This is a genomic window from Candidatus Enterococcus leclercqii, from assembly GCF_009933135.1.
Taxonomy (GTDB): domain Bacteria; phylum Bacillota; class Bacilli; order Lactobacillales; family Enterococcaceae; genus Enterococcus_C; species Enterococcus_C leclercqii.
The window spans coordinates 115,343-173,013 of the sequence record NZ_MAEH01000009.1 but is presented as its reverse complement, the minus strand read 5'-3'; the positions used below and the strand labels follow the sequence as shown (position 1 = coordinate 173,013).

At 45.4% G+C, this 57,671-nt stretch carries 50 protein-coding genes and 1 riboswitch; of the genes, 28 read left to right on the top strand and 22 right to left on the bottom strand.

Annotation, left to right across the window (positions count from 1 at the left end):
* Positions 1–141: 141 nt before the first annotated feature.
* The 5 genes from ruvA (at position 142) to BAU14_RS03010 (ending at position 3,378) form a co-directional block, all read left to right on the top strand.
* The gene (gene ruvA, locus BAU14_RS03030; protein WP_161898605.1) at positions 142–750 is read left to right on the top strand and encodes a Holliday junction branch migration protein RuvA; all 609 of its coding nucleotides are present in this window, start codon (positions 142–144) and stop codon (positions 748–750) included.
* Positions 751–794: 44 nt separating this feature from the next.
* Positions 795–1,802: a Holliday junction branch migration DNA helicase RuvB gene (ruvB, locus tag BAU14_RS03025; RefSeq protein WP_161898604.1), complete on the top strand. Its 1,008-nt coding sequence runs from the start codon at positions 795–797 to the stop codon at positions 1,800–1,802.
* Between the two features lie 33 nt (positions 1,803–1,835).
* Entirely contained in the window at positions 1,836–2,408 is a 573-nt protein-coding gene (locus tag BAU14_RS03020; RefSeq protein WP_161898603.1) for a TetR/AcrR family transcriptional regulator C-terminal domain-containing protein, read from the top strand.
* 4 nt (positions 2,409–2,412) lie between these two features.
* On the top strand, positions 2,413–2,877 hold the full coding sequence (locus BAU14_RS03015; RefSeq protein WP_161898602.1) for a low molecular weight protein-tyrosine-phosphatase: 465 nt from the start codon (positions 2,413–2,415) through the stop codon (positions 2,875–2,877).
* A gap of 96 nt (positions 2,878–2,973) precedes the next feature.
* Positions 2,974–3,378 (top strand): hypothetical protein, encoded by a 405-nt coding sequence (locus BAU14_RS03010; protein WP_161898601.1) that lies wholly within the window; start codon positions 2,974–2,976, stop codon positions 3,376–3,378.
* A gap of 899 nt (positions 3,379–4,277) precedes the next feature.
* Here BAU14_RS03010 and BAU14_RS03005 read toward each other — a convergent pair.
* From BAU14_RS03005 to BAU14_RS02975, 7 genes are all read right to left on the bottom strand, one after another.
* Positions 4,278–5,189, bottom strand: coding sequence for a neutral zinc metallopeptidase (locus tag BAU14_RS03005; protein WP_161898600.1), 912 nt, complete (start codon positions 5,187–5,189; stop codon positions 4,278–4,280).
* 18 nt (positions 5,190–5,207) lie between these two features.
* Positions 5,208–6,704: a helix-turn-helix domain-containing protein gene (locus BAU14_RS03000; RefSeq protein WP_161898599.1), complete on the bottom strand. Its 1,497-nt coding sequence runs from the start codon at positions 6,702–6,704 to the stop codon at positions 5,208–5,210.
* A gap of 254 nt (positions 6,705–6,958) precedes the next feature.
* The gene (brnQ, locus tag BAU14_RS02995) at positions 6,959–8,308 is read right to left on the bottom strand and encodes a branched-chain amino acid transport system II carrier protein (protein WP_161898598.1); all 1,350 of its coding nucleotides are present in this window, start codon (positions 8,306–8,308) and stop codon (positions 6,959–6,961) included.
* A 220-nt stretch (positions 8,309–8,528) separates the two neighbouring features.
* Positions 8,529–9,035: a MogA/MoaB family molybdenum cofactor biosynthesis protein gene (locus BAU14_RS02990; protein ID WP_161898597.1), complete on the bottom strand. Its 507-nt coding sequence runs from the start codon at positions 9,033–9,035 to the stop codon at positions 8,529–8,531.
* Positions 9,032–10,096 (bottom strand): sulfate/molybdate ABC transporter ATP-binding protein, encoded by a 1,065-nt coding sequence (locus tag BAU14_RS02985; RefSeq protein WP_161898596.1) that lies wholly within the window; start codon positions 10,094–10,096, stop codon positions 9,032–9,034. The genes BAU14_RS02990 and BAU14_RS02985 overlap by 4 nt, the downstream gene beginning before the upstream one ends.
* Positions 10,093–10,761: a molybdate ABC transporter permease subunit gene (gene modB / locus BAU14_RS02980; protein ID WP_161898595.1), complete on the bottom strand. Its 669-nt coding sequence runs from the start codon at positions 10,759–10,761 to the stop codon at positions 10,093–10,095. The genes BAU14_RS02985 and modB overlap by 4 nt, the downstream gene beginning before the upstream one ends.
* 14 nt (positions 10,762–10,775) lie before the next feature.
* On the bottom strand, positions 10,776–11,762 hold the full coding sequence (locus tag BAU14_RS02975) for a molybdopterin-binding protein (protein ID WP_237580397.1): 987 nt from the start codon (positions 11,760–11,762) through the stop codon (positions 10,776–10,778).
* Between the two features lie 311 nt (positions 11,763–12,073).
* Between BAU14_RS02975 and BAU14_RS02970 the strand changes: the two genes are divergently transcribed.
* Positions 12,074–12,889 (top strand): glycosyltransferase family 8 protein, encoded by an 816-nt coding sequence (locus BAU14_RS02970; protein WP_420022071.1) that lies wholly within the window; start codon positions 12,074–12,076, stop codon positions 12,887–12,889.
* A 132-nt stretch (positions 12,890–13,021) separates the two neighbouring features.
* The gene (locus BAU14_RS02965; RefSeq protein ID WP_161898594.1) at positions 13,022–13,192 is read left to right on the top strand and encodes a hypothetical protein; all 171 of its coding nucleotides are present in this window, start codon (positions 13,022–13,024) and stop codon (positions 13,190–13,192) included.
* 232 nt (positions 13,193–13,424) lie between these two features.
* On the opposite strand, the gene BAU14_RS02960 is transcribed toward BAU14_RS02965, so the two are convergent.
* The 3 genes from BAU14_RS02960 to BAU14_RS02950 all read right to left on the bottom strand — a co-directional run bounded on the left by BAU14_RS02960 (position 13,425) and on the right by BAU14_RS02950 (position 15,682).
* On the bottom strand, positions 13,425–13,739 hold the full coding sequence (locus tag BAU14_RS02960) for a DsrE family protein (RefSeq protein WP_161898593.1): 315 nt from the start codon (positions 13,737–13,739) through the stop codon (positions 13,425–13,427).
* 51 nt (positions 13,740–13,790) lie between these two features.
* Positions 13,791–14,963 (bottom strand): AI-2E family transporter, encoded by a 1,173-nt coding sequence (locus BAU14_RS02955; protein ID WP_161898592.1) that lies wholly within the window; start codon positions 14,961–14,963, stop codon positions 13,791–13,793.
* A gap of 167 nt (positions 14,964–15,130) precedes the next feature.
* Positions 15,131–15,682, bottom strand: coding sequence for a TetR/AcrR family transcriptional regulator (locus tag BAU14_RS02950; protein ID WP_161898591.1), 552 nt, complete (start codon positions 15,680–15,682; stop codon positions 15,131–15,133).
* Positions 15,683–15,862: 180 nt separating this feature from the next.
* Here BAU14_RS02950 and BAU14_RS02945 point away from each other — a divergent pair, with 180 nt between their 5' ends.
* The 3 genes from BAU14_RS02945 to BAU14_RS02935 all read left to right on the top strand — a co-directional run bounded on the left by BAU14_RS02945 (position 15,863) and on the right by BAU14_RS02935 (position 20,174).
* Positions 15,863–16,564 (top strand): ABC transporter ATP-binding protein, encoded by a 702-nt coding sequence (locus BAU14_RS02945; protein ID WP_202622150.1) that lies wholly within the window; start codon positions 15,863–15,865, stop codon positions 16,562–16,564.
* Between the two features lie 67 nt (positions 16,565–16,631).
* Positions 16,632–19,394, top strand: a complete 2,763-nt coding sequence (locus BAU14_RS02940; protein WP_161898590.1) for an ABC transporter permease — start codon at positions 16,632–16,634, stop codon at positions 19,392–19,394.
* Between the two features lie 192 nt (positions 19,395–19,586).
* The gene (locus tag BAU14_RS02935; protein ID WP_161898589.1) at positions 19,587–20,174 is read left to right on the top strand and encodes a TMEM175 family protein; all 588 of its coding nucleotides are present in this window, start codon (positions 19,587–19,589) and stop codon (positions 20,172–20,174) included.
* A 366-nt stretch (positions 20,175–20,540) separates the two neighbouring features.
* Here the strand turns inward: BAU14_RS02935 and BAU14_RS02930 are convergent, their stop codons facing one another.
* From BAU14_RS02930 to BAU14_RS02915, 4 genes are all read right to left on the bottom strand, one after another.
* Complete coding sequence (locus tag BAU14_RS02930; RefSeq protein ID WP_161898588.1) at positions 20,541–21,902, bottom strand: amino acid permease; 1,362 nt, start codon at positions 21,900–21,902, stop codon at positions 20,541–20,543.
* 258 nt (positions 21,903–22,160) lie between these two features.
* A complete protein-coding gene (locus tag BAU14_RS02925; RefSeq protein WP_161898587.1) occupies positions 22,161–22,907 on the bottom strand; it encodes an amino acid ABC transporter ATP-binding protein in 747 nt (248 codons plus the stop codon).
* Between the two features lie 9 nt (positions 22,908–22,916).
* Entirely contained in the window at positions 22,917–24,518 is a 1,602-nt protein-coding gene (locus tag BAU14_RS02920; protein ID WP_161898586.1) for an ABC transporter permease subunit, read from the bottom strand.
* Positions 24,519–24,637: 119 nt separating this feature from the next.
* Positions 24,638–24,810, bottom strand: a riboswitch (Lysine riboswitch).
* 226 nt (positions 24,811–25,036) lie between these two features.
* On the bottom strand, positions 25,037–25,333 hold the full coding sequence (locus BAU14_RS02915; RefSeq protein ID WP_161898585.1) for a hypothetical protein: 297 nt from the start codon (positions 25,331–25,333) through the stop codon (positions 25,037–25,039).
* Between the two features lie 281 nt (positions 25,334–25,614).
* Here BAU14_RS02915 and BAU14_RS02910 point away from each other — a divergent pair, with 281 nt between their 5' ends.
* Positions 25,615–26,526 (top strand): EamA family transporter, encoded by a 912-nt coding sequence (locus tag BAU14_RS02910; RefSeq protein ID WP_161898584.1) that lies wholly within the window; start codon positions 25,615–25,617, stop codon positions 26,524–26,526.
* A 143-nt stretch (positions 26,527–26,669) separates the two neighbouring features.
* On the opposite strand, the gene BAU14_RS02905 is transcribed toward BAU14_RS02910, so the two are convergent.
* The 3 genes from BAU14_RS02905 to BAU14_RS02895 form a co-directional block, all read right to left on the bottom strand.
* A complete protein-coding gene (locus tag BAU14_RS02905) occupies positions 26,670–27,989 on the bottom strand; it encodes an MATE family efflux transporter (RefSeq protein ID WP_161898583.1) in 1,320 nt (439 codons plus the stop codon).
* Between the two features lie 427 nt (positions 27,990–28,416).
* Positions 28,417–29,139 (bottom strand): amino acid ABC transporter ATP-binding protein, encoded by a 723-nt coding sequence (locus tag BAU14_RS02900; protein WP_161898582.1) that lies wholly within the window; start codon positions 29,137–29,139, stop codon positions 28,417–28,419.
* A complete protein-coding gene (locus BAU14_RS02895) occupies positions 29,132–30,601 on the bottom strand; it encodes an ABC transporter substrate-binding protein/permease (protein ID WP_161898790.1) in 1,470 nt (489 codons plus the stop codon). Before BAU14_RS02895 ends, BAU14_RS02900 begins: the two co-directional genes overlap by 8 nt.
* A gap of 234 nt (positions 30,602–30,835) precedes the next feature.
* Between BAU14_RS02895 and BAU14_RS02890 the strand changes: the two genes are divergently transcribed.
* The 3 genes from BAU14_RS02890 to BAU14_RS02880 all read left to right on the top strand — a co-directional run bounded on the left by BAU14_RS02890 (position 30,836) and on the right by BAU14_RS02880 (position 33,062).
* Positions 30,836–31,540 (top strand): NAD-dependent protein deacylase, encoded by a 705-nt coding sequence (locus tag BAU14_RS02890; protein WP_161898581.1) that lies wholly within the window; start codon positions 30,836–30,838, stop codon positions 31,538–31,540.
* 66 nt (positions 31,541–31,606) lie between these two features.
* Entirely contained in the window at positions 31,607–32,464 is an 858-nt protein-coding gene (locus tag BAU14_RS02885; protein ID WP_161898580.1) for a chorismate mutase, read from the top strand.
* A gap of 76 nt (positions 32,465–32,540) precedes the next feature.
* Positions 32,541–33,062, top strand: coding sequence for a transcription repressor NadR (locus BAU14_RS02880; RefSeq protein ID WP_161898579.1), 522 nt, complete (start codon positions 32,541–32,543; stop codon positions 33,060–33,062).
* Between the two features lie 162 nt (positions 33,063–33,224).
* On the opposite strand, the gene def is transcribed toward BAU14_RS02880, so the two are convergent.
* Positions 33,225–33,788 (bottom strand): peptide deformylase, encoded by a 564-nt coding sequence (gene def / locus BAU14_RS02875; RefSeq protein WP_161898578.1) that lies wholly within the window; start codon positions 33,786–33,788, stop codon positions 33,225–33,227.
* 256 nt (positions 33,789–34,044) lie between these two features.
* On the opposite strand from def, the gene BAU14_RS02870 reads away from it, so the two are divergent.
* The 10 genes from BAU14_RS02870 (at position 34,045) to BAU14_RS02825 (ending at position 45,570) form a co-directional block, all read left to right on the top strand.
* Positions 34,045–34,995: an ROK family protein gene (locus BAU14_RS02870; RefSeq protein WP_237580396.1), complete on the top strand. Its 951-nt coding sequence runs from the start codon at positions 34,045–34,047 to the stop codon at positions 34,993–34,995.
* Between the two features lie 334 nt (positions 34,996–35,329).
* A complete protein-coding gene (locus BAU14_RS02865) occupies positions 35,330–37,585 on the top strand; it encodes a helix-turn-helix domain-containing protein (RefSeq protein WP_161898576.1) in 2,256 nt (751 codons plus the stop codon).
* Positions 37,586–37,901: 316 nt separating this feature from the next.
* Complete coding sequence (locus BAU14_RS02860) at positions 37,902–38,072, top strand: hypothetical protein (protein ID WP_161898575.1); 171 nt, start codon at positions 37,902–37,904, stop codon at positions 38,070–38,072.
* A gap of 90 nt (positions 38,073–38,162) precedes the next feature.
* The gene (locus tag BAU14_RS02855; protein WP_161898789.1) at positions 38,163–39,524 is read left to right on the top strand and encodes a family 20 glycosylhydrolase; all 1,362 of its coding nucleotides are present in this window, start codon (positions 38,163–38,165) and stop codon (positions 39,522–39,524) included.
* The gene (locus BAU14_RS02850) at positions 39,521–40,267 is read left to right on the top strand and encodes a class II aldolase/adducin family protein (RefSeq protein ID WP_161898574.1); all 747 of its coding nucleotides are present in this window, start codon (positions 39,521–39,523) and stop codon (positions 40,265–40,267) included. The genes BAU14_RS02855 and BAU14_RS02850 overlap by 4 nt, the downstream gene beginning before the upstream one ends.
* Positions 40,230–41,636 carry a rhamnulokinase gene (locus tag BAU14_RS02845; protein ID WP_161898573.1) on the top strand — a complete coding sequence of 469 codons (1,407 nt, stop codon included), beginning with the start codon at positions 40,230–40,232 and terminating at the stop codon, positions 41,634–41,636. Before BAU14_RS02850 ends, BAU14_RS02845 begins: the two co-directional genes overlap by 38 nt.
* Before the next feature lie 25 nt (positions 41,637–41,661).
* Positions 41,662–43,425 (top strand): L-fucose isomerase, encoded by a 1,764-nt coding sequence (locus BAU14_RS02840; RefSeq protein ID WP_161898572.1) that lies wholly within the window; start codon positions 41,662–41,664, stop codon positions 43,423–43,425.
* A 267-nt stretch (positions 43,426–43,692) separates the two neighbouring features.
* Entirely contained in the window at positions 43,693–44,157 is a 465-nt protein-coding gene (locus BAU14_RS02835; protein ID WP_202622149.1) for a MarR family winged helix-turn-helix transcriptional regulator, read from the top strand.
* A gap of 78 nt (positions 44,158–44,235) precedes the next feature.
* A complete protein-coding gene (locus BAU14_RS02830; protein ID WP_161898571.1) occupies positions 44,236–44,871 on the top strand; it encodes a YitT family protein in 636 nt (211 codons plus the stop codon).
* 174 nt (positions 44,872–45,045) lie between these two features.
* Positions 45,046–45,570, top strand: a complete 525-nt coding sequence (locus BAU14_RS02825) for a ClbS/DfsB family four-helix bundle protein (protein WP_161898570.1) — start codon at positions 45,046–45,048, stop codon at positions 45,568–45,570.
* A gap of 312 nt (positions 45,571–45,882) precedes the next feature.
* Here BAU14_RS02825 and BAU14_RS02820 read toward each other — a convergent pair whose 3' ends face one another.
* From BAU14_RS02820 to BAU14_RS02810, 3 genes are all read right to left on the bottom strand, one after another.
* Complete coding sequence (locus BAU14_RS02820; RefSeq protein WP_161898569.1) at positions 45,883–47,187, bottom strand: alpha-L-fucosidase; 1,305 nt, start codon at positions 47,185–47,187, stop codon at positions 45,883–45,885.
* Positions 47,188–47,250: 63 nt separating this feature from the next.
* Positions 47,251–47,760: a hypothetical protein gene (locus tag BAU14_RS02815; protein ID WP_237580395.1), complete on the bottom strand. Its 510-nt coding sequence runs from the start codon at positions 47,758–47,760 to the stop codon at positions 47,251–47,253.
* An 82-nt stretch (positions 47,761–47,842) separates the two neighbouring features.
* A complete protein-coding gene (locus tag BAU14_RS02810; RefSeq protein ID WP_161898568.1) occupies positions 47,843–49,717 on the bottom strand; it encodes a beta-N-acetylhexosaminidase in 1,875 nt (624 codons plus the stop codon).
* Between the two features lie 213 nt (positions 49,718–49,930).
* Here BAU14_RS02810 and BAU14_RS02805 point away from each other — a divergent pair, with 213 nt between their 5' ends.
* From BAU14_RS02805 to BAU14_RS02795, 3 genes are all read left to right on the top strand, one after another.
* On the top strand, positions 49,931–51,046 hold the full coding sequence (locus BAU14_RS02805) for a glycoside hydrolase family 88 protein (protein WP_161898567.1): 1,116 nt from the start codon (positions 49,931–49,933) through the stop codon (positions 51,044–51,046).
* 14 nt (positions 51,047–51,060) lie between these two features.
* Positions 51,061–53,043: a heparinase II/III family protein gene (locus BAU14_RS02800; RefSeq protein ID WP_161898566.1), complete on the top strand. Its 1,983-nt coding sequence runs from the start codon at positions 51,061–51,063 to the stop codon at positions 53,041–53,043.
* Positions 53,044–53,434: 391 nt separating this feature from the next.
* Positions 53,435–55,249: a DUF2264 domain-containing protein gene (locus BAU14_RS02795; protein WP_161898565.1), complete on the top strand. Its 1,815-nt coding sequence runs from the start codon at positions 53,435–53,437 to the stop codon at positions 55,247–55,249.
* Between the two features lie 144 nt (positions 55,250–55,393).
* Here the strand turns inward: BAU14_RS02795 and BAU14_RS02790 are convergent, their stop codons facing one another.
* Positions 55,394–56,032 (bottom strand): YesL family protein, encoded by a 639-nt coding sequence (locus BAU14_RS02790; RefSeq protein ID WP_161898564.1) that lies wholly within the window; start codon positions 56,030–56,032, stop codon positions 55,394–55,396.
* Between the two features lie 281 nt (positions 56,033–56,313).
* Between BAU14_RS02790 and BAU14_RS02785 the strand changes: the two genes are divergently transcribed.
* Entirely contained in the window at positions 56,314–57,660 is a 1,347-nt protein-coding gene (locus tag BAU14_RS02785; RefSeq protein ID WP_161898563.1) for an alpha-L-fucosidase, read from the top strand.
* Positions 57,661–57,671: the final 11 nt, after the last annotated feature.

Sequence of the window (57,671 nt, the reverse complement as noted above, 5' to 3'; positions counted from 1 at the left end):
CAGAGTGAAGTGTGGCTGGGTAACAGCAATTAACTAGGTAAGCTTGACAGGTATCATCGGAATCGTAAACCAACGACGATTTGGTAGCCAATCAGAATTTGTGGTACAATATGGGGAACGTATGTACAGGAAGGAACGTCTATGTTTGAGTATATTATCGGTCGGCTAGTGGAAATCACACCGGCATATATTGTTTTAGAAAATAACGGAATCGGCTATCAAATTGCTATGGGTAATCCCTATCGCCTCAGCAGTAAACTAGACGAAGAGGTCAAGATTTACGTTCAGCAAGTGATTCGAGATGATGCCCATCTTCTCTACGGGTTTCGCCGCCCAGAAGAGAAATTACTCTTTTTACGCTTAATCAGCGTATCAGGGATTGGTCCTAAAAGTGGTCTGGCAATCATGGCAAATGAAGACCACACCGGCATGGTTCATGCCATCGAGTCTGGCAATGTCAATTACTTGGTGAAGTTTCCAGGAGTCGGTAAGAAGACGGCTCAGCAGATGATTTTGGACCTGCAAGGAAAATTGGGTGAGTTCGCCGGTGAAGAGATGATGGTGGCAGGTGTGATGCTGCCTCGGGGAACGGAACCCGCCGATACCCCATTGGCTGAAGCATTGGCGGCATTGGAAGCGTTGGGCTATTCTGCCAAAGAAGTTAAACGAGTGGAAAAAGAATTGCAAAGCCAGCCGAAAGCCACCACTGACGAGTATTTGCGGGAAGCATTGAAGCTGATGATGAAATAACGAAAGACGTTGTATAAACTGTTATCTATTGAAAGGGGACCCTTATGACAGAAGAGCGGATCCTGTCGCCGGAAAACGCTGACGACAATGAACTTAATCTTGAAAAATCGTTGCGGCCCCAATACTTGGCCCAGTATATCGGCCAAGACAAGGCAAAAAATGAACTGACCATTTACATTGAAGCTGCCAAAAACCGAGAAGAAGCCTTAGACCATGTACTTTTATATGGGCCACCAGGTTTAGGGAAAACGACGATGGCAATGGTGATTGCCAACGAAATGCAGGTGGATATCCGCACGACAAGTGGTCCGGCAATCGAAAAACCTGGTGATTTGGTGGCAATCCTCAATGAGCTGCAACCGGGAGATGTGCTGTTTATCGACGAGATTCATCGCTTGCCGCGAGTAGCAGAAGAAATGTTGTATTCGGCGATGGAGGATTTTTATGTGGATATCATGGTGGGGACCGGCCCTACTGCCCATCCGGTTCATTTTCCGCTGCCGCCTTTTACACTGGTGGGGGCAACGACACGGGCGGGGATGCTATCCGCACCTTTAAGGGATCGGTTTGGCATCGTGAGCCACCTGGAGTATTACGGAGACAAGGATTTACAGGAGATTGTTTTGCGTTCTGCTGATATTTTCAAAACTGAAATCGTAGAAGACGGGGCGCTGGAAATTGCGCGGCGCTCTCGTGGTACCCCGCGGATTGCCAATCGTCTATTAAAGCGGGTGCGGGATTTTGCTCAAGTTCGTTCTGATGGCGTGATTGATGGGCAGATTGCCGACCAAGCGCTAAAAATGCTGCAAGTGGATCAGGCGGGACTGGATTATGTGGACCAAAAGCTGATTCGCACGATGATCGAGCTATATGGCGGTGGACCGGTGGGCTTGTCCACGCTATCGGTAAATATTAGTGAAGAAACCGAAACCGTAGAGGATATGTACGAACCCTACTTGATCCAAAAGGGCTTTTTAAAACGAACGCCCCGCGGACGGATTGCCACGCAACTGGCATATGATCATTTTGGCTATCCTTACAGTCAAAGCTGACAAAACAAATCAATCAAATTCGAGGTGAAACCCATGGCAGAAGCAGGTCGAACAAAATCTGAGATTGCCAATGCATTTTTGACATTGGCGCAAACCAAGCCTGTCAACAAGATCTCTGTTCAGGAAATCGCCCATCAAGCAGGCATCAATCGACAGACGTTTTACTATCATTTTTCCGACAAGAGTGAGTTGCTGCGATGGTTTTATCAAGTCGATTCTCTCTGCTATTTGACGGCAGATGAACTCAGCCTGGAAAATTGGGAAGAGCAGGCCCGTAAAATGCTTGAAGCGATGAAAAATAAGGGCAGTTTTTATCAGGAAACAGTTGAAGCGCAACGGGACACCTTGACAGAAGAATTTGACAAAATACTGATCCGTCTTTTTCGCAAGCTCTTTGAAGACGTAGATCAAGAGGAGCTGTTATCTGACAGCGACAAAGAATTTTACAGCCGCTTTTTTACACACGGCTGTAGCGGAGTATTACTGGGCTGGATTCGTGGCGGGTACCAAGAAACGCCACTTGAAATCGCCACCCAATTGTTCCGGTTGGCTAAAGATATTGAATTCTTCGGGTCACGATTGTATCAGCAGGAAATGGAGGAATGAGTCCATGACAGTCAAGGTATTGTTCGTCTGTTTAGGCAACATCTGCCGTTCTCCAATGGCTGAAGGGCTGATGCGGCAATACGCTGACCGACATGGTCTGGAGCTGTTGGTTGACTCAGCTGCCACCAGTCGTTGGGAAGTTGGCAACCCGCCTCACCTTGGCACACAAAAGGTTTTGCGAGAAGCCGGTGTTGATTTCAGTCAGATGCGTGGGCGACAAATTACTAGTCCTGATTTTTATGATTTTGATTTTATTATTGCTATGGATCATGACAATCTGGAGGATTTAAAGGCACTGGCTCCCACAGATGCAAAGGCAGTAATCACAACGTATATGAGTGTCGTCCCAAAAATGCAGACACAACCGATTCCCGATCCCTGGTATACCGGAGATTTTGAAGAGACTCACCGCTTGATTGAGGCAGGACTGCCGTTTTGGGTCAAACGTTTTCAAAAGGCAGTGAAGTAGTTGCAGCTTTCTAAACAGATAATTATCAAAATATCTAAAAAATAAGTTGTTGAATGGCTAAAAATCGGATAAACTAACGAAAAAGGACGGTGGCAAATGGCCGATATTGAAGAGGAGCGTGGGCAGGTGAAGGAGAAAAAGAATCGACTGGCTCCTTTAGGGGAATTTTTTCTCAACACTTCCAATGCGTTGTGGCACGGCCTTTTGAATGAACCGGATCAAAAGACACAACAAGATCGCATCTCAGAAGAAATGATCGAAAAACTACAGGTTGCCGCCGAAGAAAAAAGTATCGTTGTTCTCTTGGTGGAAAAGGCTTATGATCCCGCCCATTATGAGACCATCACTGGTTGGATCTCTTCAAAGGAAATCAATGGTCCGCTGATTCCGGTTAAACTACCGGCAGAATCAGCACCGATCCAGATGGTCCCTTTGGAACGGGTGAGGAAGATCAGCATTTTGGCTAAAAACGGTGTGAAGATCAGTGTCACCCGCGGTTAGTCTACGAAACCTTGTGTAAGTGCCGACAATCGTTCTGTTATCACCATCAAAAGCGAATACTTTCAAATGTGTTCAACAATGAAAAGACAAGTAACCTCTGGCACGTTGCCGTTAACGAACCGAAGTTACTTGTCTTTTGTGCGTGAAAATTTTTTATCAAGTGAACTGAGCGTCCTTCACTATTTTCTTGGTATATTAGTTTGGACTGTTCAGGTGGTAATGAGGAGCTCAAGCTTTAAAAAAAGAGAAAGCCCGTCGATGGTCAGTCGACGGGCGGAGGAGAAAAATGAAAAAGTGTTAGGGTTGTTTGTTGGTATGTCTATATATTACCGAGAAGATTTGAAGAAACTATGATGGAAATGTTCAAAAAAGTCGAGGAAATCACTAAGGAAATCTTATTGTTCATTTGTAGCGCCTGCAGGTGTAAAAGAACAATATAGATAAGCCAAACAATGCTGGAAAGCAAAAAGAGGCCCGTCGATGGTCGGTCGACGGGCGGAGGAGAAAAATGAAAAAGTGTTAGGGTTGTTTGTTGGTATGTATATAATATAACCGGAAAATGTGAAGGAAATATGATTCAAATCATGTGAAAGTGTAAAGAATTCCTACGAAAGTATAAAGAGCTGGTGAGGCAGTTGTTTACGCGAGTATGAAGAGAAGCTGAAATAGCCGATATGAGAAACCAGTACAAAAAAACACCCACCAGTTGGAGGCTGGCGGGCTAAGGAGTTAAAAATGAAAAAGTGTTAGTTAGGGTTGTTTGTTGGTATACCTGTATAATAGACTACAAATGTGAATAATTTGTGAAAAACATTACTTAAGTTTTTAATTATTTTTAAAGCCGACTAATCAGCAGGAATCTGGGATTTTTGCTGATTAGTCGGCCTTTTAAGTAACACTTAGTTCAAGTCAAGAGAAGCTTCGGAAAAGGTATCGCCATGTTCCAAATCACCGTATTGGTAGCCTCGTTGGAACCAAGCCACCCGCTGAGATGAAGTGCCATGGGTGAAACTGTCGGGAACAACATACCCTTGGGCTTGTTTTTGCAATGTATCATCACCGATTTGATTGGCGGCGTAAATGGCTTCCTCAATATCACCAGCTTCCAAGATAGGCTTGCCGTTGTAGGTTTCGTTTGCCAAATACTTTGCAAAACAGCCTGCCAAATAGTCAGCTTGCAACTCGAGGCGAACGCTGTATTGATTGTATTCTTTTTCTGAAACCCGCTGGCGAATGCGCGCCATCTGGTCGGAAATCCCCAACTCATATTGCACATGATGACCAACTTCGTGGGCGATTACATAGGCCATCGCAAAATCACCGGTGGCGCCGAAGTTTTGCGCCAGCTCCTCTTGAAAACTTAAATCGAGATAAACTTTTTGATCACCGGGACAATAGAAGGGACCAACAGCAGAATTGGCGGTTCCACAAGCTGAGCTGACACTGCCACTGTACAGGACTAAAGTTGGGTCTTGATAGGATTTGTCATAATCATCAAAGGTCTGATTCCAGTAATCCTCCAGGTGGGCAAAAACAACAGCAGCAAATTCCTTTTGCTCATCCGTTCCAGTCACCCGTTCAGTGGAGGGAGTTTGCTCAGTAAGCCTGCCATCTTCTGTACCATTCAGGAGAGAACCTAAATCACCGCCGGAAAAGACCAGGGACAAAATGACTAGCAAAATTAACCCGAGCCCGCCGCCACCAACTGCACCACCAGGAAACCTTGAGGGGCCACCGGAGCCACCGCTACCGGCAGATGCTCCCCGGCGGTCCTCTACATTTGAACTTTGACGTTCACCTTTCCAACGCATCCTTTGTCCCCCTTCTCTTTAGCGATTTTTCTCGGTAAAAAGCTTTCTGAGACGTTTGTATAGTGCCACCATTTGGGCTTCGTCTCCGGCGTGATCCCACAAGAATACTTCTTGATTGGGAAAACGCTTCTTCAGTAACAGCGAAGAGCTGATAGTTAAATCGTACTCGGTGCTCTTGTTGCTGTCAAAAGGTTCGGCTTGTACAAAGCGCAAATCTGACAAATAGCGGTAGAGATTTTTGACCAATAAGTAGTTATGTTCTAAAGCGACACCCACTTTGACTTTATCCGCATCTTTGGCCCAATCAAAATAAGGGATTAAGACCTGAGTAAATGAACGGGCCAGCAGCTGAATGGTGGTAGCATTGACAAAGCCGCTGAATTCGCTGCGTTGGCCAGCGTTAGTAAACCAGGCCTCGCTTTTTTCTTCAATCTGTTTCAAATTACGGACGCTCTCTCCAGGACTGGTTACCATCTGCTGAATTGTTGGATATGGATGGTGCAGTACATAATAGCCAAAACTGATGTTGATCAGATTTCCCAAAATCATCGGATGATCCAGAATTTCAGGATTTTCAGAAAAGAATTCTTGTTTGGCAAAGGCCAAGTATTCCTTAGCCAGCAGATAAACAGAATTCGGCCGGTCAGCAAAGTCTTTGATGGTTTGAACCAGTGTTTCATCATTTTCCAAGGTGTAAAAAGGAACGATGTGTGCCAAGAAATATACGTAGCTAGTTTCAGCTTTCGCTTGACGAGTAGTCAATTCGATATCGATCAGCTGTGGCAACAGGTCAAAGTCGTAGTAGTCATTGTCTCTCATTAAAAAATCATAGGCTTTGTCGTATTTCACGAAGTTGTCTTTTTTGATGCGCATGTAAAAAATGGCAGCGAAGAATTTTAGTTCGTGACGACCCACATAGGTGCGAGACAGTGGGAAATAAGCAGAAAAACCTTCAACTAAGTCGTCTGCAATTTTTTCATCCATGGCAAAAGGCCATTCGATTCCGCGAACTCCCAGCCATACAATATTGAACAGTGCCAAGCGGGCGACCCGTTCATCTCCTACCAGGCCGGCTTCTGTATAAGTAAAGCGCAGGCCAAATTGTTTCAGGTACCGTTTTAGTTTGTCAATCTTACGGGAGACAGTCGAGCGGCTGGAGAAGAATTTGACACAGAAGTCATCGATTGTCGGTTTCTCTTCATTCAAAAAGTAGAGGATGAATTGAAATGGAACGGAAGACTGCAACAGCTGGTAGCGATATTCGTCGATGGTGCAGGAAAGATTTTGAGAATCAATTTTACCGGCCCCCACTAAAATTGACTGATGGTCAGGGTTCATAGCAGCCATTTCTTTATCGATTTCTGTCAAATCGATGACGGTCTGTTGGTAATTCAGATTCATGTCAGTAGCAATTTGGGCGATGGGGTAAGCAGCACTTCCCAGAAACATGATTTTTTTAAACAGTTTGAACTTCAGCAACGTGGATGAATCCATCAATAATTCTTCGTATAACATAAAAAAATACCCTCCATTCGATTACTCTCTGGCCACATTGTAATCATTTTTCTATAAATTGTCAGTTGGAAACAGAATTTTGACAAAAAGAGACAGCCCTCAATATGCTGATTCAACGCATAAAGAACGGCTGTCGTCATATTTTAGGTCGGTTTTTCGAAAAAAATGACAATTAAATTTTTTTATTTTTTGACCATTTTAGCGAAATCGGTAAACAAGGCCACGGCGACGGTGAGCAGTCGCCGTAAAAGGGATTAATCACGGGAAGGTTTCACTACAAACGTCCAGATGATTCCCACCACAAAACCGATACCAGCCGGCAGAACCCAACCCATGCCAATATCAAATAAAGGCAAGAAGCGAGCGGCGGTTTCGATAATGGTATCAACTGCTGTTGTATTTCGCAAGGCAGCAGGCGCAGCATTGAGACCATCACAGACAGCGGCAATCAACGTAAAGTAGGTGGTCATACGATAGACCCCCGCCCGATGTTTAAACAACGGACTCAGCAAGGCTAAGAGAATCAGGGTGATTGCCAACGGATAGATGAACATCAGAACCGGGGTGGAAAATTCGATGATTCGCGTCAGTCCTACATTGGCAAATAGGCAAGGCAGGATGCTGGCAATCGCAACAAAGAGCTGGTAGCTGCGCTTGGGAAACAGCTCCACAAAGGTTTCCGCAAAGGCGCTGATCAATCCGATGGCAGTCTTCAGACAGGCGATAATCACGATCAAAGCTAATAAAATGCTGCCGCCAGTCCCCAAATAATAGCGAGCGATTTGAGCCAGTGCAACCCCACCGTTTTCGCTGATGGGAAATTTGCCGAGACTCATTGCCCCCATATAAGAGAGCAAGGTGTAGATGATTCCCATCAAAACAATGCTGACAGAACCGGATTTTATGGTATCCATGGCGATGGCGCTGGGCTTAGTGACTCCCATATTTTTGATGGTAGTGACAATGATAATTCCAAAAGCCAATGAAGCCAGCGCATCCAGCGTATTGTACCCCTGCGTGAAGCCGGTGATAAAGGTATCTTGCTGATAGGCCGGTTGGATAGCGGCTTGAGAAACGGTACCCAGCGGTTTGAAAAAGGCAAAAGCCAGCAAGATCCCCAGCAATATCAAAAAGACCGGATTCAGAAATTTCCCGACATAAGCCAACAGTTTTGTCGGTTTACGAGATAAGCCCCATGCACATAAAAAGAAGGCGAAGCTGAACAGTGCCAGCCACAGGGTATGGTCTTCTTGGGGTAAAAAGGGTGCCAAGCCGATTTCAAAGGACGTGGTCGCCAGCCGTGGCAAGGCAAAAAAAGGACCAATCACCAGATAAAGCAGAATGGTAAAAATAAAAGCATAGGATTTGTTCACCCGAGTCGCCAGGTCATACAAACCATTGCTGCGGGAAACACCGATTGCGACGACGCCGAGAAACGGCAGGCCAATTCCTGTGACGAGAAAGCCGAGGTTGGCCATGAAAATATTGCTGCCGGCTTCTTGACCCATATGAACTGGGAAAATTAGATTTCCGGCGCCAAAAAATAAGCCGAAGAGCATCGAACCGATAAATAAGTAGTCTTTGAATTGTAATTTCTTTTCCATAGTGTTTTCTCCTGAGGTCGTAGAATACAGGTATAAAAATAACAGAAAATTTAAACAAATACAACGATTTTCGAAGGAAGGGCAGCGATTTTGTCGGTAAGGCAGCAATAAGTCTGCCTGCTTACGACGAGGAAACACAAAAACACCGCAAAAATCGTGAGACAGATGATTTTGCGGTGCCTGTTTTTAGTTGGTGAAACGACTGCATTTGGAAAAAAAGTCAGCGGTGATGGTCGGTCTCCATATCGGCCCCTCTGAGAAGGCCCAGAGCATGGGGGAGCTGATCCAACAGGTATTCAAGGGATTCACGAACCGCTTTGGGGCTCCCGGGCAGATTGATAATCAGCGTTTGGTTGCGAATCACACTGACACCACGGCTGAGCATCCCTCGTTTAGTGATCTGCAGACTGTTGTAACGCAATGCTTCGGCAATTCCCGGCACGAGGCGCTGAGCGATACTCAAGGTTGCTTCGGGCATTTGATCACGAGGGGCCAGGCCGGTACCGCCAGTAGTGAGGATGAGGTCAACAGCAAATTGATCAGCTAAACTGGCCATTTCTGCTGCTAAAACGGCTTGATCATCGGGCAAAATATTTTGATAAGTGACGGAAAACTCTGGCGCAGCGGCTAAGATTTCAACGATAGCGGGCCCGCTGAGATCAGGCCGACTGCCAGCTGCACTGCGGTCACTGGCGGTCAAGACGGCGACGCGATAAGGATTAGTCATGATTCTTGCCTCCTGGAAAAATTGTCTTGTGGATCACTTTGCAACAGTTGAACAGCGGCTGTTGGCACATGGAGAACACCTGAAAAAGCAGTGCGCTTTTTCTCCTTTGGTAATTTCCACCACAGGGGTACTTCGCCATCATTTGGCTGGCAGAGGATTCGCCATTCAAAAGGAGTCTCGGTTTGATCCAAAATCTTAGCTTTAAAGCAGTTTTCAGCATTTAAATCAAAAGCTTCTTCAAAAAAATGGGCACGAATACCGACATAGCGAATAGCCGATGTCACGGGTTGGGGAACAGTCAAGGAAAAATTCCAATCCAGAGCCAGTAAATGGTGGTCGTCTAATCGTTCCACGCGGGAAAAATTTTTGCAGCCGGTAAGCTTAGAAGTAGCTAAATAGCGGGGATGATCAAAAATCTGTTTGAGCTTGCCATGTTCGATGCTGCGCCCGCGATTTAAGATTACCAAGTCCTCACACAAACGATATGCTTCGTTGCGGTTGTGGGTCACGAGGATTGCTTCACCTGGGTAATCCTGCAAGAAAGACTTCATCTCCAGTTCGACTTTTTCTTTCAAAAAGGTATCCAGTGCTGAAAAAGGCTCATCTAGTAATAGAATTTCGGGATCAGAAGCCAGTAAGCGCGCCAGTGCCACCCGCTGCTGTTGCCCGCCAGACAACTGCTCACCATATTGTTCTGCAATCTCCGTCAATTCAAATTTGTGCAGCAGTGCCTCGACTCGCTGCCGGTCTTTTTTCTGCAACACGCAAGCAATATTTTGGCGTACGGTGAAGTTGGGAAATAACGCATAGTTTTGGAATAGATAACCCACCCGCCGTTTTTGGGGTGGCAGATTGATTTTTTTCTGCTTATCAAAAAGGGTACGGCCATTGACCCGAATGTAACCTTCGTCAGGTGTTTCAATACCAGCAATGCATTTTAAAATCATGCTTTTTCCGGATCCGGATGCCCCTAAAAGCGCTGTCTGCTGAGAAACAGAAGTGAAAGAAAAATCCAGCGTGTATTCTTTGAGTTTTTTCTTGATGGCAATCTCAATCGTCATCCTCGCACCCCCTTTCCAGAGCGTTTAGTAAAGTAGTTCATAAGAACCACCACAACAAATGAGAAGACAACGATAATCGCTACTTCCCGATAGGCATCCTCCATCCGTCCGGCAGCAACCGCTGAGTAGATGGACAATGGCAAGGTTCGGGTCTTACCGGCGATATTCCCGGCAATCATGGCAGTGGCACCGAACTCTCCCAGTCCGCGGGCAAAGGCCAAAATACCTCCTGACAAGATTCCCGGAGCCGCTAAAGGCAATTGAACGCGAAAGAAGATGTACCACTCGGATAGTCCCAAAGTTCGTCCGGCATCGAGATAATCGCTGTCTACTTGCTCCAACGCGCCACGAGCAGAGCGGTACATCAAAGGAAATGAAACCACGGTAGCCGCTAAGACAGTAGCTCCCCAAGAAAAAGCAATCTTCCATGAAAAAAAGTCCAGAAAAAAGCGGCCAACGGGACGATTGACTCCGAAAATGTACAGCAAAAAGAAGCCGGCAACAGTTGGCGGCAAGACCAGGGGCAATGTCAACAGACCATCAAAAATCATGCGGACACCGGGGCGTTTGATGGAATTGACTCCTTTGGCTGCCAAAAGACCCAGAAAAAAGGTAAGAATCCCGGCGACAGCCGCCGTTTTCATGGATAAAAGCAGTGGTGACATATCCGAACCTCCCGTTACAATAAGCCGCCGCAGCCAAGCTCGGCGATGTCTTCTTTGGTCACTGTGATATCTGCCATGATCCGAGGTAAAATCAAATCAAAAACAGTCTGCGGTGCAAAAATCACGGCGCCAGGCAACCCCATAATCGCCGCACCGGTTTTGCCGTAAGCCAGTGCAAACATCGCTCCCGGTAAAACCGGTGTTCCGTAAGAGACCAGCTGTGCTGCTGCGTCTTTGATGGCACCTGGTGTCAAATCATCGGCATCTACGCTCATTCCGCCAGTGCACAAGATGATATCGGCACCGGCAGCTTCGGCGTCTTTGATGGCTGCCACAATCGCTGCTTTTTGGTCATCGACAAGCTTATGGAAGATGATTTCAGTGGGGAAGTCAGCCAATTTCTGCCGTAAAACAGGTTCAAATCCGTCTTTAATTCGACCGGAAAAGACCTCGCTACCGGTAGTAACGATGGCGACTTTTTTCGGGGTGAAAGGATGCAACGTCAATAGCGGAGGTTGACTGCCAACTGCAGCTGTCAGAGCAGTCATCTGCGCTTCTTCAATGTACAGAGGAATCACCCGCATGCCGGCAGCTGTCTCACCTGCGTGTAATCGAGAAAAATCAGCTTTCGTGGCAATCATCATCGCACCGAAGCGGTTGACTTGAAACAGTCGTTTACGATCGACGGTTAATAAGCCCTCCTTTTGGGCAACGGCTTCAATCTTCCCTTCTTTAATCTCGCTAGGTGCCAGATAATCGTTTGCACACAAGGCATACAACAGGCGGGCAGCCTCTTCTTCATGAAGCATCCCCGGCTGTGCTTCTTCGACATAAAGATGGACTTTTCCCATGGACAGCAAGACCGGAATATCTTCTTTGGTTACCAGGTGTCCTTTGCGAAAACGGGGGCCTTTTTTTTCGCCGGGAATGATTTGGGTCAGATCCTGGCACAGCCGGGAGCCAACCGCGTCTTCAACGTTTACGATTTTCACTTTTATCATCTGCTTTCCTGTTTTGCGCCCATTAAATCATCGATCTAAAGGACAGTTTTCTTCTTTTAAGAGTAGCACGTTATCTAAAAAAAAGACAGCGCTTCCTTATAAAAAATCTGGTTAACTGAAAAAATGTCAGGTGCAGGAAAAGTCCCAATTTGGCTGAATAAAAAACGCTGATACAGCTAATAAAAAGGAGGATGAGAACGAGTGGAACGAATCGCCGCTATGGTGAAATCTAATTGATTTTGCTAAACTGTGTTACAAAGTCATATTTGGAAACACCCCCGCCGAATTGATCAAAAAGGAGCGATCCGCTGATGCACCACAATCTACTTTTTTCTATCAATGATAATTTTTCTACGCAACTGGTGACGACCCTGTATTCTATCCGTGAAAATTCTTCGTTTTCTGAGCTGTCCGTCTACGTGATGCAGCAGCAGCCATTGAAACAAAACGACAAAATCGCTGAAGCTTGTCATCAACTGGGGATAAACTATCATCCGGTAGTGGTGGGCCCTCAGTTATTTAAGGACAGCCCCACGACGGATCGTTACCCGGAAACCATTTATTATCGTCTGTTGGCTCAAGAATTTTTGCCGACAGAGTTGGAACGAATCTTGTATCTGGATGCGGATATTTTGTGTATCAATGATCTGCGGCCACTGTTGGAGCTAAAGATGGGGGAGGCACCTTATGCGGCAGCTAGCCATTCTCAACTGACGGAAATGGCGAATGTCATCAATAAGGTGCGACTACAAAACTATGAAGCGGAAAGCTACTTTAATTCCGGTGTGTTGCTGATGAATCTACCCCAGATTCGCCCTTTGGTTTCACGGCAGGCCATCTTTGAATTCATCGAAAAGAATCGTTTTCAGCTGTTTTTGCCAGATCAGGACGTGTTGAACGGATTGTACGGCGAGCGGATTTTACCCTTGCCAGATCAGCTGTATAATTTTGATGTCCGCAAAAAGATGGTGTATGAGACGATCAGTCGGGGACAATGGGATCTGGATTGGGTTGTCGCTCATACGGTACTGTTGCATTTTTGTGGTCGAGATAAGCCGTGGCAGTCGGATTACAGTGGCCGCTTCGGTGCACTGTACAAACACTACCAACATCGCAGCCCAAAATAGCTTTTTACGAGTGAAAAGCTCAAAAAATGCGAATATTTTTCGAAAATTCTGCGAAAACCTTATGGAAGCTATTTACAAGGGAACCTCCTCATGATATAACCCTCAAAAAGGAAACAAAGAGGTGGACAGCTTATGGAAAAATCAGAGCTGCAAAAAGGGATTACTTACGAGGCAAAAGTAGTAGGGGGCACAGCCAAGGAAAAGGTCAAGATTGTGACCATCCTGGAGAAGACCTGCACAGTAGAGCTGGAGGCAAGTGGCGAGATTGCATTAGCAAAAATTTGCGATATCAGTGACTGCTGACAATTGGCGTGAAAAAGCAATTGATGAAAATTGAATAGCAATAGCAGACAAAGGGTCTGTGACAATAGTTGAGTCACCGTCCTGTGAAGCGAACAATACCAAACGTGAGCCACAATGAAAAGAGAAGTCACTTCCATTAAAAATAGTGGAAGTGACTTCTCTTTTCATTTCATTGTTAAAAATTTCAAAGGCTGACTAATCTTTTTTAGCGGCTATTTTGAGTAAAAGCGGCTTAGGGTTTGATATAAGCATACCCTCGATGTTGGAGTTTAACGAGATCCAAGACACCGGCAGGAACAATTTCAACATTTGCCGGTAAATCTTCTGGGGAAATTCCAAAAGCCTGCATGGCATTGTGGCAGGCGTGAAACTCCACTTGATCTTCTCCTAGCAGGACGGCATTGGCTGGATCTAAATAACCTTTGATGGCCGCACCATTTACTAAAAGGATAATTTTGATGTTTTCAGCGGCGGCTCTTAAATTGTGGATATTTTTACCGGCTTCGGACCATTTGTTTTCTTCATCAACATGAAAAACGACTTTCATAGGCTCACTCCTCTTAATAGAGCTGCTCAAAAATAGATGAGTAGCAGTTTATCAGTAATCTTTTTCGGTAAATTCGGTGTTATGGTATTTGCCATCGTCTCCGAAAAAATGGTTGTAGCGTTGCTTGAATTTTCGGAAACAGAAGACGACAGCGATTTTGACGAGGCTATAGATAGGAATTCCGAAGACCACACCGACAAAACCCAGCAGATCTCCCATCACCAGCAAGACCACCAAAATGGTAATTGGATGAATCTTCAAACGATCCCCTAGTACACGAGGGACTACCAAATCGCCGTGGAGCAGCTGAACAGCAAACCAGACGATGACGAATTTAATCAGCATAAATCCGGAATCCTGAAAAGCGACAAATAGTGCCGGAATAAAAGCCACAAAGGCCCCGATATAAGGAACGATATTCAAGATTCCAGCGGCTAAAGCAATCACTGTAGCAAAAGGTAGGCCAATCAAAAGGAAACAAATCCAATAGATTACGCCTAACAAGATTGAGGCGATGACTTGCCCTTTTAGGAAGGCGCCAATCTGTTGATCAGCGGTCTTGATTAGTTCATGAGTATCTCGGCGAAATCGTGGGGGCACGATATTCATAACGTTGCGGTAAAACTTATTGGGACTCTTGATTAAAAAGAAGGCGATGATTGGCCCAGTGAACAGTGTTACGCCTACCGTGGAAATAGTAGAAAAAATATTTCCCAAACTTTTGGCGCCGTCTTGCCAGTTGTCACTGATAAAGCCAAAAAGGTTGTCAGTGATGGAATCCAACGAATCCATTAGCTGCTGAAACTGGTCTGCCAAAGGAGTATTGTTAATAAAACTCTCTAAGCTGTTTTGAAAACCTTTGGCATACTCCGGTAGTTTGTCAACCAAATCCAGAGTCTGTTGTTGAATCACTGGAAATAGCTGGAAGCCGCCAAAGACCAGTAATCCGACTAGCAGGATATAGGTTACTGCCAGGCTGATGGTACGAGGCACCCCTTTTTCAGCTGCAAAGTCCACTACCGGTCGCAGCATATAATATAAAATCATGGCAAATACTACAGGTGGCAGTGCAGTCCCAATAATTACAGCCAGCGGACGGAAAATAAAGGAAATTTCCCGCAGCAAGAGAATAGTGATGGCTGTCAATGAGATCAGACCCAAGACAAAATAGGACGTTTTACCGCCGAAAAAAGCGATTAGTCGGTTCGATCCTTTTTCTTTCATATGATCCTTCCTTTCGGTAAAGCGATAGCTAATCGTTGTTAGTTACACGTAAGCGACTGAAAAGCAGTCTTTATACCAGTATAACGAAAGAAAAAAATCAGCACAAACCTAAGCGCTGCAAAAGGCAGAAGAGAGCTATTACTTGCAAGAAGAGTCCGTCAAATATTTCACTGGGTGTTTTGCAATACTTTAATGAGCATACCAGTCAGTGCTTGAGCTGGCACCGGCGAGCCATCTTCCAACCATTGGAGGATGGTTCCGATAGTCCCTTTGACAAAGTAAGCAAAATAATACTCCAAAAGCTGCGGATTGTCTTCTTGAAAGCGTTGACGGAATTCGCTGATGGCCAAATCATGGACCTCATTGAAAGTGATAGCCAAAAGGCGACTGTCCTGATAGTCTTTCAAAATCAGCCGACCGACCACGGCATTTTCCTGTAAGACTTCGATGAAACGATTGAGCCAGGCTTCGAGATGATCTTTGGGCCGCATTGCCAAAATTGGTAAAATCTTATCCAAGAGATCTTGTTCGATTTGTGAAAAGAGGTCAGCGGGATCACGAAAATGTTGGTAAAAGGTCCCGCGGTTAATGTCTGCCTGTTGACAAATCTCTGTGACGGTAATCTTCGAAGGGTCTTTTTCTGCTAAGAGCTGGAGAAAGCTGTCTTTGATCGCTTGGCGTGTATAACGTGTGCGGCGATTATTTTTAGTACCGGCCATGTAGAAGCCTCCTATCAAGTATAAATGAGGGGGAAAAGATGAATGGTTGAACAATTTCCTAAAAAGTGTTGGTTTTATGACACAAGAAAAATAATTGCATATTGCCGCTGTTTTTCGAATTCATTATACTGACAGTGTGATATGTTTTCAACAGCGTGTTGAAAGAATGGAGGAAACAACGTGGCATTCATCGAAGTAAAACATGAATACAAACGCTATCAGATGGGGGAAACTGAAATCCTAGCCAACAATGATATGAGTTTTGAAGTTGCAAAAGGAGAGTTGGCAGTAATATTGGGGCCTAGTGGAGCTGGCAAGTCTACGGTTTTGAACATACTTGGCGGTATGGACAAACCCTCAGAAGGAGAAATTATCGTTGACGGTATCCATATCGAACACATGAGTGACAAACAATTGACGGCTTATCGCCGCAAAGATGTCGGTTTTGTCTTTCAATTTTACAATCTGGTTCCTAATCTGACAGCCAAAGAAAATGTCGAGTTGGCAACGGCAGTGGCACCCGACGCTTTGCCGGTGGATGAGGTGCTAGATCAAGTGGGACTAGGTGAACGCAAGCAGAATTTTCCGGCACAATTGTCTGGCGGAGAGCAACAGCGGGTGGCGATTGCGCGAGCGTTAGCAAAAAATCCTAAACTTTTATTGTGCGATGAACCGACTGGGGCGTTGGATTTTGAGACTGGTAAGCAAGTCTTGAAACTTTTGCAAAATGCCAGTCGCAAACAAGGCCAGACAGTTTTAATTATCACCCACAACTCGGCGTTAGCACCAATGGCTGATCGGGTGATCCGAATCAACGATGCCCGTGTGCGCTCGATGACAGTCAACCCGCAGCCGATATCAGTAGATGAGATCGTTTGGTAAGCTTCTAGTTATCGAATATTTTTTGTAACGCGGCGACTGAAATTGCCGTCATGGGAAAGGAAGTACAATGAAAACTAATTTGTATCTCAAAACAGTATGGCGGGACATCCGGGATTCCTTTGGTCGTTTTGCTGCCATCGTGATTATCATTTTTATGAGTGTTCTTTTATTTGTCGGAATCAAATCAATCGGCCCCGACCTGAATCGCACCGCAGACCAGCTGATAAAAACACAAAAGGTATCGGATCTTCAGGTGGTTTCGACTGGCGGCTTGACTGAAAATGATCTAGAAGCTGTTACAGCCGTGGCGGGAGTTACTGCCGAGTTGGGCCAACGACTCCCGATACATGAAGAAAAGCAGCAGCTAAATCTCCAGGTTTATTCCTATGCCGGTACCGATGGGCAAAATCACCCCATCATCACTAAGGGCCGTTTGCCAAAAGCAGCTGACGAGATCTTGATTGATCGGGTATTAGCAGACCGCTATCCACTGGAGACGACAATTACCTTGAAAGATGAGCAGCTAAAGAACAATACCTTTACAGTCGTAGGCTTCGCGGATTCCCCTATCTATGTGGATGATCGGGAACGAGGCGTCACCAATATCGGCGACGGCCAGGTGAGCGGCTTTGCTTACGTGCCCCAAGCAGCTTTCAAAAATGAGAACTATAGCATTTTGTATGTTTCTTTTAACGAGTTGGCAAAGCTTGCTCCTACTTCTAAAACCTATAAAGAAGACTTAGCTAAAGAAGAAGCTAAGGTGGAGCAGGCGCTGGCTGCACGAAAAGCGCCCCGCTTGAAAGAAATTAAAACGCTAGCTGAGGAAAAATTGGCCCCAGAAGCCAAAAAGTTAACCGAGGCACAGCAAAAGCTGCAAGACGGACAAGCGCAACTGGATCAAGCAAAAGCGGAGACTGCAGCTGCTCGTCAGCAATTGGAGGCCGCTAAAACGCAGTTGCAAGCTGCTGAAGCTATCGGTCAAGGAAATCCCGCCGCAGAGCAACAGTTAGCAGGAACCGAGAAAAATTTGTCAGCCGCCGAGGCGCAGTTAAAAGAAAAGCAACAAGAACTAGATGACAATCAGGAAGAAATCAAAAAAGGGCAACAGGAACTGGATCAAGCCAAGCAGGAAATCGATGAACTGAAAGAACCCAACTATCTGCTTACTGAAAGACAGGACAATCCTGGTTTCAATGAGTTTCAAAGTTTGGCTGTGCGAATCGATGCTATCGCTAATGTCTTTCCGGTGTTCTTTTTTCTGATTGCAATCTTGATTATCTTTACCTCCATGACCCGTATGATTGAAGAAAATCGCCGGGAAATCGGCACCTTGAAAGCGTTGGGCTATCGTAATGGCGAGATTGCTTCAAAGTATCTTCTTTATGCCTTTGCGGCGACTGTGATTGGCGTGGTACTGGGTGTAGTGGCAGGAAAAAATCTGTTGCCGCGGATTGTCTTTGATATGCTCAGTGATCAATATATCTATCAAAGCTATGCAAACGAATATTTTGTCCTACCGATTTTGATTGCAGTGGCGGCAGCAGCTTTTTCAACATTGGTTTCTTCAGCGGTGGTATTGATCAAAGACTTGCGGGAAAAACCTACCACCTTGTTGAATGCCAGAGCACCACGTTCAGGACAGCGGGTGTTGTTAGAAAAGGTGAAACCCATTTGGAACCGCCTGAATTTCAATCAGAAAGTTGCTTATCGCAATATTTTCCGCTATAAAGCTCGCGGCTTGTTGACAGTTTGCGGTATCGCCGGTTGTGCCGGTCTGATGGTGGCGGGTTTTGGCTTGCGGGATTCGATTCCGGCACCGACAGCGATTCAGTTCAGCCAGTTGGTCCATTATGATGGTGTTGTTTCGCTGGATGAAGACCTCAATCACGATGAAACTGACTCCGTGGCGCAATTATTGACACAGCAATCAGAAATTACAGAGACGTTCCGGCTTGAAACGCAGCAGGTGACCTTCAAAAAAACCGGTGTCACTAAGCAAAGTGCGACATTGAATGTAATCAATCCTTCTGAAAAGCAGTTGACAGATTTCGTAACTTTGCAATCAGGAAAAAATCAGCCACTGAAACTGACGGATAACGGGGCACTGGTAAGCCGGCAATTGGCCAAGCTCTTTGATGTCAAAAAAGGCGATACCTTGAGGATGACTAATGCTGCTGGTGAAAACTATTCGCTGAAGGTGGCGGGAATCTTTGAAAATTATCTGGGGCACAGTCTCTATTTGACCCCAACCTATTATCAACAGGTTACCGGAGAAACCTCGCAGGACAATGCGTATTGGATCACTACTAAAGATTTATCGAGTAAAAAACGTCAAGCCTTAGCCAAGACACTATACAAGTCAGAGGACATTTTGAATGTGACCTATATGGCAGATCAACTGAAAAAGCAGGATTCCATGACGGAAAGCATCGGCCCTATCGTCTTTATTTTCATTTTGTTGTCAGCAGTGTTGGCCTTTGTGGTTTTGTACAATCTCACAAATATCAATATCAGCGAGCGACAGCGGGAGATGGCGACCATCAAAGTGCTGGGCTTTTACGATGGTGAGGTGACCATGTATCTCTTGCGGGAAACGGTGGTATTTACCGTGATTGGTATTCTTTTAGGCTTTGGCGTGGGTCGTCTGTTGACTTGGTTTATATTGACGATGGCGTCTTCGGATACGATTGTCTTCCCAATGGTGATTCACTGGCAAGGCTATGCAGTTTCGGCGGCCTTAACCATCCTCTTTACCGGAATTGTAACGGTGGTGACTCACTTCAAGTTAAAACATATCCACATGATTGAAGCGTTGAAATCCAACGAATAATCCGGCAAAAGACAGCGGTGAAAAATAGAGTCTGGGCTGTTCTGAGAGAGTCAGCTTCATATAGTTGTTGCGTCTCAGCTTTAGTTTTTGTTTACTTGGTGGGCTTTTACACAGGAGCTGTCCGCTGTGCTAAAATGGAAAGAAAATGGCAGCAGGAGAAGCTGGCCACAGAACCATGTCAGGGGTGAGTAGATGACAAAGTCGAGATTAGAAGCTTTTACAGATGGCGTCGTGGCCATCGTAATCACTGTGTTGGTGTTGGAAGTTCGCTTTCCCACAGAGCCTACGTTGTCTTCAATCTACGCTTTAAAGGATGTCCTGACAGCCTACATCGTCAGCTTCATCTTTGTGGCAGTCATTTGGGTCACCCATCACCGCTTGTTCCGGATGACAGAGAAGGTCAATGACAAGGTTATATGGGCGAATATTTTTTGGCTGTTCTGGCTGACGCTTTGTCCGGCGGCGACACAATGGGTAGGACAAAATCCTGGTGAATTCTGGCCGGAATTGTTGTATGTGGTGGTGTATACCATGTGGAGTCTTTCTTTTGGCATATTGACGCGCCAAGTGATTGCAGCAAACGATCCGACTTCTCGGGTCAATCAGGTCTTAAAAGGCGACAGACGCAGCCAATTATCCATGATTATCAATCTGGTACTAATCGCCGGTGTCTTTTTTGTCCCACAGGTCGGACTATTTGGCCGCTTTTTAGTCTCCGCTTTGTGGGTACCTTCCTATGAGACAGCTGGAAAACTCCAACGAACTGTCTTTGGAAAGTAGTTGCCGATAAGGATTGCCCCTTATCCGTAGAAAGAAAAGTCTGTGTTTGAAATTTTTAGCAATAAAGGGGCCGTGACAATAATTGAGTCACCCTCCTGCGAACCGAACACTACCAAACGCGAGCCGCAATGAAAAGAGAAGTCACTTCCATTAAAAATAGTGGAGGTGACTTCTCTTTATACGTAGGGTATTGTTCTCTCTTCGGAATAAAACATGAATAGGGTCACAAATTTTCCTCATCCGTATACTTTTTACTAATTATGTTATGGTTAAACATCCGCTGTTTAGCACTTGGAAATTACTTATGTCATCCTTCCTTTTTGCTTGTGATTCACGTTTGGTAGTATTTGCTTTGCAGGAGAATTGTCAGCTTCCTTTTTGCTTTCGCTGAAATTTTAGATAGTAGATTCCTCGTAAAAGTAAAAACCAAACTGGAGTAACCAAAGCCGCCAGTCGAGTTTCGGGAGTATACAGTAACACACCGGAAACAAACAGCAAAAAGGCGAAGATCAGATAGTTGCTCAGCGGATAAAAAGGCATCTTGAAGGCATGGCTTTGCTTGCCGCGAATGCTGCGGCGATATTTTAAGTGGGTGTAAGTTAAGATCCCCCAGACAAACAAAAAGCAGGTGGTAGCAATACTCGTTACCACGGTGAAGACTTGACTAGGCATTACGAAATTCATAATTACGGCACTGAAAATCACCAATGCGGAAAAAAAGATGGCGTTGGCCGGGACTTGGTGTTTCGTCAGTTTAACGAAGGGCTTCGGAGCACTGCCTTCTTGGGCCAGCGAACGAATCATGCGTCCAGTACTGTAGATGGCACTGTTGCAAGCAGAAGCTGCAGCGCTGAGGACGACAATATTAATGACAGTCGCAGCGACAGTGATGCCAATTTCAGAAAAGACTTCCACGAATGGACTTTCACTGGTGCCTAGACTATTCCATGGATAGATAGCCATAATTACAAAGAGGGAACCAAGGTAAAACAAGATGATTCGAATCGGAATATTGTTGATGGCTTCTGGCAAGACCTTTTCCGGATCTTTGGTTTCCCCAGCCACCAGACCCACCAGCTCAATCCCAACAAAGGCAAAGGTTACCATCTGAAAGGATTGCAAAAAGCCCTTGAGACCTTTAGGAAACCAGCCGCCGTGAGACCAGATATTGGCAAGTTTTACCGGACCGGCTGAGGTGGGATAATGGGTGAAAATCATATAAGCGCCAATACCGATTAGCGCCAGAATTGCCACCACTTTAATCAAAGCAAACCAGAACTCCAACTCACCAAACAAAGAAACGGCAATCAGATTCAGCGCCACTAAAATCAACAGCGCGCAGATTTCCGGCAACCACTGGGGGATGTTAGGAAACCAGTAGCGAACATACAGTCCGGTGGCAGTCAAATCCGCCATCGCAATGGCAATCCAGCAAAACCAATATGTCCAGCCAGTTATAAAAGCCCATTTTTTACCGAGATATTCGGCTACGAAATCCAAAAAAGAATGGTTATTCGTGTTGGAAAGCAACAGTTCCCCTAATGCTCGCATAATCAAAAAGCAGATGCCGCCGGTAATCATATAAGCAAACAAAATGGAAGGACCCGTCTGCTGAATGGACTTTCCCGATCCGAGAAATAACCCGGTACCGATGGCGCCACCGATGGAAATCAGTTGGACGTGACGATTTTTAAGACTGCGGGAAAGCTCCTGCTCTTGCTGTGCCATGAAAATTCCTCCTGGAAAAGCTGCTCTGTCGAAACTTCGATACTGAAGATAGCGAGACTGGGGACAATAGTTATTACGAACGAAACCAAAGTCGCTGATTTATAATCGTTAGGACAGAAACGAATTTTTTCAATAATGGGTCATTTTACCTCGATTCATGAAAGTTTTCAATAGTGTCTTTACAATCCGTGAAAAAACCGCCTCCGCAAACAGTGTAAAAAACACTGTAGCGAAGGCGGTATTCTGTTTGTAAAAATGTTATTCTTCTTTTTCCAATACCCGTTGAAGGAATTCTTTTGTGCGGGCCTCTTTGGGGTTACCAAAAATGTCTTCAGGGGTTCCTTCTTCAGCAATGACTCCTTGATCCATAAAGATGACACGATCGGAGACGTCTCGGGCAAAGGCCATTTCATGGGTTACGATAACCATGGTTAAACCGGTATGAGCCAAGCTTTTCATGGTTTTCAACACTTCTCCTACCATCTCTGGATCAAGAGCCGAGGTAGGTTCGTCAAAAAGCATGACATCTGGATTCATGGACAAGGCACGAGCAATCGCTACCCGTTGTTTTTGACCGCCGGAAAGCTGGGCTGGCATCGCTTTTTGATAGCTGGCCATTCCGACTTTTTCCAGATTGGCAACGGCTGTTTTCGTAGCTTCAGCTCGGCCACGCTTCAAGACGGTGACCTGACCGGTAATACAGTTTTCCAGCACATTCAGGTTGTTGAAGAGATTGAAAGATTGGAAGACCATTCCCAGATGGGTGCGGTATTTTGTCAGGCTATAGCCTTTTTGCAATACATCTTGACCCTGATAATGGATTTCGCCGCTGGTAGGGGTCTCCAAGAGGTTGATACAGCGCAACAGGGTAGATTTCCCTGATCCGGAAGAACCGATGATACTGACCACTTCACCTTTGTTGACGGTAAAGTCGATATCTTTCAAGACTTCGTTGTCCCCGAAGCTTTTTCTTAAATGTTTGATTTCAATAATGGATTCTGTCATGGTCTTCTCCTATTCTTCCAGTTCATTCTGAATGGTGGCAGTATCGGTTTTTTCATAAGAGGATGGGCCGTCAATCTTGTTTTCGACTAGTCGCAGCAGTCGAGAAACAGTAATCGTCATGACAAGGTAAATTAAACCAATGATGGCAAAGGTTTGGAAATACTGATAGTTAGTGCCGGCTGCCGAATTTCCTTGGAAGAAGAGATCGGCTACCGAAATCACGCTCAATACGGCGGTATCTTTGATGTTAATGACAACTTCGTTACCAGTGGCTGGCAGGATATTGCGCAAGACTTGAGGCAATACGATTTTTTTCATGGTTTGTCCATGGGTCATCCCGATAGCTTGCGCCGCTTCAAACTGTCCTTGGTCAACCGCATAGATCCCACCGCGGACGATTTCAGACATGTAGGCACCGGTGTTGACAGAAACGATCAGCAGCGCGGCAAAAGTTCGATCTAGGTTGATCCCGAAAGCCATACCCAAGCCATAGAAGATAACCATCGCTTGTACCATCATAGGCGTTCCACGAAAGACTTCGATGTAGACGGTTAATAGGCCATTGAAAAGTTTTTGGAAAAAGCGACCTGCCAAGCTGGCAGCTTTCGGCAGTGTCCGGTAAACCCCAATCAATAGGCCAATTCCCATCCCGATGACTGTTGAGGTCAATGCAATGAATAAAGTTAATCCAGCGCCTCGTAAAAAGAGGCCGCCATAATTTTTCCAGATATTTTTGAAATCAGCGAGAAGGCCGGGCTTTTCTTGAGCAGTCGCTTCTTTATCCGCAGCGACTGGCTGCTCTTTGATTGCTTGATCCATCAGTTTCAAACGCTGGTCTTGAGAAATACCAGCCAAAATTTCATTGACCTTGGCGATATTAGGATCACCTTTGCGCATCCCGATAGCTACCTGAACATCTTCCGGATTGGTTTTGAAGCCTTTGCCCTCAGCGAATTCTACCATTTTGTACTGGTTGCTGGCAGTTTCAGCAGTGACTCCTTCTGGACGTTCACTGACATAGCCGTCGATATCGCCGGACAATAGGGAAGCGCGCATTTGTGAGAATCCTTTTGCGGCCTGTCGTTTTTCAACTCCGGGAATCTGATCAATCACTGTGTAGTGGAAAGTAGACTGTTGTGCGGTGATTTTAGCACCCTTAAAGTCTGCTAAGGAGGTGGCATCGGCGTATTTGCTGTTAGCACGGGTCACGATGACCAAGTCGGACTCGTAATAAGGATCGGTAAAGTCAATTTCTTTTTTTCGTTCAGCGGTGGGGGACATCCCGGCGATCACCGCGTCGATATTGTTAGACTGCAGTGCGACTGGTAGACCGTCCCATTCAGTTTTGACAATAACCAGCTTTTTGCCTAGGCCTTCAGCAACCTTTTTGGCAATCTGAACATCGTATCCACCGGCCCAACTCGATTTATCGATGGGAACCGCTCCGTGGGCATCGGTGGTTTGGGTCCAGTTGAAAGGGGCGTAGCCGGCTTCCATTCCTACGCGAAATTCGTCATTTGGAGTTGTTTCATCGGCGTAGGCTTGGGGTACCAAGCCAATCAGCGATAACAACAAAGTCAACAAGGTGATCAGGGCAGCTCTTTTTTTCATAATTCTCTCCTTTTGAGATAGTGGACTTATTGGGAACACAGTGTCTTTCAAAAACAAAAAACAGCCGTCCCTATGCTTAGGAACGGCTGTGAACAAGCAATATTGTTTACGAACCTCTCACAAAACATAGCGCACCTTGGCAATAGCCAAGACAGTCTGCAAATTGTTCATTTGCAGCCCAACGGATAAGGAGCAGCATCTCCTTTGCCGTTTCGGCGAAAGCCCCTAGGCCCGCTTCGTCGCAATGCTCTGCTCGACGGGGTTAATGGCGTTCGCAACCTCTACATGGTGAAGTCATTCTCTCGATTTTAGTGGTGTACTTTAATAATTTTTAATAATTATAGATAGGAGTTTAAAGGATAGCCAGCGGATTGTCAATGGATAAAGGTGATTTTTCAGAAAATCAAATGGCAGCTTTCAGCAGAGAAGGGCTATCCTCCCAGGCAATCCGGCAGGTGAAGTTGGCGAAATACCAACAAAAAAAGATCGACACGTCATGAGACGCGCCAATCTTTTTGTTAGGCGATCTTTTCTTTTGGCTCGCGGCCTAAAACGGCTTGTACCAGTGTCAAAGCAACCAGTACGCCCAAAATCACGTAGATTAGGCTTGAGTATTGAGTGATGCCCCAACCCCATGTGCGGTAGACTGCCAAAGTGATAGCCAAAACGATAGCAGCAATCACATTGAAGAAAGCAAAGGCCCACAGGTTTCCGTTTTCTTTCTTAGCCAGATAAAAGACTGAAAAGAAGACGCTCAACGCCAACCAGGCGATACAAACAAGAATAATGCCCCAGTAAATGATAAATGGTACCATGGATTTTCACCTCGCAATAATTGTGTGCTGCAGACAGAAGTTTTTTCCAGTGACACGAAAATAGGCATCGGCGATACAGCTGTTGCTTTTTAGTGTGCACTTTCTCACAATCAGGACTACAGCCACTGATTCCATCTGCCATTTTAGCATGTTTTTTTTGTGCTGTCATGAAATGAAGGTTTTCTAGCAGAAAAAAAAGAAAAATATTTGACGGTGAAAAAAGATTAAGCTAACTTTAAGAAGATAATCGGTTAAATTTTTAGGAAATGGATGTGTTGGGAATGTGGTTTGCGTCTGCACTGATCACGATTTTGGCTTGGGGGACAGCCGATCTCTTCTATAAAAAAGGAAATAACGCCGCTGACCCTCACAGTGCCATGAAAACTACTATCATGGTAGGGCTGGTTATGGGGCTGCATGCAGTGTTATATTATGGCGTCTATGAAGGCATCAATTACGATTGGAAAAATCTGATCGTCTATTTGCCGGTTTCGGCGATGTATATTTTGTCGATGGCGATTGGCTACTTTGGGTTACGCTATATCGAAGTCTCCATTTCCTCGCCAATCAGTAATTCTTCGGGCGCGGTGACGGCACTTTTGGGCTTTATGATTATGGGCAACTCATTGAATGGCTTACAGTTTTTAGCAATCAGCATGATCTTGATTGGTATTTTGTTGCTGTCCATCTTTGAAAAAGAAGCCGATGATGCCGAACTAGCCGCAGAAGGGGTCCAAGTTGATCCGAAGTACCGTTTTGGAGCTATCGCCATTTTGTTTCCCATTTTGTACATGATCATTGATGGTATGGGGACCTTTTTAGACAGCTATTATCTAGAGTACAAAAAGATCCTTCCAGAAGACCAAGCCAATATGAGTTATGAACTGACTTTCTTGCTCGTGGCATTACTGCTATGGGGGTACTTGGCACTAATCAAAAAAGAAAAATTCGCAGTCTTTGAAGAGCGGGACAAAGGTCTGGCAGCCATCTTTGAGACGCTGGGTCAATTCTTTTATATCGGTGCGATTTCCAGCAAAGAAGCGGTCATCACTGCGCCGCTGATCTCTGCTTACGCCATTGTTTCAGTCTTGTTGGGAAGAATTTTTTTGAAGGAACGGTTGAAAGCCAAACACTATCTAGTGATTGCCGCCATCATGATCGGGATTGCTATCCTGGGCTTTTATGACGGTTGAAAAAGCAAAAATCCGGGTTGCCGGTCATCCAAAGGTCGCTGGTTTCAGCGAATAGAAGATGACGGCATCCGGATTTTTTGCTCGTATTAGCTGAAACACGCCCCTAGTGCTGTCCGTTGCGCAATTAAAGTGTCAAAGGTGTGCTAGTTAATGTCAGCAGAATCTGAACTTCTTGAAGGACAGGGGATAGTAAATTGTTTGCGGTAGTAAAATAGCAGACCATAAGCTGCTGCCATAGTCAAAAACTCTGTGATAGGCAAACTGCTCCAGACCCCGGTCATGCCGGCTAAACGACTTGCTATCAGCAAGATTGGAATAATCAGCAGGTACCCTCGCAATAAAGCGATGGTAAAGGCTTGTTTGGCTTTGCCCACAGCTGAAAAAAAGATAGACAGCAGAATATTACTGCTGGAAGCAAAGAAAGCCAGAAAATAGATTGGAATGCCAGTGACTGCTAAATTAGTCAAGACAGGATCGTTGTCACTATTGAAAAAGCCGGTGATTGGATATTTGAAGATGATTAATAGTGTATAGAGAATAGCGGCTAATCCCAAACTGACTTTAAGTCCAAATTTCAAATAATCGTTGACTGCTTTTTGATCACCTCTACCGGCAGCCCGACTAATCAGCGGCTGCACCCCTTGAGCTACCCCGGTGAACATCGCTAAGCCCACTAGGACGATATTGGCCAGAACTCCATAGGCGGCAACTGCGACATCACCCCGCAGTGACAACAACACCTGATTGAAGATCAAGATGCTGACTCCGGTACTCATTTCTGTCAAAAAAGAAGACAGCCCCAGTTGAACGGAGCGGCTGATAGTTTCCAGGCGAGGAATCGCTAAGGACAGTGTCAGTTTTCGCTGCGGTTTCTTACGGTGAAGACTCAGGATAGCTAAACTTAAAACGGGCGATAAAACGGTGGCCAATGCTGCGCCAGCCATCCCCATATCCATTGGAAAGACGAAAATATAATCAAAAATGATGTTGAAAAGGCTGGAAGCGAGCATGGCCATCATTGCCAGCTGTGGGTTGCTGTCATTGCGGACAAAGGCCAGAACCAGATTGTTCAAAATGAAAAACGGTGCCATAATCAGGATGAAACGCAGATACATAACCGTCAAATCCAACGTTGCCGCGCTGGCTCCCAAAGCAGTAGCAATCGGATTCACAAAGAAAATGCCCAATAGCGTAAACTCGCCGCCGAGAATCAGTGCGGTGACGATCAACTGAGAAAAGTAATTATTTTTGCCAGCCTGCAAGCTGAATAAGGTGGCACCACCCATACCTAAAAGTAGCCCCAGGCCGTTCAAAAGATTGAACAATGGCAAGGCAATATTTAGTGCGGTCAGTCCCAAATTACCGACGCCGTTTGCAATAAACAGGGTATCGGCCAAGATGTAGACGGACAAAGCTAATGTACTAAGGACACTTCTGGTAACGTAACTTCTGACTTCTTTCATAAAAACTCCCTCTCTTTTGGCTTTGCAATAGCCGCTTAAAATTGCGAATGACGCATAAAAAGGAACGGTGCGTCATCCTCCTCATGGCCTATCAGATGACGTCCGTTCCCGACTGCAAGTCGGCAAAACCCGGCGATTTTGCATATATTCAATTCCGCAAACAGCCAGCAAATGGTACATTTACGGCGATTTTCGGTAAAATTTCATGATTCTCAGACATTTTAGCACCGGATTTTTTCAAAGGCAATGAAGATGGGCAGATTCTCATTGCTTTTTGACAAAGTACTCATTGAGGTCATTGCCGTCGATAGGAGATCTAAATAAGTGATCGGCCAATAATAAAAAAACAAGCAGCTGCCACTTTCTTTCAGTGGCAGCTGCTTGTCTTGCGCGATTGGTAGTATTCAATTCATTTTTTGAAGCTCGATTATAGTACTTTGCGCAAAAAGTCTTGGGTTCGAGGATTCTTGGGCGCGCCGAAGATCTCTTCCGGGGTTCCTTGTTCTTGAATAATTCCTTGATCCATGAAAATCACTCGATCGGCAACTTCTCGGGCAAAGCCCATTTCGTGGGTGACAACTACCATGGTCATGCCTTTTTCTGCCAAGGCTTGCATAACTGCCAGCACTTCGCCGACCATTTCCGGATCCAAGGCAGAAGTCGGTTCGTCAAACAGCATAACATCAGGATTCATAGCTAATGCACGGGCAATCGCTACCCGTTGTTGTTGCCCGCCGGAAAGACTGGCAGGGTAAGCCGCAGCTTTATCAGCCAAACCTACTTGTTGCAACAAGGCCAGTGCGGCACCGTTTGCTTCTTCAGCAGATTCTTTTTTGACTTTCACAGGGCTGATGGTCAAATTCTCTAAGACGGTCATGTGAGGAAAGAGGTTGAAGCTTTGGAAAACCATGCCCATTTTCTGACGTAATTGGTCAATCTGAACCCCTTTAGCCAAAATATTTTGGCCTTCAAATTCAATCACTCCGCTGGTGGGTTGCTCCAATAAGTTCAGACAACGGAGAAAAGTAGATTTCCCACTGCCGGAAGGGCCGATGATTACTACGACTTCACCGGCAGCTACCTGTAGATCAATCCCTTTTAATACTTCGTTTTCATCATATGCTTTATGCAGGTCTTTGACATCAATCATTGGCCATTCTCCTTTCAGCTACACCTAAGAGACGGGAAATTGTAAAGGTTAAAACAAAATAGATTAGTGAGACAATCACGTAAGGAATAAACGGTTTGAAACTAGCCCCTTGTACCACACCGGTTTGGAAGATCAATTCGGAAACCCCAATGACGGAAACGACTGAGGATTCTTTGATGACAGTCACGAACTCGTTGCCCAAAGCAGGTAGGATATTTTTGATAGCTTGCGGGAAGATGATAAAGCGCATCGCTTGTGCCTGATTCATCCCTAAAGAACGGGCCGCTTCTAGTTGACCTTTATTGACAGCGTTGATTCCGGCACGAATAATTTCGGCTACATAGGCCCCGCTGTTCAGCGCCAGCGCGATACAACCGGCAGCCAGCTTGGACATGTCAAAGCCTAAGACACCAGTCCCAAAATAAACGATAAAGATTTGCACCAAAAGTGGAGTGCCGCGAACATATTCAATATAAATAGTAGCAAGCAGCTTCACAAGCTTGCTTTTAGACAGCTTCATTAATGCCAAGATTGCGCCAAGGACAGCACCAAACAAAACGCCGATAAAGGCTAGAAAGACAGTATAACCTGCTCCGGAAATATAATAGGGCAAGTATTTTTTCAAAAAGCCCTGGTCGCCTTCTCCCAGCATCAATTCATTGGCTTCCTTCTGATAGCCTTCTAGCAAGTTCTGGGCTTTAATATCCGCGATAGAAGCGTTGATTTTTTCCAAAAGATAAGGGGCATTCTTAGCAACCGCGGCAGCCATTTCTTTACTGCCGTCTTTGAAGTGCACTTGATCTGCGACAGCGAGGCTCTTGTTGACTTGGGCATAGGCGTCAGCTACGGGCCCTTCGATAATGACAGCGTCAATTTTTTCATTGGTCAAGTTGGTAATCAAATCGGGTACTTTTTGTAAGGATGTGATATCGGAGTTTGGCAGTTCAGCTTTTGCCAGTGTCTCCTGGTCACTTTGTTTTTGGACACCGACAGCGACACCATTCAAGACGTCCAATGAAGTAAATTTGTCGGCATCCGCTTTTCTGACCACGACTTTTTGTGTGACGGTCATGTAGCCATCAGTGAAATTGACTTCTTTTTCCCGCTCGGGTGTCGGATTCATTCCGGAAATAACCATGTCGATTTTCCCAGTCTGTAAAGCACCTAATAGCGCGTCAAAGCCCAGTTCTTCGACTTTTAGTTTAACACCTAAGTCTTCGGCAATTTTTCCGGCGATAGCAACGTCAAAGCCGACTACTTTGTCTTCGCCGTCTACCGTTGCATGAAATTCGAAGGGGGCATAGTCGGCAGAAAGTCCCACCACCAACTCACCGCTTTGCTGAATCCGCTGGTAGATGGGATCGGTGGTTTCTTCGGCATGAACAGGGGTCTGAAACGCGAACAAACTCAGTAAGAGTCCCAGTACCGGGATGAGCAGCAGTGGTTTCAACTGTTTTTTCATAAGCATAAATAAATTCCTTTCTTGCAGCAAAGAGGAGCAACTCTTTGCGAATATACATAATTTTATTTTTTTTGTATAAAAATTCACTCGAACGTGCTAAATAGTATCATATAATTATTAAAAAGAAAAGGGGATGCCCGCAATTTTTTCGTGAATCAGCAAGAAGGCTCGCTGATTGGAGGCTTGGTAATCCACAGCCAAAACGGGTATACTGAATCTGCGAGGTGAAGAGTCATGACATTGACCGCTAAACAGGCAGCAGACAAGATTCGTGATGCCCAAAAAGTTACATTTTTGACGGGGGCAGGAGTCTCAACATCGTCTGGAATTCCAGATTACCGCTCGTTGCAGGGAGTCTATCAAGGAATCGAAGCGCCGGAATATCTGTTGAGTAGAGAATGTATGACAGCAGAACCGGAAAAATTCTACAACTTTATCAACTGCCTCTACCATCCCACGGCAATGCCCAATGTGATTCATGAAAAAATCGTTGCCTTAGAACAGCAGTCGAACCGAATCGTTTGGACAGTGTCACAAAATATTGACGGTCTCCATGCCAAAGCCGGCAGTCGTCAGCTGGTAAATTTTCATGGATCGCTATACGAATGCAGTTGTCGCCGATGTGGCAGTTTGGTACCTTGGCAGGACTATCTGAAAAGTGATCGACATCAGGGCTGTGGCGGGCAATTGCGACCAGACATTGTGTTGTATGGCGAAGGTTTTACTGATGAAGTGTTAGATCGCAGTATCCGAGCTGTCAGACAAGCCGACTTGCTAGTGGTGGTTGGCACCACTTTTCAAGTCCATCCTTTTTGTGATTTGATCCGCTACGCCAGTGTAGGGGTGCAGATTATCGCCATCAATCAGACACCGGTGTCTATGCCCGCTGAATTTGAGATGGTACAATGTTTGGGAGAAGATGTTTTTGCTTTGATTTAAATGAACGACGCAGAAATTGACGGGCAACTTGCAGAAATGCTCGTAAAAATGCCATTGGAGGGAACTATGAGAACTGAAAAAGAAAAGATGATTGCCGGTGAACTGTATTTTTCAGCAGATCCGGAATTGATTGCCGACCGCAAAGAGGCCCGAATCCGCATGAGTCAAATCAACGAAGAAGCAGACGGCCGAATGCGCAGTGTATTGTTAGCTGAAACTTTTGGGGCATCAGATGGCAAACCTTACCTTGAGCCCAATGTCCGCTTTGACTATGGTTATAATATTTTTGTAGGCAAGAACTTTTATGCCAATTTTGACTGCACGTTTTTGGATGTCTGTCCCATCGAGTTTGGCGACAACTGTATGTTGGGACCTGGCTGTCAGGTATTGACGCCTACCCATCCACTGCATCCGGTGAAGCGCAACAGCGGCCTAGAAGGTGGCAAGCCTATCAAAATTGGCGACAATGCTTGGTTTGGCGGCAATGTCACCATTCTTCCCGGGGTAACGTTAGGTGACAATGTCGTCGTTGCTGCTGGGGCAGTGGTTACCAAATCTTTTGGGGACAATGTTGTACTGGGAGGTAATCCGGCTCGCATCATCAAAACCATCGATTTAGATGATAGACAAGCGGACCAAAGTGAGGCCTCCGCTGACCCATTAGCAAAACCGCGGAAAAAAATCGACGAAATCGACAAAGAACTGACACGATTGTTGGAAGCGCGAATGACCGCTGTCAGTGACGTTGTGCGTATCAAAAAAGAGCAGGATATTTCTGTATTAGATACGAGTCGCGAGACAGCGGTGATTGATGGCATCCGCAATCAGGTTCAAAATAAAGCCTATGAAGATGCCATCGCAACAGTCTTTGCCGATATCATGAAACGTTCTCGGGAGTTCCAAGCCGATCAATTGAAAAAATAGACCACTGCTTGATTGCCGAAGCACTCGGTAGTGACTGTATGGTCATTTTATTATCCGCAATCAGGAGGGAATTATGATGATAGAAGGAACAAAACGCCGCCAAGAAATTTTGCAGCGCTTGCAGTCAACGGAAAAACCAATCAGTGCGAGTCGCTTTGCTCAAGAGTTAGGAGTTAGTCGCCAAATCATTGTCGGTGATGTAGCCTTGCTGCGAGCTGCCGGCGAAGAAGTCATCGCTACTGCTCGAGGCTACAAACTGAATCAGGCGGAAGACCATCTGGGTTATACGAAAAAAATTGCCGTGCAACACGATGCCTCCAAAACGCAAGAAGAGCTGGAGACGATTGTAGCTAACGGTGGAGAAATAATAGACGTGATTGTCGAACACGAACTCTACGGAGAGTTGACCGGCGGCCTGCATATAAAAACGCCTAAAGACGTCACCGCGTTTATGGAAGCTTACCGCAAATCAAATGTCGGCTTGTTGTCTGATCTTACCAATGGCATTCACCTGCACACCATCCGTTATCAAAGTGACGCCGACCTTGAAAAAATCACCCAAGCATTAGCCGCTAAGGGAATCTTATACCAACAGTAATTGATTTTTCCTATGACACAGAGCGACATCTTAGACAAAAAAACAGCGACAGCTCCCTCGTGTCTTGAGAGTAGCTGTCGCTGTTTTTTTCTTGAGTTTACCTAGCAGTGGTCAGATTGCTGCCTTTTTTGAGGTTGCTAGGATAGAAATCGTAGCTGAAAATTACTCGATAACTAAAACGCCTTCTTTAAGTGCAAAAGGATTGGCTTCGTTAATATGATCATAGAACATGACACCATTCAAGTGATCAATCTCATGTTGCACAACGATGGCCTCGTAATTTTTCAACCGGACCTTTTGTTTTTTGCCGGCTGCATCATAATAAGTCACAGTCACTCGCGCGTGGCGGACGACATAACCAGGAACTTCTCGGTCGACGGACAGACAGCCTTCTCCTTCACCTAGACAAGCATCTTGTACAGAATGGCTGAGAATTTTGGGGTTGTACATGACAGCACTCAAGATCGGCTCTGGTTTTTCTGGGTCAGCAGAAGGAACATGCACTGCAATAATTCGTTTTGAAATGTCTAATTGTGGCGCCGCCAGACCGACACCGCCCCGCAGTTGCATTTCTTCAGCTTTTACAGGGTCTTGACTGTTCTTCAAAAATTCCAACATGTCTTCGCCTAATTTAATATCTTCGTCACCGAGCGGGAAGCTGACTTCAGCAGCAACTTGACGCAGTGTGGGGTTTCCTTCGCGGATGATGTCATCCATCGTGATCATAATGTCTTCACCTCAGTTAATGTTTTCATTTTCATAGTTTACCACAAAAAAATGAGTGATGGCGGGATTCCTGCGCATTCTTTAAGGGCCTTTAAAAGATGATGAGCAAAAAAAACACATCCTACCATAAAAACACAAACAGATCTTCGCGGCAGCAGCAGGGAGTTGTCGTATAATGGCAACAACTAAATGAAAACGCATTCTGTTGCGGAGATGTGGCAGAGCTTTTGAAAAAACTGGAATGGAGCAGATACAAATGACAAGTCATGAGAAAAAATTAGTCGCAGTAGATATCGGCGGTACCGGTGTAAAAACCGGCCTGTTGACAGAAACGGGAACCAATCTGGCTAGTGGTCATTTTCCCACGCCGCGTCATGATTATCGCTTGATGACGGAGATGTTGATGAACCACATTGATGAAAACTATGCCACGGGCTTTGACGGGATTGCGATCAGCAGTACGGGACTGGTGGATCCTGGGACACAGGAAATCGGCATGAGTTCACCGATTTATGAACCATTCGGCAAAGAACTGGTACGTCAGCTGCAAGCCCGTTATCGAGTGCCTGTCAGTGCAGAAAACGACGGGAATTGTGCTCTTTTGGCAGAAAAATGGCAAGGGGCAGGTCAAGATTGCCATGATCTGGCAATGATTGTTTTAGGGACTTCTGTTGGCGGGGCTGTAATGATAGAGGAAAAGCTGGTTCGAGGTTCCCACTTGTTGGGGGGCGAATTTGGCTACATGTTGATGCCGGTTAAGCAAGGGGCCAAGCGTTGGGAAATCTGGAGTATCACTGGTGCCACCCGAAGCTTGGTATTGGATACAGCTTTGAAAAAAGGTGTAGACCCTGCTGATTTAGATGGTCGTCAAGTGACTGAACTTTTGGCCGCGAACGACAAAGAAGCTCAAGAAGCAGTCGCCGATTTTATCGAACAATTGGCGGTGGGCTGTTACAATCTGCAATATGTGTTGGATCCACAAAAAATACTGATTGGCGGTGGTATCTCCAAAGCTGACTTTTTATTGCCAATGCTGCAGGAAAAAATTGCGGAAATCTCAAGCCATATCCCCAGCAACGTGCTTTTGCCGGAGATTGCTATCTGTCGCTTTGGCAATGAATCCAATCTTTTGGGTGCAGTTTATGATTGGCGTAACAAATTCGGTTGCGGGCAAGTTGTTGCTATTAACGACGAGCATCAGTTATAAAATATGGGTTGATTTTAGAATAAGAAAGACAGGAAAGTCCCAAAAAGCGACTTTCTTTCTTTTTTACGGTAAATATCACAGACGTTCTGTTATTCGCTTTCAATGCCTTAAAATATCCTAAAAATTCCCTTAGTAATGTTCTTTTAATATCGAAATAACCTAAATTATGTGTTAAGTTTACAATCGGACACATCGTGACAAGCCAGTGATGGACAGTTGTTACGATATGTATTTTTTTCAAAGATTGTGGGAAGCGTTTTATTTCTTGCTCGTTACATAGTTGTTTGGAGCAGCAGGTAACTTTGTCCGCTGCAAAGAAAAGATGGAGGAGAAAATGAAAAAAATCATTGGTCAGATTAAGCAAGCCTGTTTTTCAGGGTTAGGTCGTTCGGTAGGTTCTTACTTGCTCGTCTTTTTAGTACCTTTTTTGATTGTTTCAGGTATCTGGTTTAAAACTTCAAAAGACAGCATCAATCAGCAACTGGAATTGTCAGCACGAAATCACTTGTTGCAGTTGCAGTCTTCTTTTGAGAATAACTTGATGCAGCTAAATGATCTTTCCCACCAAATTCCCCATGATAACAAGTTGTCACTGAAAATGATTAGTCATCCTTATTATACACTGGAAGGACAGCAATCTTTGCGAAAGAACCGACTAGAAGGTAGTATCGTGGATGAAGTATTCCTAATGTACTATGAAAAGCCGGATATGCTTTTTTCTACAAGCGGGTGGTTGAACACTGAGTTGCTTTTGAAGTCTTCCGGCAAGAATAATTTTAGTGCTGGAGAGATTGCGCAGCTTTTGACTACTGATGTACCAAAATTAATTAATCTAGAAGACGAATACACAGAGAGTCATAATCGAATGTACTATCTGGTACCACTACAAAACGCTGACCAAGTATCCTACGGGACGGCAGTTTATGCTATCAAGGAATCAAGTATCCAGAAACTTTTGGATCAGTCTTCTTATGGTGAAGAAAGTACGAATTATTTGGTCAATGAACAAAATCAGGTGTTGTCCAGCACCGGCAATCGCGAGTTGCTCAGCTACATGAATAATCCTGACAATGTTGCACAAGCAAAACAGGAGAAAACCTTAACTATTAGTGGGCATCGCTTTATGACGCAGCAATTGGAGAATACTGGTCTGGGACTTTCCTACATTGGGGTGGTCAATCCAGATAAGGCACTGGCGACTATCAATCGAGTGCAGCAAAAATTTCTTTACTTTATTTTAGGAACACTTCTTTTGGGCAGTGTTCTGGTCTTTGTATTGGGTCGATACAATTATCGTCCGATTCAACGCTTGGAACAACTGATGGAAGAATACGATGATGAAAATGCGGAGACGCATGTGTCTGGTGAGCGGTCGGGCATCCAAGTTCACGAACGGGTTTCGCGCTTTTTAAATGAGAACAAAGAACTCCATGAAGAAATCCAACGCCAAACGCCACACGCCAGAGAGCAAGTCTTACGTAAATTAATCGGTGGTCGGATCAAAGATGAAGAACAACTGGTGGTCTTGCTGGATTCCGTACATGTGCAGTTGAAGGGGAAATACTACTTCACGATGACCATCAGTACGAGAGAAAAAGGCCTCAATGAGTTCTCCCAACAGCATGACGTTTTGATGGAATATCTGCAAATGGTTCGAGGCACCGGTTTTGTAGGCTATGCTACCGAAGTGTTGTCTACTCAAGTTATCGCAATTTTGGTAGCTTATGAAGAAGAAACCGAAATGAAACGGATCTCCGAAGCTCTTTATAATGACACTTTTGATCTGGTGGGTTTGCGGCCAACAATCGCTGCAGGTAATCCTGTCAAACATTTAGCAGAAATCAATCGTTCATTTATTGAAAGTTTGGCGGCATTGGAGCACTCCTTTACAATGAAAGAACAAGCCATCGTCTACTATGACGAGTTGAAAGAAGAGCCGGTTACCGGGGGAATTTCATACCCTGATTCCCAAAAGATGAAATTGATCCAGAGTTTGACACAAGGCGATTTTGATGTTGCTGGTGAAACCATTCATCGTTTGATAGAAAATGGCTTGGATCAGCAGCTTACTGCGGGTGCGCAAAAGATTTACGGCTTTTATCTGCTAAATATTCTCACGAAGTTTGCCTCTGATATTCAGAGCTGTCCCGCATTGACCACGGCGGAAGAAGCGGCCGATTTCCACAGTTTGTATGATCTGGAACCGCAACTTTTAGAAATTGCCAAAGTGTTGTGTGCGTTGGTACAATCCAAACCGCAAAACCAGGAATCGCAGTTGAAACAGGAATTGTTTGCCTTCATTCAGGACAATTATGCCTCGTCGCAACTCTCGCTGGAAATGGTGGCTGAAGAGTTTCAACTGTCGGTGTCTTATCTCAGTCGCTTTATCAAAAAAGAAAGCGGCATGACTTTCTCCAAATATATCCAAGAACTGCGGATGGAAAAAATCAAGCAAGCTTTGATTGATTCAGATCGACCGATCAAAGACATCATTCGAGAAGCAGGGTATTATGATGTGTCCAACTATACCCGCAAATTCCGCACCCTTGTAGGGGTTACTCCCGGACAGTTCCGCACATTAAACAAATAGTAAAAAAGTTATTTAGTGATCAAAAAGAAAGCAAAGTAGGCAAGACAGTGACAATAGTTGAGTCATCGTCCTCTGACGCAAACAATACGAAAGATGAACCGTAAAAGACAAGTTACTTCCACAAATGGTGGAAGTGACTTGTTTTTTCATTGTTAAACCTTTCAAGGACGGACTCACTTTTATCGGTCCGAATATTCCTTTTGCCGATTTAGATACAAGGATTGTCGCAATTAGTTATTAATAGATAGTTTCTTATCTAAGTGATGTGAGCGTCGCCTGTTTTTGTGGCAGAGTTTAAAAAACGGCGCGACTGTTCATGACAAAGAAATGCTACACTGGGAAAAGTGATACCTGCACCAAAGCGGGGCGGTTTGCTGCTAGTTTTTTGATTGGGGGCAGTATCCACACAGCCGGGGTAGGCTACATAGTGGTGTATCATCGAGGAGGGCAACAGCTCACCGTCAGAAGAAAAAACCACACATTGTAGTGAATGCGCTGTCATTGTAGGATGAAGAAGCAAGTTAGATAAAGTAACAAGTTAAATGAGCTAGTAAGGAGTGAACATGAATTGATAACAATGAATGAAAAAGGCCTGATCGTGACTTATGACGAGCAGTTGGCCGAAAGCGCAAAACGATTTTTGAATTTTTGTGAAGAGATACCGGGAGCGACAGCAAGTCTGCCGCAAATTACACTGAGGCTGGATGTCGATTTGGCAGGTGATTTTGAAATTCATCAACAAGATCAGCAGGTCACGATTACCGGTCGTGACGAGAGCCAAGTGTTTTATGGTGCTGCCAAAGCACTGCAAGGGCAGTTGCTTCAACAGCCGGTCAGCGGTCTGTTTTACGGTGGAATCCAAGAGCGTTGCTTTATGATCGATATGGGACGTAAGTTTTTCTCATTAGCGAGTTTAAAACAGCTGGTTCGCAGCTTGGCTTTGTTCCAATTTACGCATCTGCAACTGCATTTTTCCGAGAATGAAGGATTTCGGATTGAATCTGAAGCCCATCCAGAAGTGGTATCACCAGAATTTCTGACAAAAGCCGAAGTTCGCGAACTGATTGCATATGCCAACCGTCATTTTATCCAAGTGATTCCAGATTTCGACAGCCCAGGACATTTGAAGCAGATTTTGAAGAATTATCCTCAGTTCCAATTGACGACCATTGATGAAGAAGGTAATTTCACCAAAGATGCAAAAGCGTTGGATTTGTTGAATCCAGAAGCTGTAGAGTTGGTTCGGGACTTTTACCGAGAGTACGGGGAGCTGTTTTCTGAAAGCTGTTACTTCCATATCGGCGCCGATGAATTTGTTGATTTCGACCAAATTGACAAATATCCGACACTGGCGGCCTATGCCAAAGAAAAATTTGGCGAAGAAGCAAGCGGAATCGAGGTCTTTATCGAATACGTCAATCAGACCATCGACTTTGTACGTCAGCTGGGCTTTATTCCACGGGTTTGGAACGATGGCTTTTTCCGACTCAATCGGCAGGAAAAATTGTCATTGTCCCCTGATTGTGAAGTCTCTTATTGGACCCGTTGGAATCAAAATATGGCGCCAGTGGAAACCTTCTTTGAAAAAGGCTACAACGTCATCAACCACAACGACAATTTCTTCTATTTTGTACTAGGAGAAGCAGCTAGCTACACCTACCCGACATATGAAAAAATCGCCGAAGACTTTACTTTGACCACTTATGCCAACAATCAAGTGGTAGAGGCGGCTTATCTGGCTCAGACGCCAGCTATCGCATTGGCGGTTTGGTCTGATATTCCTGATGCACTCACAGAAAAGCAAGTGATTGAAGCGGTCTTTTGGCTGCAAGCGGCATTGAGCCAAAAAGTTTATCGGCAAGAGTTGTTGGCAAAGGCAGACTTCCAATCACTGTTTACAGCATGGCAAAATACTAAAAAGACGGAGGCAACAAAATGAAACCCATCAACGAACAAGAATTAAGAGCAATGATCTGTGATGTCTGTAACAAAATGTGGCAGCTGGGCTGGGTGGCGGCCAATGACGGCAACGTGTCAGCTAAATTGGATGACAATACGATTATCTGCACCCCAACAGGCATCTCTAAAAGCTTTATCACTGCCGATAAGCTTATCAAAATCGACTTAAAAGGCAATGTTTTAGAAGCACAAGCAGACTACAAGCCTTCTTCTGAAATCAAAATGCATTTGCGCTGTTATGAAGAACGTGACGATGTACAAGCCGTTGTTCACGCACATCCACCGGTAGCCACTGGTTTTGCTTTGGCCCACATCCCTTTGGATAATTATTCTTTGATCGAAAGTTCATTGACCATCGGGGCTGTTCCGATTACGCCTTTTGGAATGCCTTCCACTGAAGAAGTGCCGAATGCCATCACGCCATATCTGAATGAACACGATGTCGTTTTGTTGGAAAATCACGGGGCTTTGGCGATGGGTTCAGACATCGTGACGGCTTATTACCGGATGGAGTCACTGGAATTGTGTGCCAAGACCCAGTACTATGCCCGCACATTGTTGAATACGCAGCCAGAACCGGAAATTTCTGCTGACCGGATGGGGGATTTGATTGCTATGCGGGAACGCTACGGCATCACAGGCCGCCATCCCGGCTACAAAAAATACAATACCGAGGAGACTCGTTATGAACAACCGCAAACCTCAAGCCCTGCTGGCGTTTGATTTAGGCGCTTCCAGCGGTCGTGGGATCATCGGCCGCTTTCAAACAGGTCAGCTGACTATGGCCGAAATCCATCGGTTTGACAATCGCCCCATCACAGAAAATGGCCACCTGTGTTGGGATCTGCCGACACTAGTGACGCAGATTAAACTGGGAATCAAAAAAGCCTCGGAATCTTATGAGCTGCTCAGTATTGCCATTGATACTTGGGGAGTGGATTACGGTTTGCTGGATCATCAGGGGCAGCTGTTGCGGTTGCCTGTCCACTACCGAGATTCCTCTAGTCAACAAAGCTATGAGAAGCTGCAGGATACTTTTGACGCTGAAAAATTATTTGCGGCCACCGGCAATCAGGTGATGGCAATCAATTCACTGTTTCGATTGGCCTGCGAAGAGTCAAAAGAACAAGCGGCACAGCTGCTGTTGATGCCGGACTTACTCGGCTATTTGTTGACTGGAAAGGTGTTGGGAGAAAAGACGATTGCTTCTACCACGCAACTCCTAGATCCAATCACCGGTGACTGGCACCAAGCGCTGGCAGCTCAATTTGGTATCAGGGAAAGTCTGTTGCCGAATCTGGGGCAGGCGGGAGATTTTGTCGGTGTGTTGCAAGACCCTGAGCTTCCCGAAATTCCTGTCTACAAAAGCTACGGCCACGATACCGCTTGTGCTGTTGCCAGTGTACCGACTGCTAAAGAAGAATTTTTATTTATTTCTTTAGGTACGTGGGCTTTGGCGGGAACTGAAACCGCAGCACCTGTTTTAGAACCAGCCGCACAACAGCTAGGCTTTTCCAATGAAGGAGGCCGACCTGGCCGCAATCGTTTCCTGAAAAACCTCACGGGACTTTGGCTAATCCAAGAATTGCAACGTTCTTTGGCACGGACAGGGACACACATGAGTTTTCAAGAGATGATGGAATTGGCCCGATCATCTGCGGATACGGTCTTAATCGATACGCAGCAACCCCAGCTGGCTCAACCTGAGCACATGTTAGAAAAATTAACGAAACTGATGCAGGCAAAAGGGTGTCTTCAGCCGACTGTTGGTGAAGTCATTCGCTGTGTCTATCGCAGCTTGGCGACAGCCTTTGCTCAGACTTTTGCAGAAATCCATCGTTTGACAGGGAAAACATACGAAGAAATCCACATTATCGGTGGCGGTGCCAGAGCAGATTTTCTTTGCCAATGTATCGCTGAAACCTGCCACAGACCGGTCATCGCCGGACCAGTAGAAGCGACGGCCATGGGTAATCTCGCCGCCCAAGGCATTGGCTTGGGCTACTTGACCTCCATTCACGCTTTTCGCCGGCAATTGACGGCACTGCCAGAGCTGAAGTGTTATCAGCCGACAAGAGTACAAGTGTATTGACCAACAATTGAAAAGAGGAAATCATATGAACAATCCGAAAATCGGGATTCGTCCGACGATCGACGGCCGTCGCCGCGGAGTACGGGAATCACTGGAAACACAAACTATGAATATGGCCCAGAGTGTCAAAAAATTTTTGGAAGGCAGCCTGTGTTATCCAAATGGTGAAGCGGTTGCCTGTGTCATTGCCGACTCAACCATCGGCGGGGTTAAAGAATCATTAGATTGCCAGCAAAAATTTCGGCAAGAAAACGTCGGTCTCACCATTACTGTGACTCCTTGCTGGTGTTATGGGACTGAAACCATGGACATGGATCCGACACTGCCTCACGCGGTATGGGGATTCAATGGCACGGAACGTCCGGGTGCGGTATATCTGGCAGCCGTTTTGGCAGGGTATGCTCAAAAAGGGATCCCGGCTTTTGGCATCTACGGTCGCGACGTCCAAAATTCTGACGATACTGCCATCCCAAAAGATGTGCAAGAAAAACTGTTGACCTTTGCCAAGGCCGGATTGGCGGCAGCTCAGATGAAAAATACCGCCTATCTTTCAATGGGCTCGGTTTCGATGGGAATCGCTGGTTCAGTTGTCAAAGATGATTTCTTCCAAGAATACTTGGGCATGCGCAATGAATATATTGATATGTCAGAGTTCACTCGCCGTATTGAAGAAGAGATCTATGACAAAGAAGAATACCAACAGGCTTTGGCTTGGGTCAAAGAAAACTGTCACGAAGGGTCTGACAACAATCCTGAAGGCAACAAGTGGGAAAAAGACGAGTTGGCGCAGCAATGGGAATTTGTTGTGAAAATGGCCCTCATCGCTCGCGACTTGATGATTGGGAATCCTCGCTTGGCTGAATTGGGCTTTGGGGAAGAAGCGCAAGGGCATAGCGCCTCAGTGGCTGGTTTCCAAGGACAACGGCAGTGGACTGATCATTTCCCAAATGGGGATTTCTTGGAAACATTCCTGAACTCCAGTTTCGACTGGAATGGTCCTCGCAGGCCGTATATCATGGCGACAGAAAACGACAGCTTGAACGGCGTGACGATGCTTTTCAACTACCTGCTGACCAATACAGCACAGATTTTTGCCGATGTACGGACATACTGGTCACCGGATTCAGTTGAAAAAGTGACGGGTTACCGCCTTTCTGGAGCAGCTGAAGACGGCTTGCTGCATTTAATCAATTCCGGTTCTGCCTGCCTGGATGGTACTGGCCAGCAATCAATCGATGGCAAGCCTGTCATCAAACCTTACTGGGAAGTAACCGATGAGGAACGACAGCACATGTTGGAAAGCACCCAATTTCGCCCAGCTACGAAAGAATATTTTCGAGGCGGCGGTTTTTCTACCAACTACCTTACCCGTGGCGGAATGCCGATGACGATGGCTCGTTTGAATCTGGTGAAAGGCCTCGGCCCGGTTTTGCAGATTGCAGAAGGCTACTCGGTAGAACTGCCGGCAGATGTCCACGAAAAATTAGACGACCGGACAGATCCAACTTGGCCGACTACTTGGTTTGCACCGGTAATCACCGGAGAAGGCGCATTTACAGATACCTATACGGTGATGAATAATTGGGGAGCCAACCACGGTGCTATCAGTTATGGACACATCGGTCATGAGCTGATTGCGCTGGCCAGCATCCTGCGTATTCCTGTCAATATGCACAACGTAGCTGAAGAACGGATCTTCCGTCCAAAAGCTTGGGGACTTTTTGGTACAGCTGACACAGAAGGCGCAGACTACCGAGCTTGCCAAGCATACGGACCATTGTATAAATAAATGGATCGTCTTAAAAAAGACACTACAGGCTGAAAAGCTTGTTTAAATTCAAAATAGCAGCGCTGATTTGTCGTTCACTAGATAAGTCAGTGCTGCTTTTTTTATTTTGTGAAATTTAGTTGACGAGAGCTTGAATTCGTTTTACAATTTTAAAGGAGTACGAATTCGGATTGTTCTTTGCTGTGAGAGAGGACAGCCGGCAATAAACGATCCGTGCTGGTTAAAAAAATCAGCGGATTCAATGCAGAAAAAGTTGAGGTGGACAAGATGGAGGAGCTGCAGGAGCTGCAGGAGCAAATACGGCGCCTAGTGTTGGCGGTAAACGTAATCGACGGAGTCTACTCGAAGCAGTGTAAAGCAATTGGCATCAAAGAAAATACTCTGACGTTACTTTACGCACTCGATGATGGGGCCGCATATTCCCAAAAAGAGCTCAGCGAAAAATGGTTAATCCCCAAGACTACTTTGAATACTATCGTCAAAGAATGTGTGGCAAAAGGCTATCTCCGCTTGGAACCGGCGGCGCACAACAATGAAAAGACGCTGCGCTTAACAAAGCGTGGCCGACAATATGCCCAAGAAGTTCTAGCCCCGGTTTATCAGACTGAGCAGCGGGCATTGGCCAAGACATTGACCGAATTTTCGCCGGAGTTCATTATTGCTTTGGAAGCATTTACTGATACCCTGCAAAAAGAAAATGAAACCTTCAAAGGCAAGAGCCGACATCTGTAGCGACGAAAAAACAGCCACAGATCGATGGCTATTTTCAATGGTCCAGTGACCATTTATTTATTTTTTGGAGGAATACACATGTTAAAAAACATTAACCCCCGCTCACTGATACTAGTGCTGTTGGGAAGTATGGTATTGTCTTTTGGATTGTTCAATATTCACTCGTTTAGCGGCGTGACAGAAGGCGGCGGCTTAGGTTTGACGCTGTTGTTGGATCATTGGTTTCACATTTCGCCGGCAGTTTCCGGCTTTGTCTTCAACATGGCATGTTACGCCGCAGGGTGGCGTATCTTAGGACGGGTGTTTATCGTCTATTCGATCTTAGCGTCGGTAGGCTTTTCTTTGAGTTACAGTTGGTTTGAGAGCATGGGACCTTTGTGGCCGCATATCGGAGAAACCCCGCTGTTCGCAGCAATTTTGGGGGCATTGTTCGTAGGCGTGGGTTGTGGCTTGTGCGTGCGAGCTGGCGGAGCACCCGGAGGAGATGATGCGATGGCCATGAGTCTCGCCAAACTTTTAAAAGTAAAAATCCAATGGGCGTATCTGGCTAGTGATTTAGTGGTCCTTTTATTATCCATGAGTTACATTCCGCTGAATCGCATCGGCTTTTCGCTGCTGACGGTGCTTTTGTCTGGCCAACTCATCGGAATCGTTCAAGAATTCAAGCTGCCGCGCTGGCTCCGAGGAACTAAAGGTTCTGCAATCAATTCTTGAGTGAAATCGTAATTCTGCCGTCACCTCGTTGTGACGGTTTTTTGTCTTGAAAAGGATTAATGATAAGTTGACAGACCTTGTCATGTTTTCCGTGCTAGACTATAAGTATAACGATGCTGGCGGGTTTATAACGGCACAAACTGCCGGTAGCCTGCACCATAAGGAGGAGAACAAATGGCCAAGCCGAAGACGAAAGAGCAGCTGCTCACAGCAGGAAATGAAACTTTTGCAAAACTGCAAGAATTGATTGGGAAAATGTCAGTCCCAGAACAAATCGCAACCTTTCTATTTGAAGATCGGGACAAAAATTTGCGGGACGTCTTGATTCACTTGTATGAATGGCATCAGATGATGTTGGAATGGTATGAGGTCGGCTGTCTGAACCAGGGCACACCTCAGACGCCTGCCCAGGAATATAAGTGGAACCAGCTGCCACTGCTAAATCATGAAATCTGGCTAAAATACCAAGCAACTTCGCTGGCTGCGGCTAAAGAGCTGCTTTTAGGAAGCCATCGAAAAGTCATGGCGATAATAGAAGAGCTCAGCGACGAAGAACTTTTTGAAAAAGGGTATTATCCCTGGACAAAGACGACGAATCTGGCGGCCTATTTCATCCCTAATACGTCTGGACATTACAACTGGGCCATGACCAAACTGAAGAAGCATTTACGGGGATATCGAGGGGTTTCTCGACTGTAAAAAAATCTCTATGCGGCAGCTGGTGTAAAAGATATATTCTGTGTGGGCTGTGATGTGACTTGGCAAGTCGGGAGTAAGGAGTATTTTTATCAGCAGTTGGATCGGCTTTTTCTGGGTATGGAGGAAAGATATAGCCATGCTTTCAAATTGCGCTCAGGTTGCTATGATTGTCGCAGTTTGTAAGATTTAGAGCTGACTACTTTGCTTCATGCACATTGTGAAATCTCTGGAGAAGTGAAATTTTTTTTGTGATGAAAAGACGGGCAGTTTCGATTAGAAAACCGAAATTGCTCGTCTTTTACATATGGTTTATCAGTCTTTTAACAGGATCTCTACCACGGGAACTAGAACAGCCGGTTTTTCAATCGGCAGTGTGATGACGATATCTTCTGGGGCAATCACTGCTTCAGTAGAGGTGATGACCTCTTCGGGATCAAAGCCGCGATACTGGATTTCTGAGCCGTCGTTTAACAGGCGAATGAATTTCACTTTATCAGCAATTCCTTTTAAATGTAAGTTGCGGTAAGGATAAGAGAAAATGTGCAGGTACAGTTTATTGCCCCGCTGGGTGTAACGACAATCAGCCGGAGCTTCGTAATCGCCACAGTAACCGGCGCCAAGAATGGCTTCTTTATGCAGACGCATCCACTCGCCAATTTCGCGAGTCCGTTCCAAAGTCTTGGTATCGATCTCTCCACGAGGATTCGGCCCGATATTCATCAAAAAGTTACCATTTTTGGCGACAGTGTCGATGAGCATCTTCAAAAGCATCTCGCTGGATTTCCATTCAAGATTGTCTCGATCATAGCCCCAAGTGCCATACATGGTTTGACAAGCTTCCCATAAAACTGGTTTGCCGTCTTTTTCAAAAGGTTTATCCGGTTGGAACTGTTCGGGAGTCGTCACCCCGTGGCCTAAATCCAAGCGATCATTGATGAGCATGTCGGGTTGCAGGCGCAAGCAGAGCTGCTCCAGTCGCTGGCTGTCCCAATCTTTGGCACCTTTGCCCACAGACCAGCCCCAGTCTCTATGAGCGTAGGAGAAGTCAAACCACATGTAATCAATCTTGCCATAGTTGGTTAGAAGCTCTTCCACTTGTCCGGCCAAATAGTCCTGATATTTTTTTAAATCCCGCGTCTGATTGCTCTCACGATAGCTGGCAACCTCGCGCTGGGGATGCAGGCCATCGACTGGGAAATCTGGATGCTTCCAGTCAATCAATGAGTGGTACAAACCAATTTTGATGCCAGCTTTCCGCATTGCCGGCAACAGCTCTGCTAAAAGGTCACGCCCAAAAGTGGTATTGGTAATCTTGAAATCAGTTAGTTGAGAATCCCATAATGCAAAGCCTTCATGATGTTTTGTAGTGAAGACCATGTATTGGACGCCGCATTGCTTCAGCTCGGCGGCCCAGACATCGGCATCGAAGAGATCAGGATTAAAGTTTTCAAAGTATTTTTCAGCGTAGACTTCAGGATCAATTTGTTCGGTGGTCATTAGCCATTCGTGGCGAGAGGCCACACTGAAAAGACCGAAGTGGATAAACATCCCGAAGCGATCTTTGATGAACCAACTAGGGTCCGGGTAATAGTCAGGCCAATTGGCAAAAGTTGTCATGATTGTATACACTCCTTGTCGCTTTATTGCAGTTTAGGGCAGGTTAGCCAACTTAACAGCAGATTAGTCGATGAATTCAGTATTGGTCATATTGGTTTCTTTGATTTTCCATGCGCCGTCTTCTTTAACAAAGGTATGATGCGCTTGTGTGAGATGGTTGCGATACTTTTGCTTGCCGCGATTGACAGTTTTCTGCTGCGCTTCCACCAACATGGAAGCTTGTTCTTGTTTGACTACTTTGAAACTTTCCAGCTCATGAGAAAGATCGTATTCCGCAAAAAAATCATCCATTTCTTTTTGTGTCGCCTGCCGCGCAGAGGCTACCAAGGTATCGACGTAAGCGGTGGTATCTTCGTTGTTGGCGGCAGCTAAATTGGCTTTAAGCACTTCCAGGCAGGCAGTTGCTTCTGCTTTATTGTTAACCTCACCGGTAATTTCGACGGTTGTTTTCTCAGTGGTGGGTTCAATGACAGCTTCTGCCGGACCTTTACTGTTGTAGTTGATGTAAAGCAGGATACCAGCCAGTAAGACTGCTGCCAAACCAAAGCGCAGTAAAAATGATTTCAATTTCATAGGAATCTTCCTTTCTTTTAATCAGGACCCATTTTAGCTAGAATGGTTTTTTCAAATAGTAGTTTTTTGCTCCGAATGAATATCAGACGTCTGAGAGCTTGCTGGCAGAATAGATGCCGTGGAACAAGTTGCGTCCCACCATATCGTCTCCCAGCAGCCAAGGACCTTCAAATACTAGTCGAGGCGCTTCCAATTCCGGCAGCTCATTCAAAGCACCTTTCAGGTATTGATCCAAACGCCACGCTGAGGTTTCACTACGTTTGATTAAACCACCATAGCGCAGCTCCAAAATCTCCCAGCCAAAGGGTTTGTTCCACTGGAACCAAACTTCACGATGGCGTTCATGAAGCATTTCTAAGGCTGGTTTGAGCCGGTGGATGTCTTCTAAAACGGCTGCTAGGCTGTCACGGTCATGGGCCTGATAGGCAGTCCAGGCTTTTTTACCAAGAGCGGCCTTATGGGACAAAACTTCAGCCAGTTGCTGATAAAAAGCAAAGAGGGGATAAGTCACCGCTGTTGGCTGAACCGTAGCCAGCTCTTGTGCCAACTGTTGGTACCAGTCTTCCAAATCGTATTGGTTCAGTGTGCCATCGTAAATGCCAAAGAGCAAGTCTTCATAAAGAGCTAACTTACTGACATTAGAGCCGCCGGGATTGTCTTTAGCGACACCAGGGGTCTGATCAAAGCGATCCAACAACAAGAAATCTGCTGCCGGCTGCCCATGAAACATTTCAAAACGTTCGCTGATGAGGCCGAGTGTGGGCGCATCTCCATATTGCTCCTCTGCAAACTGCTGCAGCCCTAAAAGTGCTGCAATATGCGGAGTTTCCTGACCGTCATCCCCCCACAAGGTCGCATAAACTTCTCGAACACCTTCTTTTTTAGCTGCCGCCAAACCTGCAGCAGTCGTAGCAAGGGACTTGCCATAATTTGGAGCCAAGCCGTTCCAAGTCCAAACCCCGCCGGCAAAAATAATTGGCCGTTGTAGCTTCTTGTGGTTGGCAAAACTGGAAATATACTGTTTTTCGTCATGGTGGTAATAATCCCAATATACCATATCGACATTTGGCATATCGTCGATCAGATTTTGGGGGAATTCCACTTCGGGATCGTAATAATCTCCGGACTTGGTGCCGATTCTAAAGAACATATCACTCCACATCATTGCCTTCATACCGTATTTTTCACACAGAGGTACGACTCGATTCAAGTGTTTGGTCATGATGGAAAAGCGATTTTCTAATCCGTGTTTACCTAAATAATGCCCCAAGCCCAGATCGTGAGCCTCATCCATTCCAATATGAATCTGTCGAGATCGGAAACAACTGGAAACCGAACGAATCATTGCTTCGATAAAGGTATAAGTTTTTTCCTCATCGACTAGTAAAATATCGTGGGTATCTTTCATACCGATAGCAAAGTTCCAGCGAAGCGGTGTCCGCAAATGTCCCAACGTCTGGATGGAAGGAATCAATTCAACTCCTAGCTCATCCGCAAAATCATCCAATTCTCGCATTTCCTGCTGGCTGTAACGCCCCCGCATATGACCGAAGTAGGGATATTCCGGAATCTCATAGGTATCTTCCATATAAAGCATCACACTGTTGAGGCCCATTTTGGCGGACAAAGTGATGTATTCTTTCATAGCAGCTACTGTCAAAACCGCGTTTCGAGAGAGGTCAATCATCGGACCGATCTTGTCGAAGCGAGGTGTTTCTTCGCAACTGAAAACAGGCTCTTGTTTTTGGCGAGCTTGCCACAAAGTCAATGCTCGGAAAAGCTGAGGCTTGCTGCCATAGGTAATGACAGTTTTTTCCGGAGTGGTCGCGATACGAATCCGGTCGCCTTTTTGCAGCTCGATCATTTGTCCCCCCGATTCAAGAGTAAAACCTAATTGCCGACTGACAACAGCAAGAAATTCTTCCAGCGGTTCTTGAGTGATAAATTCGATTTGCATAAAACCCTTCCTTTTTCTTAGTAATCGGTTACAATGTTCAGTATACGGCTCACTATGGGAAAAGAAAGGGCTGTCACGAAACTACACAACGGCTGAGAAAAACACATACTCCCCCGCTGAAAGATACAGCATCAGCCTCAGTTCCACACATTGAAGCGTTTGCATAATTCGTTAAACTAAAAGTAAAGAAAAAATCCAACGAGGTGCAAATTTATGGAAAATCAGCAATGGGTGACAGAGGCTTTAGCAAAAGTTCAAGAGAAAATGACGGTGGTAAATAAACGCAACTTAGGCAAGATTCCTTATTCAGCCACAGACGGTGCTTACGATGATTTATCGGAAAGTTTTGTTGCCTGGTGGACCAACGGCTTTTTTGCCGGCAGTCTTTGGCAGATGTATCAGTATGCTAATGAAGAAGCTTATCGCGAAAATGCCGAGAAGATCGAAGAACTGTTGGACAATGCGCTGGAAGAGTACATGGGGCTGCATCATGATGTTGGGTTTATGTGGTTGCACACCGCCGTGGCCGATTATCGAATCACGGGCAATCAGCGCTCCCGAGAACGGGGCTTGCATGCAGCGAGTCTACTGTTGTCTCGCTTCAATCTGGCTGGCCGCTTTTTGTCAGCATGGAATTGCAACGTTCCCGGATGGGCAATTATTGATAGTTTGATGAATATCCCGATTCTTTATTGGGCAACAAAAGAGCTGAAAGATCCCCGCTTCAAACAAGTAGCGATGGCTCATGCTGATACTTTAGACCGTTATTTGATCAGAGAAGATGGCTCTGCGGGGCACATTGCCAGTTTTGATCCGGAAAGTGGCGAATTTTTGGAAATGGTCACAGGTCAGGGGTTCTCGCCGGATTCTGCATGGACGCGAGGACAAAGCTGGGGGATTTATGGCTTTGCCTTGAGTGCGCGGCACACAGGGGAAAAACGCTACCTGGATACTGCCAAGAAGCTAGCCAATTATTTTATCGGCAATGTCGCCCAAACCGGCTATGTTTCGCTGATTGATTTTCGAGCGCCGCTAGGGACTACGAAATTGGACACTTCGGCTACCGCCTGTGCTGCGTGTGGGTTGTTGGAGATTGCCGATCAGTTGACTGGTATGGAAGCCGAGTATTATCGCCAAGCTGCAGAAAAAATGATACAGGCGCTATTGGCGGAACACTGTGATTGGGATCCGACAACAGACGGTATCTTGCAGCATTCCAGCCATTCTTATCATCAGGAGAAAGAAACAGAGATTCATCTGGTTTATGGGGACTATTTCTTGATTGAAGGCCTGTTGCGTTTGATCAAAAAAGATTGCCATTTATGGTAAAAGGAGAGTAACACATGTCAATTACAAATCGAATTGGATTCTATCAAAATCGTCAGCAGCTGGAAAGCTGTTTACAAGCGCCTCAGTTTGCTGAAAGCTGGCAAGAAAAGCTGCGACTGGCAGATGCACTTTTGCAAGATACGATTTTCTATGATCAAGAGTGGGACATGGAGCGGGAGTTTCGACCGGTAACGTTTGAAGACGGTCGTTTCGACTGGAACCACGAGCCTTTTGGGGATCCTGAATGGACGTATATGCTCAATCGCCATCGTTTCTTTGTGTTGTTGATGGAAGTCTATCTTTATACTGGCGACCGCCGCTATGTCGATAAGCTGCTGGCTCTGTGGGAAGACTGGATTCAGCGGGAAACGTTGATAGAAGACCACTTGTGGACTGGTTGGCGGACCATTGAAACAGGTATTCGCTTGAAAAACTGGGTCAAGACGTTAAACCTGTTGGAGCTGTGTCCGGAAATTGAGCTTTCAGAGGCTTTGACCCAACAGATTGCAACATCCATGAATCAGCAGACTGACTACTTGTGCCAGGAAAAATTGATCAATATGTCCATGATTTCCAATTGGAAAGTCTTGGAACAAAACGGGGTTTGGCTAGCCTGTGCTCTTTATCCTGAATGGATTGAAAACGTGGAGGAAAAACTGGCCATCGCTGAAAATGTCCTGACTGTTTCAGCAGAGCTGCAGGTTGTACCAGACGGATTTCATTGGGAGCAGTCCTTTATGTACCACCACGAAGTCTGGATTGGCTTGGCGGAGATGCAACAAATTGCACAGCGTAATCAGCTGCCGGTACCGCCGGCAATCACGGATGCACTGGTCCGCATGACGAGTGCCTCGGTGGCTATGACTCGTCCAGATCGCAGCCAATCTCCTTATGGGGACAGCGATGTAGAAGACATGCGGCCAATTTTGCAGTGGATGGCATTGGTAACCGGTGACCCGCAAGCCAACTGGGTGGCAGGTCGCGAATTGTTTTTGAGCACGCTTTTTGATTATGGAGAAAGTGCCATTGACCGTTTGCCTCAATTGGATGCTTTGCGACCACTCGCGTTAGATCAGAACTTTGAAGACAGCGGCTTGTTGTTCATGCGGGACTCGTGGGATAAAGAGGCGAGCTGGACGTTGATTAAAAATGGTTCACAAGGCGGGGGTCACGGCCACAGCGACAATCTGCATTTTGAAGTGTTCCACCGGGAATCGCTTTTGTGTGATAACGGTCGCTTTACCTATGTGGAAGGCAGTCCTGACCGCAAAGCCTTCAAGAACGCTTCTGCTCACAACACAATTCTGGTAGATGGTGAAGAATTCACCAAACAATCCGGCTCTTGGGGATACGAAGGGACAGCACCAGCGCTGCCAAATTACCTGCGCAGCAAAAACGGATATGCGTATGCGGAATGCAGCCACACCGGCTATTTTCGTTATGGAAAAAATGTCCTGCTCACCCGTAAAATCTTGCACATAAAACCAGGAATCTGGATTGTAGCAGACGAGGCGATCACAAATGAAGACCATGAATACACCCAGTTCTTCAATTTTCCTAAAGCGGGGCGCTTAACAGCTACTGAAGATCATGGAGTCTATGAAGGAGATGAGAGTCGCCTGCATATCTATCCGTTAAGCGGACAGAAATTGACTGTTACTAATAGCGAGTATTCTCCCCACTACAATGAGCGATTGACCAGTGAAAAAATTCAGTTGACTACTCAGGGCAAAGGCCGCAGTGTGATGATAACCGTTCTGGCATTGGAACAAACAGCAATCACACGAGTGACGGTTTCTTCTTCTGGAAAAGAGTTGCCACAAGAAGATGCGACGGCTTTGAAACTGGAAAATCAGCAAGGCAGCTACACCATCTTATTTAATCACTTTGAAGATGCGACAATCATGAGCCGTAAAGCGGATAAATTAGACGGTCAGTTTGTTTATGGCCGAGTTGTAGTAGTGGAAAACCAGCAAGTGACACTGTTACGAAATTAAGAGAGTCACAACAGTTCAATCACTATTTTCCAAAGCAAACACTACCAAAGATGAGATCCAAGCAAAAGCCAAGTCACTTCCATTGAAAAACAGTGGAAGTGGCTTTTTTCATGGCTAAAAATTTCAAAGACTGGTGAACCTTTATTGGCAGGAGCAGCCATTCAAATTGCTAAAAATGTGGTCTTTAGTAGAGGAGCTATAAGAAAAACAGCGTGTTGAAGGCGTTTGCATATCCGCGTTACTTTTACACATTGTGGATTTTTGTCGGGTATTTTACAGTGGAAGAGTAGACAATACGGACAGATAATTTTGCTTTTTGATGGGCGGATTTTTCAGTGAGCATCCACAGAAAGTAAGATGGTTTGGCAGGGTGAAACTAAAGGAGACGACTATGAAGATTCAAACACGCGAGGATTTAAACACGTATTTTCATCAGCTATATGATCCGGTAAAAAAATACCGGCAGATGGGCAATGGGCGCTTAAATCTAGGGACCTCGGTCACTCATTATTCAAAAGATCAAGCCCAGACCGAGGGTTTTTTGCGCATGTTATGGGCAGTGGGACCGATGGCAGGTAGCGCAAGCCTTGATTTGGAGGAGTTTAAGTACTTTATGGAGGGAATCTGCCACAGTACCGACCCTGGTGATCCCGCTTTTTGGGGAGAAGTCCATGATCTGGATCAGATGATTGTGGAGATGGCGGCATTGGCGGTAACGTTGATCGAGACAAAAGCAATCTTTTGGGAGCAATTGTCAACTGCTGAACAAAAAAGAGTCTATACCTGGTTGGATCAAATCAACCACGTAGCTGTCCATCACAATAATTGGCGTTTTTTCCGCATTCTGGTAAATGTTGCTTTTTGCCGTTTGGGACAACCCTTTTCTAAAAAGCAACTGACTGAGGATCTGGCGGTAATCGAATCTTTTTATGTAGGTGAAGGCTGGTATGTTGATGGTAATCCCCGTCAGCAAGATTACTACATTGCTTGGGCATTTCATTATTACGGATTGTTGTACGCCCATTACATGAAAACTGAAGATCCTGAGACCGGTGAGAAATTCATTGAGCGAGCTAAAAAATTCGCTGAAGACTTTGTTTATTGGTTCTCTCATGAAGGGGGCGCAGTGGCTTTTGGGCGCAGTCTGACCTATCGTTTTGCGCAAGGGGCATTCTGGGCAGCCGCTGCTTTTACAGGTATCGAAGTGTTGCCGATGGCGCAGGTTAAGTATTTATTGTTGCAGCACTTTGATTATTGGTCAAAACAAGCAATTCAAAAAAGTGATGGCATCTTGAGTATCGGGTACGGGTATGAAAACTTTTATATGTCGGAACGTTACAATGGACCGGGATCGCCATACTGGTGTTTCAAATCATTTATTGTGTTGGGGCTGGAGGCGACAGCTGATTTTTGGCAGTTAGTTCCCCAATCGCCTGAGCGAACATCTCGCAGATTCATCCCAGCGGCTAACATGTTGGTGACCAATACCGCAAACAAAAATGTTCAACTCTACTCCACTGGCCAATGGGCAATGTTGGGGCATGCTGCTGAAAAATACAGTAAACTAGTCTATTCCGAAAAATTTGGTTACAGCGTTTCTCGAGGAAATCGGGGATTAGCAGAAGGCGCCTTTGATAATTGTTTGGCAGTAGCAGAAAAAAATGATCCTCATTTTATCAGTAAAGAGGAAACATTATCTAGTGTAGTCACTGAAAAAATGACGCAACAAAGCTGGTCACCGCTGCCAAAAACTAAAATCGTGACCACAGTTGTTCCCTTTGGAGAATGGCATGTGCGGATTCATGAGATTACTACGGAACGAGAGCTGGAAGTAGCCGATGGCGGGTTTTCCAATCTGACTTTCAACAGCCATCCCAAAGATTATGTGATTGACTCGCTAACCTCAGGCAAAGCGTTTACCAGTGAAATCGGAACGACGGCAACCGTGATGTTAGCAGGGTATCGCGGGGTCGAGGCAGTTTTTGCCGAACCTAATACCAATCTGTTGTTTCCCAATTCCCTATTTCTGACCGCTCGCCAGACAGTAACAGCAGGTACGCATTTACTGATTAGTGGGCACTATGGGGGAGAAACTGCTCCTAATGAACTGCCACTTCTTTCATCAGAGGAAACAGGACAGCTGATAATTCGTTGCGGAAACCAACACTATCGACACCAGCTTGAAAAAGATAAGATAAAAGTTTAAAAGTCCCGCAACGTTAATGAATATTCTTTAAAGCAATTCTGAATTAAAAAACCTGCAAATAAAGTCCGCTGTTGTCATGTTGACAAGAAAGACGACTTTATTTGCAGGTTTTTTTGCGATTATGAACAAGAGACTTCGAAAGGATTACTCTCTGCTTTGTGCCAAGTTGTTCTTTTCAATCTTGCGCATGGCTTGTAAAGAAAACCAGCTGATAGGAAAGAGAAACAGTGGAATCAGTGCTACCAAAATCAAGACGGGAAAGAAAGTCGATAACGCCGTCACAAGCACGATACCAATCACCATTGCCAATGTTTCTACAAAGCTTGAGATGACGATGAAAAAGGATTGTTTGAAGTAGTTAAAGGTTTTCAACTCGTAACGCAAAAATGCTGGAAATAAGAATAAGCCCACCAACAGTGCAAAAACGAAAAAGAGTAGCAGTGCCAAATGAGCAACTTGATTTTTCAGCAGTTGACCGGCTACCCGTACGTCAATCCATAAGACAGCCAGCACCGCGCTTTCAATGTAGCCGAGAATGTTTGTTTGTTTGAAGTTGCGGTTGAATTGCTGATTAAACCAAGGAAACAGCCGTGGTGGCAGCTCATTTTTTTCAAAGAGTAAAAAGAAAGCTTGAATCACCGTTGCAGTCGCCGGGAAAAGGCCAAAAATCAGACCGCCTTTCAACGTGCCAAAGAGCCAGAAAAATTGGAGCTTGATCAGATTTATCAAAAATTCACCAAAAGAATACGTGACTTTTACCATGCCGTTTTGTTTTTTCTCCATTAAAAGAACCTCCATCAATTTGTAATGTTTCATGGAATCGATAGTTGAATGATAACACTTACAATTGTGAAATTCTAGCGGTCTACGGATACTACACACCGGTATTTAATTTCACATATAGGAGTATATAAATAGCCATATATCAACGATTTTAATAGCTGAATGTGCAAAAATACCAAATTTTAGTATCCGCTTACACAGGAGCGGTATTTCTACATATTGTGAACCGAAGAAAGAAAATTTAAAGTGAAGATACGAAATACGAAAGGGGTTACATACAAATGACTGTTATTCGCGGTGATATCGAGACGGCAAAAAATGTCGATATCATAGATGAAACCAGCTACCCTGAAACCGAGATGCTAAAAGAGCGTCTGGAATGGTTTCAAGATCTGAAACTGGGTGTGATCTTCCACTATGGGCTATATGCCGAAGCGGGGATCGTTGAGTCTTGGCAACTGTCTGAAAAAGACGAGTGGGCTCGAGAAGGACGTTCTTGGCGGGAGGATATCAAAGATCTGAAATTGGACTATTGGAATCTGATTTCTAAATTTAATCCAACCCAACTGGATACCAAAAAATGGGCACAAATCTGTAAAGATGCCGGCTTCAAATATTGCATCTTCACCACTAAGCATCATGACGGCTTCAATATGTACAATACGATGGAGTCGGAATACAAAGTCAATGGTAAACTCAGCCCTTGCAAAACAGATATTTTAAAAGAAGTATTTGATGCTTTCCGGGAAGCAGGACTAGCAACTGGGGCTTATTATTCGAAAGCTGACTGGTACTCACCATTTTATTGGTTGGATGACGAGACCGTCAAAGGACGGGGAGCCAGCTACGACACGGCAGAACATCCCGAAATCTGGGAGCGCTACAAACAGTTCGTTCACAATCAGATTCACGAAATTACTCACAATTATGGCAATGTTGATCTGCTTTGGCTGGATGCAGGTTGGTGTGGGCAAGGACGAGAAGATCTGGATATGGACCGTTTGGCAGAAATCGCTCGTGAAGAAAATCCTGAGCTAATTGTTGTTGATCGAATGATGGGGGGGCGGCACGAGAACTATGTCACTCCTGAACGGAAGATTCCTGAGCTGCACGAAATTCCTAAAAAACCTTGGGAATCTAATATTCCTATTGGGAATGACTGGGGCTACGTGCCGACAGACACTTTCAAGAGTAGTCAAGAACTGCTGGAGACATTTGTCGATGTGGTGTCCAAAGGCGGTAACTTGATTCTGGGCGTCGGGCCAACACCAGAAGGAACTTTCACAGAAGAGGAGACAGCAATTTTGTCGGATATCGGCAGCTGGCTTCAAGTTTATGGTGAGGGGATTTACGAAACACGGGCGCAGGCCAAAGAACGAAATGCCGGTTGGAAACTGACCTTCAATAAAGATGGCAACACCCACTATGCGTTTCGCTCCATCCAGAGTCGTGAAGAAGTGGTGTACTTGCAGGACATCGAAGCAAAAATAACAGATGAACTGACAGATATGGCTACTGGCAGACGGCTAAAAGTACACGAATCAGAAGCAGGAAACTATGTGAAAATGGCTGATTTGTCCCTGCCAAACGTTGGTATGATAGGAATTAAGGTTATCACACATCAATAAAGAATCACACA

Bases quoted from the DNA above. Each gene is read 5' to 3' on its own strand.
- brnQ (WP_161898598.1), bottom strand. From the start codon at position 8,308: ATGGAAAAGAAATTACAATTCAAAGACTACTTATTTATCGGTTCGATG.
- BAU14_RS02950 (WP_161898591.1), bottom strand. From the start codon at position 15,682: ATGGCCGGTACTAAAAATAATCGCCGCACACGTTATACACGCCAAGCG.
- BAU14_RS02905 (WP_161898583.1), bottom strand. From the start codon at position 27,989: ATGAAAGAAGTCAGAAGTTACGTTACCAGAAGTGTCCTTAGTACATTA.
- BAU14_RS02955 (WP_161898592.1), bottom strand. From the start codon at position 14,963: ATGAAAGAAAAAGGATCGAACCGACTAATCGCTTTTTTCGGCGGTAAA.
- BAU14_RS02800 (WP_161898566.1), top strand. From the start codon at position 51,061: ATGTCAATTACAAATCGAATTGGATTCTATCAAAATCGTCAGCAGCTG.
- ruvB (WP_161898604.1), top strand. From the start codon at position 795: ATGACAGAAGAGCGGATCCTGTCGCCGGAAAACGCTGACGACAATGAA.
- BAU14_RS03000 (WP_161898599.1), bottom strand. From the start codon at position 6,704: ATGTTATACGAAGAATTATTGATGGATTCATCCACGTTGCTGAAGTTC.
- BAU14_RS02960 (WP_161898593.1), bottom strand. From the start codon at position 13,739: ATGAAAGTCGTTTTTCATGTTGATGAAGAAAACAAATGGTCCGAAGCC.
- BAU14_RS02825 (WP_161898570.1), top strand. From the start codon at position 45,046: ATGGCCAAGCCGAAGACGAAAGAGCAGCTGCTCACAGCAGGAAATGAA.
- BAU14_RS02930 (WP_161898588.1), bottom strand. From the start codon at position 21,902: ATGGCACAGCAAGAGCAGGAGCTTTCCCGCAGTCTTAAAAATCGTCAC.
- BAU14_RS03010 (WP_161898601.1), top strand. From the start codon at position 2,974: ATGGCCGATATTGAAGAGGAGCGTGGGCAGGTGAAGGAGAAAAAGAAT.
- BAU14_RS02805 (WP_161898567.1), top strand. From the start codon at position 49,931: ATGGAAAATCAGCAATGGGTGACAGAGGCTTTAGCAAAAGTTCAAGAG.
- BAU14_RS02925 (WP_161898587.1), bottom strand. From the start codon at position 22,907: ATGACAGAATCCATTATTGAAATCAAACATTTAAGAAAAAGCTTCGGG.
- BAU14_RS02850 (WP_161898574.1), top strand. From the start codon at position 39,521: ATGAAACCCATCAACGAACAAGAATTAAGAGCAATGATCTGTGATGTC.
- ruvA (WP_161898605.1), top strand. From the start codon at position 142: ATGTTTGAGTATATTATCGGTCGGCTAGTGGAAATCACACCGGCATAT.
- BAU14_RS03005 (WP_161898600.1), bottom strand. From the start codon at position 5,189: ATGCGTTGGAAAGGTGAACGTCAAAGTTCAAATGTAGAGGACCGCCGG.
- BAU14_RS02935 (WP_161898589.1), top strand. From the start codon at position 19,587: ATGACAAAGTCGAGATTAGAAGCTTTTACAGATGGCGTCGTGGCCATC.
- BAU14_RS02985 (WP_161898596.1), bottom strand. From the start codon at position 10,096: ATGACGATTGAGATTGCCATCAAGAAAAAACTCAAAGAATACACGCTG.
- BAU14_RS02900 (WP_161898582.1), bottom strand. From the start codon at position 29,139: ATGATTGATGTCAAAGACCTGCATAAAGCATATGATGAAAACGAAGTA.
- BAU14_RS02845 (WP_161898573.1), top strand. From the start codon at position 40,230: ATGAACAACCGCAAACCTCAAGCCCTGCTGGCGTTTGATTTAGGCGCT.
- BAU14_RS02830 (WP_161898571.1), top strand. From the start codon at position 44,236: ATGTTAAAAAACATTAACCCCCGCTCACTGATACTAGTGCTGTTGGGA.
- def (WP_161898578.1), bottom strand. From the start codon at position 33,788: ATGATCACGATGGATGACATCATCCGCGAAGGAAACCCCACACTGCGT.
- BAU14_RS02855 (WP_161898789.1), top strand. From the start codon at position 38,163: ATGAATGAAAAAGGCCTGATCGTGACTTATGACGAGCAGTTGGCCGAA.
- BAU14_RS02835 (WP_202622149.1), top strand. From the start codon at position 43,693: ATGGAGGAGCTGCAGGAGCTGCAGGAGCAAATACGGCGCCTAGTGTTG.
- BAU14_RS02885 (WP_161898580.1), top strand. From the start codon at position 31,607: ATGAGAACTGAAAAAGAAAAGATGATTGCCGGTGAACTGTATTTTTCA.
- BAU14_RS02785 (WP_161898563.1), top strand. From the start codon at position 56,314: ATGACTGTTATTCGCGGTGATATCGAGACGGCAAAAAATGTCGATATC.
- BAU14_RS02895 (WP_161898790.1), bottom strand. From the start codon at position 30,601: ATGAAAAAACAGTTGAAACCACTGCTGCTCATCCCGGTACTGGGACTC.
- BAU14_RS02820 (WP_161898569.1), bottom strand. From the start codon at position 47,187: ATGACAACTTTTGCCAATTGGCCTGACTATTACCCGGACCCTAGTTGG.
- BAU14_RS02910 (WP_161898584.1), top strand. From the start codon at position 25,615: ATGTGGTTTGCGTCTGCACTGATCACGATTTTGGCTTGGGGGACAGCC.
- BAU14_RS02940 (WP_161898590.1), top strand. From the start codon at position 16,632: ATGAAAACTAATTTGTATCTCAAAACAGTATGGCGGGACATCCGGGAT.
- BAU14_RS02860 (WP_161898575.1), top strand. From the start codon at position 37,902: ATGACAAAGAAATGCTACACTGGGAAAAGTGATACCTGCACCAAAGCG.
- BAU14_RS02920 (WP_161898586.1), bottom strand. From the start codon at position 24,518: ATGAAAAAAAGAGCTGCCCTGATCACCTTGTTGACTTTGTTGTTATCG.
- BAU14_RS02990 (WP_161898597.1), bottom strand. From the start codon at position 9,035: ATGACTAATCCTTATCGCGTCGCCGTCTTGACCGCCAGTGACCGCAGT.
- BAU14_RS02970 (WP_420022071.1), top strand. From the start codon at position 12,074: ATGCACCACAATCTACTTTTTTCTATCAATGATAATTTTTCTACGCAA.
- BAU14_RS02865 (WP_161898576.1), top strand. From the start codon at position 35,330: ATGAAAAAAATCATTGGTCAGATTAAGCAAGCCTGTTTTTCAGGGTTA.
- BAU14_RS02810 (WP_161898568.1), bottom strand. From the start codon at position 49,717: ATGCAAATCGAATTTATCACTCAAGAACCGCTGGAAGAATTTCTTGCT.
- BAU14_RS02915 (WP_161898585.1), bottom strand. From the start codon at position 25,333: ATGGTACCATTTATCATTTACTGGGGCATTATTCTTGTTTGTATCGCC.
- BAU14_RS02975 (WP_237580397.1), bottom strand. From the start codon at position 11,762: ATGATAAAAGTGAAAATCGTAAACGTTGAAGACGCGGTTGGCTCCCGG.
- BAU14_RS03015 (WP_161898602.1), top strand. From the start codon at position 2,413: ATGACAGTCAAGGTATTGTTCGTCTGTTTAGGCAACATCTGCCGTTCT.
- BAU14_RS02795 (WP_161898565.1), top strand. From the start codon at position 53,435: ATGAAGATTCAAACACGCGAGGATTTAAACACGTATTTTCATCAGCTA.
- BAU14_RS02870 (WP_237580396.1), top strand. From the start codon at position 34,045: ATGACAAGTCATGAGAAAAAATTAGTCGCAGTAGATATCGGCGGTACC.
- BAU14_RS03020 (WP_161898603.1), top strand. From the start codon at position 1,836: ATGGCAGAAGCAGGTCGAACAAAATCTGAGATTGCCAATGCATTTTTG.
- BAU14_RS02890 (WP_161898581.1), top strand. From the start codon at position 30,836: ATGACATTGACCGCTAAACAGGCAGCAGACAAGATTCGTGATGCCCAA.
- BAU14_RS02790 (WP_161898564.1), bottom strand. From the start codon at position 56,032: ATGGAGAAAAAACAAAACGGCATGGTAAAAGTCACGTATTCTTTTGGT.
- BAU14_RS02880 (WP_161898579.1), top strand. From the start codon at position 32,541: ATGATAGAAGGAACAAAACGCCGCCAAGAAATTTTGCAGCGCTTGCAG.
- modB (WP_161898595.1), bottom strand. From the start codon at position 10,761: ATGTCACCACTGCTTTTATCCATGAAAACGGCGGCTGTCGCCGGGATT.
- BAU14_RS02840 (WP_161898572.1), top strand. From the start codon at position 41,662: ATGAACAATCCGAAAATCGGGATTCGTCCGACGATCGACGGCCGTCGC.
- BAU14_RS02965 (WP_161898594.1), top strand. From the start codon at position 13,022: ATGGAAAAATCAGAGCTGCAAAAAGGGATTACTTACGAGGCAAAAGTA.
- BAU14_RS02815 (WP_237580395.1), bottom strand. From the start codon at position 47,760: ATGAAATTGAAATCATTTTTACTGCGCTTTGGTTTGGCAGCAGTCTTA.